We start from the raw sequence: 57,401 nt of genomic DNA, 5'->3' as shown, positions 1-57,401 counted from the left end.
GGAGCCGGGTCCGGTGGTGCTGCTGAGTTCCCAGTTTGAGGATCATCGCGACATCATGACGCTCGGCTGGCACACCATTCTGGAGTTCTCGCCGTCGCTGGTTGGCTGCATGATTGCCGGCGGCAATTACAGCCATGAACTGATTCGCCAGAGCGGCCAGTGCGTGATTAACGTGCCGTCGGCCAATCTGGTGGACAGCGTGGTGGCGATCGGTAACAGCCACGGCGATCGTCTCGATAAGTTTGATGCCTTCAATCTGACACCCGAACCGGCAAGCGTGGTCAATGCGCCGTTAATCGGCGATTGCTTTGCCAGCTTTGAGTGCCAGCTGTATGACGATTCCATGGTAGATAACTACAACTTCTTTATCTTTGAGATCGTTAAAGCGCATGTAGCGGAAACGCCGGAGTTTCCGCCGACGCTGCACTACACCGGCGAAGGACGCTTCAGCGTGATGAGCAATTTGCGGCTCGACAAGCGCGGCGACTTTAAGCCTGAAATGTTAATTTAACTGCTTGAATTGATATGGGCTTGCCCCCACTTTGATTCTTTCGCCCTGACAGGAGTAGATATAATGGCAACCGAATATGCGGTGATCGCAGGTGGCTGTTTCTGGTGTACTGAAGCAGTGTTTAAAGATGTGATTGGCGTGGAGTCAGTCGAGAGTGGATATACCGGCGGCGCACGCCCGAATCCAACCTACGAGCAGGTGTGCAGCGGTGCGACCGGCCACGCAGAAGCGATTCGCATCGGTTTCGATCCAGAGCAGGTGAAGTACGGCGATCTGCTGGATATCAGCTTTGCCACCCACGATCCCACTACGCTGAACCGCCAGGGCAACGATGTGGGCACCCAATATCGCTCTGCGATTTTCCCGGCGAATGCTGAGCAGGAAGCCGAAGCGATTGCCGCGATTGCGCGCGCGCAGGAGAACCTGAGCGATCCGGTAGTGACCACCATCGAGCCGCTGAAAGAGTGGTATGCGGCAGAAGGTTATCATCAGGATTATTGGGAAGGCGCGGGTCAGCGCAACGGCTACTGCATGGCGGTAATCCCACCGAAACTGCAAAAGCTGCGTAAGAGCTTTGCGAATCGCGTTAAATCGAGTTAATTCAGTACCGCCAATGTCGAGGCCGCCACGAATGGCGGCCTTACATGGTGCGCGACCTTCTTCTGTTTATCCGTCATAATATGTGCCCTCTTCTCCTCCGAGAGCGATCATGTCTTCTTCACAGCAAGGAACCGCGGCGCGCAAGCAGCCGATGAAGCTTAATACGCTGGTCACCCTGATGCTCAGCGCAGTGATTGTGCTGGTGCTGCTCAGCGTGCATATGTTCTATTTCTTCCAGATTGGCGCAGCGACCCGCGCGCAGCTGGAAGATAAAGCCATGGCGGTGGCGCGCACGCTGGCCGACTCACCGGAAATCCAGCGTGCATTGGCGTTCCCGCCGGATGGCACGCGCATCCAGCCGATCGCCAAAGCGGTGGAAGAGACCAATAATTTGCTGTTCATTACTGTCACCAACATGGACGGCATCCGCTATTCGCATCGCAATCCTGAACTGATTGGCAAACACTTTATCGGTGACGATCTGGAGCCCGCGCTGCGTGGCCATGAAAACGTCTCGGTGAATAAAGGTTCGCTGGCGAAAGCGCTGCGCGTGTTTACGCCGGTGTACAACAATCAGCATCAGCAGATTGGCGTGGTGGCGATTGGCATCTCGCTGGATGCCGTTTCGGTGCAGATCAACGAGAGCCGCTGGAGCATCCTGTGGACCATCTTTATTGGCACGCTGGCCGGCGCCATCGGTACTTTTGTACTGGTGCGCGTGCTGAAGCGCATTTTGTTTGGCCTTGAACCCTACGAAATTTCTACTCTGTTTGAACAGCGTCAGGCGATTCTCAACTCGCTAAAAGAAGGCGTGGTGGCGATGGACGATCAGGCGCAGGTGACGCTGGTGAACCAGGCGGCGCGATCGCTGCTAAACGATTCGATGGGCACCATCAGCGGCGACCGCATCTACGATGCCTCAGTGATTAACGATCATCTGCGGGATGTGCTGCACAGCGGGCGGGCGCGGCGTGATGAAGAGTTGAATGTGAATGGCCGCGTGTTGCTAAGCAATACCGTGCCGGTGCGCACGCAGGGACGGATTATCGGCGCGGTCTGCACCTTCAGGGACAAGACGGAAATCAGTCAACTGATGCAGCGTCTGACGGGCATGGTAAACTACGTCGATGCGCTGCGTGAGCGCTCGCACGAATTTATGAACAAGCTGCATGTGATCCTCGGCCTGCTGCACATGAAAAACTACACGCAGGTGGAAAGCTACATTCTCAAAACCGCCAATAATTACCAGACGGAGATCGGTTTCCTGCTCGATAAGATTAAGTCGCCGGTGATTGCTGGTTTCTTGCTGAGCAAAATCAACCGCGCGTCTGATTGCGGCCATCGCCTGACCATCAGCGATGCCAGCTTCCTGCCCGACAGCGGCAATGAGCAGCAGATGGCGGCGCTGATTACGGTGATCGGCAATCTGATTGAGAACGCGCTGGATGCAATGAGCGAGCAGGTAGAAGGCGAGATTCACGTGATGCTGCACTACCAAAACGGTTGGCTGACCTGTGAAGTGAGTGATGATGGTCCGGGCATTGAAGCCGATCATCTCAGCACCATTTTCGAAAAAGGCTTCTCCACCAAAGGTGAAAACCGCGGTGTCGGGCTGTTTCTGCTGCAGCAGCAAACCGAAAATATCGGTGGCAGCGTGAGTGTGGAGTCAGAACCCGGCGTGTTTACCCAATTTTTAGTCCAACTTCCCTGGGATGGAGGAAACCAATCCGCATGATCAATGTGTTAGTGGTCGATGATGACGCCATGGTCGCCGAGCTTAATCGCGCGTATATCGGCCAAATTCAGGGCTTTCACTGTTGTGGCACCGCCTCAACCTTGAAGCAGACGAAAGAGATCCTGTTCAATAGCGATACTGCGGTCGATCTGGTGCTGCTGGATATCTATATGCAGCAGGAGAATGGCCTCGATCTGTTGCCGGAGCTGCGCACGGCGCAGAGCGCGGTGGAAGTGATCATCATTTCGTCGGCGGCCGATGCGGAGAATATCAAAACCTCGCTGCACTACGGCGTGGTGGATTACCTGATCAAACCGTTCCAGTTCCCACGTTTTGAAGAGGCGCTGACCGGCTGGCGGCAGAAGAAATCGCTGATGGACAATCAGCATTATTATCAGCAAGCGGATGTGGATCTGCTGATTCACGGCAGCCCGGCGACGCAGCACGACAATAAGCGCCTGCCAAAAGGCTTAACGCCGCAAACGCTGCGCACGCTGTGTCAGTGGATTGATGCGCATCCGGGGCATGAATTTTCGACTGACGAACTGGCAGCTGAAGTGAACATCTCGCGCGTGTCGTGTCGTAAATACCTGATTTGGCTGGCGCAGATTAATATTCTGTTCACCAGCATTCACTATGGCGCGACCGGCCGTCCGGTGTACCGCTATCGCCTGCAACCGGAATACCATTCGCTGCTGCAGCAATACTGTCAGTAACGTAGCTGCCAGTCGACATCGAGCTGCTGGAAGTAAAAGTGCTGCGGTGAGGAGCAGATGATCTGCCGATCGCGCGTGACAAACACCGCGTCGATGTCGGGCTGGTCAGCGAGATAAGCCAGCCCTTGCTCCACGCCCATGCCAAAGAGCAGCGTGGTGTAGATATCGCCATCAATCGAGCGATCGGAAATCACCGTCACGCTCAGCAGTTCGTTATCAAGCGGATAGCCGGTTTGCGGATCAAAAATATGATGCCAGCAGCGGCCGTCCAGTTCGAAGTAACGCTCATAAATGCCCGACGTCACCACCGATTTGCCCTGCACCTGCAGCACCCCTAGCAGCTCATCATCACGACCAAACGGCTTTTTCAGGCCAATGCCCCAACCCTGCGGCTCGTGCGGCGGCGAACCCAGCGTTTGCACATTGCCGCCCAGATTGATCAGCGCCTGCTGCACGCCCTGCTGGCGTAAAAACGCCTGCACGCGATCGGCGATGTAGCCTTTGGCGATGGCGCCGAGATCGATCTCCATGCCTGGCTGTTGCAAAAACACTGAGCGATCGGCGGGATTGAGCACGACCTGATGCGGATCGGTCAGCTTTAGCAGGGATGCGATTTCTGGCGCAGGCGGCACCGCACGTCCCTGAAAACCAATTTTCCAGCGCTTCACAATCGGCCCAATGGTGAAATTGAAGGCGCTGTCCGGCAGTAAACTCACGGCGTGTGCCACGCTAATTAACGCAAACACCGCTTCGCTGACGATCACCGGATGGTGGCCTGCGGCGTGGTTGACCGACATCACTTCGGATTCAGCGCGGTTAACGGTGAACAGGTTTTCCTGCTGTTTAATCAGTTGAAATACGTGGCGGGCAAGCGTGGGATTGTCATAAAACAATTTGAGCAGAATGGGCGAACCCATCAGAACGGCAGAGTAAGAAAAGACGCCAGCGGTCATTGCATGCCTCTAAAGAAAACGATGCCCGCACAAGGCGGGCATCTTTACAGCTTAGTGTCCTAACGCCAGTTTAGCCGCGTTGTGACCGGCTTTGATACCGAAGATGATAATATCGGCCACCGCATTGCCGCCGATGCGGTTGGCGCCGTGGATGCCGCCGACCACTTCACCGGCCGCCCATGCGCCTGGAATCACCTCTTTCTGCGTATCCAGCACCGCGGTATCGGTGTTGATGGTCACGCCGCCCATGGTGTGATGCACGCCCGGTGCGATACGAATCGCAAAGTACGGACCTTTATTCAGCGGGTGACGCAGCGCGGTTTTACGACCAAAGTCTTCGTCATCCTGCTTCGCCACGAACTCGTTGTAACGACCGAGCGTGGTTTGCAGCGCTTCCTGATCCATGTTGAGTTTCACCGCCAGCTCGTGTGGCGTTGGCGCGCTGATGACAAAGCCTTTAGCGATGTATTCGTCAGCCGCTTTGTTATTGGCGCGTACCTGCTCGTCAAACACAATCCACGCACTCTTCTCAGGCAGCGCGATGATCTCAGCGGACACTTTGTCACGGGTTTCCATTTCATTGTAGAAACGCTTGCCTGCCTGGCTCACCAGAATCGCCCCGCCGCCGCGCATTGCTTCGGAAATCAGGTACGACGTAGTTTGCTCAACCGTTGGGTGAATCTGGATTTCACCCATATCCACGGTATCCGCACCGATGTGTTGCAGCATGGCGATGCCGCTGCCGGTGGCGCCTTTATGGTTGGTGGTGACGAAACCGTCCAGCTCAGGGCGATATTTCACCACCATTTCGCGGTTGGCACTGAAGCCGCCGGTCGCCACAATCACGCTTTTGGCGTTAATAATGCGGCTGTCGTTGTACTCATCCACCACTTTCACGCCGGTGACCGCACCGTTTTCCACTAAAATTTCGGCCACTGAGGTTTCCAGCAACACCTCGATATTGCGCAGATTAACGTTTTTCACCAGCCCGCTGATCAGGAAGCCGCCGACTGCCGAACGATCTTCCGGACGGTGCGTACGATCGATGCTCATGCCCCCGGTGATGGTGATGTCGCACAGCTCGATGTCTTTGGCGGCCAGCCACTCAATCGCTTCGGGCGCCTGCTCAACAAATTCGCGCAGCAGCACCGGATTGTTTTTGAATTTGCCGCCTTTCAGCGTCTCTTCATAGAACAGCTCTTTGCTGTCTTCAATGCCTTTCAACTTCTGATAACGGGTTTCCGCCGCGTTCATACCGACCGAGGCTTTGATGGTGTTACCGCCGATGGTGGGCATCTTCTCGATGATCACCACGCGTGCGCCATCGTCATGCGCCTGAATCGCCGCCGCCAGACCGGCACCGCCGGTGCCCACTACCACCACATCGTAATTCACCGGTGCGTTCGGGTTACCGCCCTCTTCAATCACATACTCTTTGCTTGAGGTGGTCATGGCACGCGATACCGCTTTTTTCAGCGCTTCACTCTGCGTGGTGGCGCCAGTGATGGCGTCAACGTGCGGGCTGTTCGCCACCAGAATGCGTTCACGCAGACTTTCGAAGGTGCTGGTGAAGTCGACGTCGAGGCTCGGATCCGGCACCAGCGAGATGTCGGTGATACGGTCGGTGTCGAGGGTAACGTTGATTTTCAGCTTCAGCGCTTCGGCTTCGACTTTCGCCTGATAAACGCCCGCTTTGTATTTACGGCCGGTATCGCTGACGTCGCGGATCATCGCATCCACCAGCGAGAAGCGCCACAGCGGTTCCGGGATAGTCAACTCTTCGCGCTTGGTGCTGTCGATATACAGCTCCATGTGCTGATTCTTGATGACGCGATCGGTCCAGTCCGGATAGGCGATACAGGCTTTGCCCACCGCCACCAAGTCGAAACCGTGCTCCAGCGCATTCTCGGCATCTTCTTTATTGACGACGCCGCCGACGCCGATTACCGGCACTTTCGCCAGGTTAGGCGAGCGCTGTGCCAGATATTTGGTGATCAGTGGCGTTGGGTCCTGAGTATCAACAATCGACGGACGCAGCAACTGACCAACCGAGAAGTGCACGTAATCGAGACCGCGTTCTGCCAGTTTCTCCAGCAGATAGAGCGTATCGTCCCAGCGGATGCCCGGCACTTCCAGCTCTTCCGGTGAGAAGCGATAGCCGATGATGAAGTCTGCCGCAGCGAAGCGGTCAGCCATTTTGTGGGTGATTTCCAGCACTTCCAGTGGGAAACGCGCGCGATTATCGCGACTGCCGCCCCATTTGTCGTCGCGCTGGTTGGAGTTTGGCGAGTAGAACTGCTGGATAAGATAGGTGTTGGCGCCGTGAATCTCCACGCCGTCGAAGCCGGCTTTGATCGCGCGGTTCACCGCATCACCAAACTTGGTGATCATCACCTCCACTTCTTCTGCAGTCAGCGCCTGAGGTTGAGTGGCACCGTCGCGCGGTGCGGCGATGGCGCTCGGTGCGACCGGGGTTTTACCGCCGATCAGCGCCGGTTCAACCATACGGCCGCCGTGATAAATCTGCAGAATCGCTTTGGAGCCTTGCGACTTGATGGCGTGGGCGATTTTCGCAAGGCCTGGGATTTTGTTGTCGCTGTCGATACCGAGCGCGCCTGGAAACGCAGGGCCGCGGTTATCAATAAAGCAGCACTCGACAATCACGGTACCGATGCTGCCGGCGCGCACGCGATAATATTCGACAAGGTCACTGGTAACACCGCCATCGTAATAACCGGTACAGGTGGTCATCGGTGCCATAACCAGTCGGTTTTTAAGCACCGCACCTTTCGGTAACGTAAGCGGATTAAGAATCGGGGTGAGCGTATTCATGATGAGCAACTCCAGAATTAAGAAACTTGGTATTCAATTCTTTGGCGGTTCGGAGAATTTTATAATTATTTGAGTGGTCCGATTTCATGGCGTAAATATAGCATTTTATTTACTTACATAACCTTATTCGTTAGTTATATAAGTTTTACGCATGAAAATAATATTTGAGGCTTATTGCTAAAAGGTGCGCTCCGCTAAGTTTTAACCAAGACTTGACAAAAATCAACTTTTTCCTTACATTTAAAACAAATCCAGTCTTATCATAAAGATAAATCGTCTCCTTTCTCTGCTTTTTGCTTGATTTGTGCCGTTTTATTCATCTCACACAGTTAATTTTCACCTAATGGTTCGTTAATTAAGGCGCACAGGTTTAAAGCAAAAAAATCACCAATAAATTTTATTGATCTAGATCAAAATAGATATTTTAATTAATCGCATCATAAGCGCATCCATTAGATAATTCGCGCATCGAATTTTGTAAATGGCGATTTATTAAGACTCAGTTTTAAATGTCACGACTAATCTGTTAAAAGGGTTTTGTAACTAAAAAAACCAGCTTGGTTCGGGGCGTATATCCGCATTCTCCATAACTTGCAGACAAAACTATGAACACACAAACAACCCAGAGTGAATCCCTCACCGCGCCTCCCGCGGCACCAGGGAAAAAAAAGAACCGCCTGATAATGTTGTGCCTGCCAATTATTGTGGCTGTGCTGTTGCTGCTGGTGCCGACTCCTGCGGGATTGGAACCTTACGCCTGGCACTTCTTCGCCATTTTTGTCGGGGTTATTGTGGGACTGATTTTCGAGCCGCTGCCGGGTGCCGTTATCGGGTTAACCGGCGTGGTGGTGATTGCGCTGTTCAGCCAGTGGGTGCTGTTTAGCCCGGCAGAACTGGCGGATCCCAAGTTCAAAACCGCGGCGCAGTCGTTCAAATGGGCGGTGAGTGGCTTCGGCAACTCCACGGTCTGGCTGATCTTCGGTGCCTTCATGTTCGCCGCAGGCTACGATAAAACCCAGTTCGGTCGCCGCCTGGCGCTGATTCTGGTGAAATATCTGGGCCGTCGTAGCCTGACGCTGGGTTACGCCATTACCTTCGCTGACCTGTTGCTGGCGCCGTTTACGCCATCCAACACCGCGCGCAGCGGCGGTACCATCTATCCCATTATTGCAAACCTGCCGCCGCTCTATGGTTCAAAACCGAACGATCCTAGCGCACGTAAGATTGGTTCATACCTGATGTGGGTTGCCATCACCGCCGCCTGTATCACCAGTTCAATGTTCCTTTCTGCGCTGGCACCAAACCTGCTGGCGCTGGCGCTGGTAAAAAGCGTGGTGGGCTTTGATATCTCATGGGGCATGTGGTTCCTCGCCTTCCTGCCGCTGGGCGTGCTGCTGATTCTCACCATGCCGCTGCTGGCTTACTGGCTTTATCCGCCAGAAGTGAAAGTGAACGATGAAGTACCGCGCTGGGCCACCGCTGAGCTGGCTAAACTCGGTAAACTGAAACGTAACGAAATCCTGCTGCTGGGCTTCGTGGTTGCGGCGCTGATGATGTGGATCTTCGCCACCGCCTGGATTGAGCCCGCAATGGCCGCACTGTTAGTCATCGTGCTGATGCTGTGGACCGGCGTACTCAACTGGAATGACATCACCAGCAATAAAGCCGCCTGGAACACCTTCGCCTGGTTCGCCACGCTGGTCGCGCTGGCGGATGGTTTAGCGCGCGTTGGCTTCATCGCGTGGCTGGGTAAAGAAGGCGCAATGCTGTTGCAAGGCTATGACCCGCAGGTTTCTGCCGTCGTCCTTCTGGTCGCCTTCTACCTGCTGCATTATCTGTTCGCCAGTACCACCGCGCACACCACCGCGCTGCTGCCCGCGATGCTGACCATCGCCGCATCCATTCCGGGCATCAACATGCCGGTGTTCTGCCTGATGATGTGTGTTTCTCTGGGTGTGATGGGCATTATCACCCCGTACGGCACCGGCCCAAGCCCGATTTATTACGGTAGCGGCTATCTGCCAACTAAAGATTACTGGCGCCTGGGCACCATCTTCGGCGCGCTGTTCCTGGTTCTTCTGATGGTTGTCGCCTATCCATGGATGGTGATGATGTTCTGATGATGTTGCTTCGATGTTAAAAACGGAGCCGCGCATACCGTGAAAATGTTATGATACTCGCCAGTCAGCCCCTGCGGAGTGCTGGCGAGAGAAAATCGAATAACAAACTGCCTAATTTGTCGCCCGTCATGCTGGCGGGCCACACGAAGCTAAGTGAGCCAACATGTCGAACAAACCCTTCTATTATCAGGATCCCTTTCCTCTCGCCAAAGATGATACCGAATACTATCTGCTGAGCCGCGATTACGTCTCGGTGGCCAACTTCGATGGCGAAGAAGTCCTGAAAGTCGATCCCAAAGCGCTGACGCTGCTGGCGAAGCAGGCATTCCACGATGCTTCCTTCATGCTGCGCGCCTCGCATCAGGCGCAGGTCGCGTCCATTCTTGCCGACGATGAAGCCAGCAAGAACGACAAATACGTCGCCCTGCAGTTCCTGCGCAACTCCGAAATTGCCGCCAAAGGCGTGCTGCCAACCTGTCAGGATACTGGCACCGCCATCATCATGGGCAAAAAAGGCCAGCGTGTCTGGACCGGTGGCGGCGATGAAGCCGCGCTGTCGCAAGGCGTTTACAACACCTTTATTGAAGATAACCTGCGCTATTCACAGAATGCCGCGCTGGATATGTATAAAGAGGTGAATACCGGCACCAACCTGCCGGCGCAGATCGACCTCTACAGCGTTGATGGCGACGAATACAAATTCCTGTGCATTGCCAAAGGTGGCGGTTCCGCCAACAAAACCTATCTGTATCAGGAAACCAAAGCGCTGATTACGCCCGCTAAATTGAAGAACTACCTGATCGATAAAATGATGTCGCTGGGTACCGCGGCCTGTCCGCCGTACCATATCGCGTTTGTGATTGGCGGGACTTCAGCCGAAGCCACGCTGAAAACCGTCAAACTGGCTTCAACCCACTATTACGATTCGCTGCCGACTGAAGGCAACGAGCATGGTCAGGCGTTCCGCGACATTCAGCTGGAAGAAGAACTGCTGAAAGCCTCGCAGGAGCTTGGCCTCGGCGCGCAGTTTGGCGGTAAATATTTTGCGCATGATATCCGCGTGGTGCGTCTGCCGCGTCACGGCGCATCCTGCCCGGTGGGTATGGGCGTGTCATGTTCCGCAGACCGAAATATCAAGGCCAAGATCAACCGTGAAGGCATCTGGATTGAGAAGTTGGAAGACAATCCAGGCCGCTATATTCCGGAAGCGCTGCGTCAGCAGGGTGAAGGCGAAGTGGTGCATGTCGATCTCAACCAGCCGATGAGCGAAATTCTGGCGCTGCTGTCGGCTTATCCGGTCTCAACCCGCTTGTCGCTTAACGGCACCATTATCGTGGCGCGCGACATTGCACACGCCAAGCTGAAAGAGCGCATCGATAACGGCGAAGGCCTGCCGCAGTACATCAAGGACCATCCGGTCTATTACGCGGGTCCAGCGAAGACGCCAGAAGGTTATGCCTCCGGTTCACTCGGCCCAACCACTGCAGGTCGTATGGATTCCTACGTTGATCTGCTGCAGGCCAATGGCGGCAGCATGGTGATGCTGGCGAAGGGCAACCGTAGCAAACAGGTTACCGATGCGTGTCAAAAACACGGCGGCTTCTATCTGGGCAGCATCGGCGGCCCGGCTGCGGTGCTGGCACAGCAGAGTATTAAGAGTCTGGAATGCGTGGAGTATGCCGAACTCGGCATGGAAGCGATCTGGAAGATTGAAGTGGAAAACTTCCCGGCATTCATTTTGGTGGATGACAAAGGAAATGACTTCTTCCAGCAGATTCACAATAACTGTGCCGCCTGCGTGAAGTAATCTGCGCATCGCACCACAAAAAAGCCGTTATCTTGTGATAGCGGCTTTTTTATTGCGATATTTCTGACGAATTGATCATCGAATGAGGCAAAGCAGAAAAGTTAAAAACGGAATTGGCTCTCCAGTTGACGCAATGTTTCCATGCGTTGTGCCGTGGCGATTTCGCGCGCTTTTACTTCCAGCAGCAGGTCAGCATCGTTTTGGCCAATCACATACACCGCCTGACGCCCCGGCAGGTTAACGGTAATAATATTTTGCTCCACACCGTCCAGCATCTCATCATGCTGTTCCAGGTAGTTATACAACGTGTTCATGAAATCTCCTTGAAAATAGGTGGGCTATTCTGCCCAATCGCCTCCTTTAAACACACAAGACCTGGCTTAAAGATGCCACCTTGATCAGAAAATTCTGGCGAAGTGAATATCCTGCAGCGGCAAGATGACGAAGAGATGAAAAGGCAGCGAGATTGCCCCGCCGCCGTATTCAATCAGAAGAAACCCAGCGGTTGCGTGCTGTAACTCACCAGCAGGTTTTTCGTTTGCTGATAATGATCGAGCATCATTTTGTGGGTTTCGCGACCAATACCCGATTTCTTATAGCCGCCAAACGCCGCGTGCGCCGGATAGAGGTGATAACAGTTAGTCCACACGCGACCGGCTTTAATGGCGCGGCCCATGCGATAGGCGCGATTGATGTCGCGCGTCCAGACGCCCGCGCCCAGTCCGTAAATCGAATCATTGGCGATTGCCAGCGCTTCCGCTTCATCTTTAAAGGTCAGCACACCAACCACCGGGCCAAATATCTCCTCCTGGAACACGCGCATGCTGTTATCCCCTTTGAGCAGTGTCGGCTGGATGTAGTAGCCGCTGGCAAACTCTTCGCCCACTTTCTCTACGCCGCCGCCGTGCAGCACCTGCGCGCCCTCTTGCTGCGCTATTTCCAGATAAGAGAGAATTTTGTCGAACTGCTGCTGCGACGCCTGCGCGCCAATCATGGTTTCGGTATCCAGCGGATCGCCACGTTTAATGGTTTTGATGCGCTTCATTACCGCCGCCATAAACGGCTCAAAGATCGATTCCTGCACTAGCGCGCGCGACGGACAGGTACAAACTTCACCCTGATTAAGGAAGCCCAGCACCACGCCTTCTGCCGCTTTCTCAATGAAACTCTCTTCAGCATCCATGATGTCTTCGAAGAAGATGTTCGGTGACTTGCCGCCCAGTTCAACGGTGGACGGGATCAGGCTTTTCGCCGCCAGCTCCAGAATATGGCCGCCGGTGGCAGTGGATCCGGTGAAGGCGATTTTGGCGATGCCCGGATGGGATGCCAGCGCTTCGCCTGCCTCTTTACCGTAGCCGTGTACCACGTTGATAACACCCGGCGGCAGCAGATCTTTGATCACGTCCATAAACAGCGTAATCGACAGCGGTGTTTGCTCGGCCGGTTTCAACACCACGCAGTTACCTGCGCCGAGCGCAGGCGCCAGTTTCCATGCCGCCATCAGCAGCGGGAAGTTCCACGGAATGATTTGCCCGACCACGCCCAGCGGTTCGTGGAAGTGATAGGCGGCGGTGAACTCATCGATTTCAGCGGCGGTGCCTTCCTGCGCACGCACGCAGCCAGCGAAATAGCGGAAGTGATCGACCGCCAGCGGCAGATCCGCCGCCAGCGTTTCGCGTACCGGCTTACCGTTATCCCAGGTTTCGTTGACCGCGATATATTCCAGATTCTCTTCCAGCCGATCGGCAATTTTCAGCAGCACCAGCGAGCGTGCCTGCGGCGAGGTTTTGCCCCACGCATCGGCAGCGGCCTGGGCGGCAGCCACGGCGTTATCGATATCGGCGCGGTCTGAACGGGGAAATTCGCCAATGGTAGAAGCATTGATCGGTGAAGTGTTGACGAAGTAGTTACCGTTCACCGGCGCAACAAATTCGCCGTTGATAAAGTTGCCATAACGCGATTGCAGAGTAATGAGAGAACCTTGTTCTCCCGGAGCAGCGTAACGCATGGTGTTTCTCCTTGCGGGACAGAGTGGCGATTAACAACTATGAAACCTGTTATTAACATTGGGCGATCCACGCCAGCCTGTCAGATCGTAAAAGGGGAAACTGTGACCGCACCGAAGGAAATGTGGCGAGCGTAGGCCGCTACAGATAATTCCGAGTTTTCCCGCTTATGCCGCAAAAAGCGGAACATGGGCGAAATATGTGGTCAATATGAAGCAGGATACTAACCAGGAGAAACAGATGTTGGCTTCAGCCCTGACGTTAATGCGTGCCAAAGCGAACTTTGTTCAGCAATTTATCCGCAACCCGCGCAAAATGGGCAGCATCACGCCCTCTTCAGCCGCGCTATGCCGCACCATGTGCGATGCGGTGAACTGGGATAACAGCCTGCGTATCGCCGAACTGGGTGCCGGAGATGGCGTGCTCACGCGTCACGTGCTGGCGCGCATGTCACCGCAAGCACAGCTTGATGTGTTTGAAATCAGCCCGGAACTGGTGAAAAGCCTGCGTGGATTGCCTGATGCGCGCATGCAGGTACGCGCCTGTTCGGCGGAATATCTCGCCGGAGAATATGATGTGATTTTTTCTGGCCTGCCGCTGCTGTCATTACCGCCCGCCACGCGCGACAACATTCTCAGTGCGGTGCATGATGCGCTGGGTCCACGCGGCGTATTCGTACAGTTTCAGTACACCTCGTTCACCCAGCCGAATTTGTCACGCTACTTCACCTGGGAACGCCAGCGGGTGCTGAAAAACATGCCACCCGCGTGGGTTTATCGCTGCACGCGCAACTACGCGCCCTGAGCCTGCGCGCGCGGCTGCGGCCGCGTTTGTAGCCAGAAGCTGCGCAACAGTTCGCGCGACCAATCTTCGCCTGAAAGAACAGTGCCATCGTCACTGACGCCCGCCGGTAAACAGGCGGTCATAATCTCGCGGGTAAATTCCGGATGGAACTGCACCGACAGCGCCTGCGGCGAATAACGCAAAATCTGACAACCATCCTGCGCCGAGCTCGCCAGCACCTGCGCATGCTGCGGCGGCGTTAACACCGATTGCCGATGTGACAACCACGCCTGAAACTCGCCCGGTAGATCGGCCAGCCAGGGATCGTTGTGCGCCTGCGCATTGCGCGTCAGCGGTTTCAGTCCACGCTCCCAGCCCTGCGGGTTATCGCCCACTTTGCCACCCAGCGCATACGCCATCAGTTGATGCCCGTAACAGACGCCCAGCAGCGGCAGCTCCGCCTCCAGCGCGCCACGAATCCAGGCGGCGGTGCGTTCGCTCCAGTCAGCGTGATCGGTGACCATCGCCCAGGAACCGCTGAGGATCGCGCCACTGACGCGATCAAAGGCCGGTAAATCATCGCCCAGATGCGGACGCACAATCACATAGTCATCGGGCTGCAGTTGCAGCGCGTCGATAAACCAGCGGGGTTGTTCACCAATTTGCGCCACAACCTGCGGCGGCGGGATTTCGAGTTGAATCAGAGCAAGAGGTAAAGCGCGGGTGTGTGTCATGCCGAATACGGTCCTCGTTATGGTCGCCTTTCGGACATCCACTTTGACAGTAAATCAGCGACATGTCTTATTTTTTTCCTGCATAAGCTAATGCTTATGCGAAAAAAATGTTGCCCGACATGCCCGAAGTGCGCGCCTTCATGCCATCATTAGCCGGTGATCATCTTTGTACAGCGTGAAGGAAGACCTCGTGGCAGTGCGGCATTTTTTTATGGTTCTGATGGTGGTTTCCATCTGGGCTTTCAACAACGTGGCGGTAAAGTGGGGATTACTGGAACTTCCGCCGCTGTTTCTCACCTGGATGCGCTTTGTGGTGGTAGCGATTGTGCTGGTGCCATTCTGCCGCATCACGCGCGCACAATTGCCGTGGCTGTTGACGCTGGCATTCACCTTCGGTTTTATGCACTTCTCGCTGCTGTTTGTCGGCATGCGCTACACCGATGCCGGCACCGGCGCCATCGTGGTTCAGCTCGGTACGCCGATTGCCATGCTGCTGGCGATGGTGATTCTCAAGGAGAAATTGCGGCTGGTGCAGCTGTTTGGTATCGCCATTTCGCTGAGCGGCGTGGCGGTGCTGTCGGGCAGCCCGACCATTCCGGCCTGGTGGGTGCTGTGTATTCTGTTGTGCAGCGCGTTTGGCTGGGCGATCAGCAATATGATTGTGAAAAAATCGCCGCCGATACAACCGCTGACGCTCACCGGCTGGATCTCCTTCCTTGCGGTGCCGATTGTCGGTGCCGCTTCGTGGCTGACCGAATCCCATCAGTTTTACGCGCTGAGCCACGCCGGCTGGCGCGGCTGGTTTGGCATTCTTTATAGCGCGCTCGCCTCGTCGATTGTCGCCTATACGCTGTGGTACGCGCTGCTGAAGAAATACAACGTCAACCTGATCATGCCCTATTCGCTGCTGACGCCGGTGCTGGCGGTATTGATGGGCGTTTTCGTCTTGGGTGACAGCATGAACAGCTTCAAGATCCTCGGTGCGTCACTGGTGGTGCTGGGCACCGCGATTGCGGTGATCAACCTGCGTAACCTGCGGATGCACGCGCGTTTCCCGCGCTTACGCCGCCGTTAATCCGCTCTGCTATGCTTGAGTCTCGCGCGTTTTCCGGAGACTCAACATGGATTCTCAACGTGCTGCCGCACTGTGGCAGCAAATGTGGCAGGGATTGCGAGGCGCAGACCCGCTTCCCTCGCCGACTTTTCTCCAGCCCGACACTTTTTCCTCTGCCTTTGCCGTCAGCGAATTGGCGGCCACCAGCATCGGCCTCGCCAGCCAGGCGCTAAGCGATCTGCTCGGCCAATCCGCGCCGGTCAGCGTTAATGTCCGTCTCGCCTCGCGCTGGTTTCAGCACAGCCTGATCCCGCTCAATCGACCGCCTGCTGCGCTGTGGGATGAATTCGCCGGTGATTACGCCAGCGCCGACGGCTGGATCCGCCTGCACACCAACGCGGCTCATCATCGTGCGGCGATGGAGCGCGTGCTCGGCCAGCATGCCGATCGTGCCGCGCTGGCCGATGCGGTGGCCCGCTGGCCCGCCGCCACGCTGGAACAGGCGGTGATTGATGCCGGCGGCTGCGCCGCGCAGATGCGCAGCGAAGCGCAATGGCTGCAGCATCCGCAAGGCAGCGCCGTGCAGCAGGAAGCGCTGATTGCCCAACAGGCCACCGACGCCGCCCCGCCGCCCGCCTGGTTACTGTCGCCCGCGCGGCCGCTGCTCGGCGTGCGCGTACTGGATCTCACGCGCATCATTGCCGGACCGGTGGCGACACGTTTTCTCGCCAGCCTCGGCGCGCAGGTGCTGCGCATCGATCCGCCCGACTGGCACGAACCCACGCTGGAAGAGGAGATCACCTGCGGCAAACGCTGTGCGCGCCTTGATATCAAATCCCGCGCCGGGCGCGAGCAGCTGCGCCAGCTGTTGCAGCACAGCGATGTGCTGGTACACGGTTATCGTGCTGATGCGCTGGAAAAACTCGGGCTGGATGCCGATACGCGCCGCCAACTCGCGCCGGGCCTGGTGGATGTCAGCCTCAATGCGTGGGGCTGGAGCGGGCCGTGGCGCAACCGGCGCGGCTTCGACAGTCTGGTACAGATGGGCTGCGGCATCGCCGAACAAGGCATGCGCTGGAGCGGCAATAATCAACCAACGCCGCTGCCGGTGCAGGCGCTCGACCACGCAACCGGTTATCTGATGGCCGCCGCGGTGCTGGAAGGTTTGCGTCAGCGCTTGACCAACGGCATTGGCTGGCAGGCGCGCTTATCGCTGGCACGCACCGCGCGGCTGTTGCAGCAGTTCGGTGCCGCGCCGCAGAATGCGCAAAACGGTATACACGCGCAGCACGATGACGCGCTAAGCATAGTAGAAATCAATCAGTGGGGAATTGCTGCGAGATTGCGTGCCGCAGCGTATTTGCCCGGCACGCCAATGATCTGCGCAACGCCAGGCGTGAAGCTCGGCAGCAGCGCAGCAAGCTGGTAACGATTACGCCTCGTCGCCCTGCTCTTCGTTCAGTTCGTCGTACATCGCCTGCATCGCCTCACGGCTCAGCACCGCCAGCGTGCGGTAAAATGCCGTGGTGGCATGCGCTTCCACTTTGCCGAGGAACGCGCCGCACCACGGCAGCAGATACTCATCAAACAGCGCCAGCTGCGCGGCAGATTCATCCTCTGCCGACTGATCTTCCAGCCAGGATGCCGCCAGCAGCAGCACGCCAAAGTGATCGGCAGGCGCTTCGCTCAGCGGCATGCCGCGCGCGCTGAGAAACTCACGCACGTCTGCTTCAGCAACACCGTTTGGCCACTGTGATGCGTACGGCGGCACGCTGCACTCGCTGCCGACAAACAGCGCATTGTAGTCAGCGGCCAGCGCCTGCGGATCGCTATTCTGCTGCAGGCGCGTCAACAGTTCGTCCTGCTCCAACGGCCACTGCTGTTGCAGTTTGCCTTCACGCAGCAGAGTGAACAGCGGCACCAGCAGCGGATCCTGCGGCTGGCGATTAAACAGCGAGCCGATGACGCGGCAGAGTATGGAAAACTCATTCATGCAACAGAATTCCTTGAGGTAAAAAAGTTAAAAATCAGCAAATTCGGGAATCGTTTTGCCGGTGCGCAACGCGAGGAAGTCGAGCAGGCGACGCGGCGTGACATTTAACACGCGATCTTCGGGAAAATCCACTTCGCTGGTGATGCGCAGGCAGTGTTCGAAATTGCCCAGCGTAAACGCGGTATGCGAATCGGAGCCAAACGCCAGACGTCCACCGGCATCGCGCACCGCTTCGGCAATGGCGCGACAGTTCGGTTCGCTACCCGGACGCGAATGGGTAAAGGAGGAGTTGTTGATCTCCAGCGCCACATCGTAATGCGCGGCGGCTTCGGCAATTGCGCGAATATCCACCGGGAACTTCGGGTTGCCCGGATGCGAAATGATATGCACCAAACCGCCCGCCATCGCCGCAATCATCGCTTCAGTGTGATGTGCTTTGTCACGCGGCGCATAAACCGGTTCGTGGAAGCCCGCGACAATCAGATCCAGCGCATCCAGCATCGGGCCGCTGCAATCGATCTCACCCTGCTGATTTTTGATGTTGGCTTCGATACCGCGCAGCACGCCAACGCCATCAATCACGCGCGGCCAAATGCGCATGTTGACGAAATGCCAATAGTGCGGCGCATCGGCCATATCCGGGCCGTGATCGGTAATCGCGAACAGCTTCAGGCCGTTCTGTTTCGCCTGCGCCACATAATCATGCAGCGTGCTGTAAGCGTGCGTGCTGGCAACGGTGTGCATATGTAAATCAACGGGATACATCTTCATCTCCTGACCCAATGGGAATTAATAACCGCGCTGGCGATCGACTAAACCACCCGGCTGTTGACCTTGCTCCAGAGCAAGTATGGCATCCGCAATGTAATCCATCGCCTCGCCTGGCAAGGTAATCGCCGCAGTATGTGGCGTGATTATGGCATGCGGATGAGACCACAACGGATGATCCTGCGGCAGCGGCTCGCGCTGGAACACATCCAGCGCGGCGGCGGCCAGCTGACCGCTGTTGAGCGCCGCCAGCAGATCGGCTTCTACCACATGCGCACCGCGCGCAAGGTTGAGGAAGCAGGCGCCGTGCGGCAATGCGTTAAGCAGCTGGCTATCAATCAGGTTGGTGGTTTCCGGCGTGGTCGGCAGCAGATCGATCAGCACCTGCGTGCCCGCCAGGAAAGCATTGAGCTGTTCGCGGCCATGGAAGCTTTGCACACCGTCGATCTGCTTCGGCGAACGGCTCCAGCTGCGTAACGGAAAGCCCCACTGACGCAAACTCTCCAGCACGCTACGGCCTAATACGCCCGCGCCGAGCACGCCAATGGTAAAGTTTTCGCGATCGAAACCGTCCAGCTCCTGCCAGCAAGCCTGCTGCTGCAGTTGACGATAGTCGGCAAAACGGCGGAACCAGCCCAGCACGCACCAGTTGGCGTACTCCTGCATCTGGCGCGCCATGCCGGTATCTTCCAGGCGGAATAACGGCACGGTGTCGGCCAGCATCTGTGGATTGTCACGCAGCTGTTTGAGGATTTCGTCGACGCCCGCGCCCATGGCAAATACGCCTTTCAGCTGACGCCCCGCCAGCATCTCGACCGGCGGAGAACGCACCACCGCATAATCGGCCGGCGCGTTGTCGCCCGGCTGCCAGTCACGCACGCGCGCCTCCGGCAAACGCTGACGCAAACCCTCCAGCCAGCCTTGCGGCACCAGCGACGGGTGATACCAGATTATCTCCATACGACTCTCCTTTTTTTGCTTCAGCCTCAGGCAAATAGCCGTACAGGGCAAGCAAAAACCTTAGCCTTGAGGCAATTTCTCACGTGATTAATTCCGGGCGCTTCACATTTCCACCGCTGTGCGAGGCTAAGCGGCGCGATTACGACTAAAGTTGTTCGGGTGGTCAATGCGTTAGCACACCACCTTTTCGGACAAGGAGAAAAACCGATGATAAAAAATGCCGTATTCACGCCCGCGCGTCTGACCTTTTTACTTAGCGCCGCGTTGCTGGCCGGTGCCACCGCCGCACACGCCGACGATCAAAGCCGCATGCTCAGCAACCAACCGCAGCCACCGGATGTGCGCCTGGGACCGTTGTTCAATGCGGTACAGCAGGCTAAATTTTATCCGGATCAGAAAACCTTCGCCGATGCGGTGCCGAAATCCAATCCCTCGTCGATTCTGGCCGACTGGCAGATGCAAAAAAACCAGCGCAACTTCGATCTCAAGCATTTTGTCGACAGCAACTTCACGCTGCCAAAAGAGGGTGACAAATATGTGCCGCCCGCCGGGCAAAGCCTGCGTGAGCACATCAACGGTTTATGGCCGGTGCTGACGCGTACCGCGCAAAGTGCCAGTCAGTACGATTCGCTGCTGCCGCTGCCCAAACCTTACGTGGTGCCTGGCGGACGCTTCCGCGAAGTGTATTACTGGGACAGCTACTTCACCATGCTTGGCCTGGCGGAGAGCGGGCACTGGGATCGCGTGCAGGATATGGTGGATAACTTCGCCACCGAGCTGGACAAATATGGCCATATTCCCAACGGTAACCGCAGCTACTATCTCAGCCGCTCGCAGCCGCCGTTCTTCAGCTTGATGGTTGACCTGCTGGCAACGCACAAAGGCGACGACGTCTATCGCCAATACCTGCCGCAGCTGCAGAAAGAGTACGATTACTGGATGGCGGACAGCGACAAAGTGGCGGCCGGCCAGGCCAGCAAACGCGTGATCAAACTCAGCGACGGCACGCTGCTTAACCGTTACTGGGACGATCGCGATGCGCCGCGTACCGAATCCTGGCTGGATGACGTCAACACCGCGAATAAAGCGCCGGAGCGCAATAAGCAGCAGGTCTATCGCGATCTGCGTGCGGGCGCGGCTTCGGGCTGGGATTTCAGTTCGCGCTGGTTCACCGATGCGCACAATCTGGCGTCCATCCGTACCACGCAGCTGGCACCGGTTGATCTTAACAGCCTGATTTTCCACCTCGAACAAACATTGTCTAAAGCCGCCAAACTGGATAAGCAGGATGACAAAGCTAAACAGTTCGCGGCGGATGCTGAGAAACGTCAGGCGGCGATCAATCGCTACCTGTGGGATGAGAAAAAAGGCTGGTACGCCGATTACGATTTCCAGAAGAAGCAGGTGCATTCACAGCTGACCGCTGCGACGCTATTCCCGCTCTATATGCAGCTCGCGAGCGATAAGCAAGCTGAACGCACCGCTTCCGCAGTTGAAAAACAGCTGCTGAAACCCGGCGGACTGGTGACCACCACGGTGAATAACGGCCAGCAATGGGATGCACCAAACGGTTGGGCGCCGCTGCAATGGGTGGCGGTAGAAGGTCTGGAGCATTACAAGCAGCCGAAACTGGCGCAACAGATTGGTCAGCGCTTCCTGCAGAACGTGCAGGCGACCTACGACAAGGAACATAAGCTGGTCGAGAAATACGTGGTTGAAGGCGCGCAGCTGGGCGGCGGTGGCGGCGGTGAATATCCGCTGCAGGACGGCTTCGGCTGGACCAATGGCGTGACGCTGAAGCTGCTGGATAAGTACTGCCCGAAAGACAAAACCTGTAATAACGCTGGCGATATCCCGAATATGCCGGTTTTAAGTCGCGCGAAGTAATTACCGCTATTCTGCCGGGCGAAGTAGCCCGGCAACTGCACATTCCCGTAGCGGCGCGATTTATTGCGCGACCCGAACCTGGGTAAGGTTTCGCTAGTGCAATGCGCGATAAATCGCGCCGCTACGGCTCGTGCCTGTCATCTGTGCATTTTCCTCACATTCCTCTAGCAACAAACTCACATCTTGAAACATCCGCGACAAAAGATAATAATTCTCAATCTGATATCGATAGCTATTCCCATTAAAATAACAGGAACCTCTCATGACCTCGTTGTTTACCCTTAAACGTGGCCGCGTACTGTGCGCGCTTGCGCTGGCTTTACCCGCGGCAAGCTTCGCTGAAGAGTCGATTGTCGTGACAGCGCAACCGCAAGAGAGCGCCACCTCACCGACGCAGGGCTATCTCGCCACGCGCAGCAGCGGTGCCAGCAAAAGCGATCAGCCGCTGATCACTACCCCGCAGTCGATCTCGGTAGTGACGCGTCAGCAGATGGAAGATCAGGGCGCGCAGGATCTCAATCAGGCGCTGGGTTACACGCCGGGCGTCTTCACCAACTTTGGCGGCGCGGCCACGCGTTATGACACTATCGCGCTGCGTGGTTTCCACGGCGGCGATGTCGATAACACCTTCCTCGATGGCCTGCGCGTGATGAGTGACGGCGGCAGCTTCAACATCCTGCAGGTGGATAACTGGTTCCTCGACCGCATCGATGTGATTAAAGGTCCCTCCTCCGCGCTCTACGGCCAAACGGTGCCGGGCGGATTGGTGAATATGGTGAGCAAGCGCCCGCAGTTTGCTGAAGAGGGCCACTTCCGCCTGGCGACCGGCACCAACGCCACCAATAACGCCGCCTTTGATTACACCAACGCCATCAACGATCAGTGGGCATTTCGCGTAACCGGCATTACGCGCAACAGCGATACCCAATACGATCACACCCGCGAAGAGAAATATGCGATTTCGCCACAGCTGATGTGGCAGCCAAGTGAAGATACCAACTTAGTGCTGCGCGCCTACCTGCAGAAAGATCCGTCCGGCGGCTATCACGGCTCGGTACCGGCGGAAGGCACGCTCTATAGCCATAATGGCCGCAAATTGAGCGACAGTTTCTATGAAGGTGACACTGCGCTCGATCAGTTCAAACGTCGCGAGCAGATTTACAGCTATGACTTCTCGCATCGCTTCAACGATGTGTGGTCGGTGTACTCCACCGGCAGCTACAGCCACTCCAATACCGAGCTCGATCAGGTTTATCAGATTGGCTGGAACGCAACGAATCCAGACCTGCTGAACCGCTACTACTCCGGTGAGCGTTCATCGCTGAGCGCGTGGGCCAACGACAACCGCTTGCAGGCCGATTTCGCTACCGGCGCGGTTCAGCATCGCGTGACGCTGGGCGCGGAATACCATCGCTATAAAAACGACATCACCAAAGCCAGCGGTGCCGCCAGCGCGCTGAATGCGTGGAACGGCGAAGAAGTGGGCATCATGCCGGACTTCGACTGGACATCGCAGACGCGCCGCTACTATCAAACCGGTTTGTATCTGCAGGATGAATTGCAGCTCGATCGCTGGCATCTGGATTTGTCGGGACGCTACGATCGCATCGTGTCGGAAAACGGCACCAGCCGTCGTCAGGACGATCACATCAGCGGCCGCGCTGCGCTGCTATATGCCTTCGAGAACGGCATCTCGCCTTATGTCAGCTGGAGCCAGGCAATAACGCCGGCTTCGTTAACCGATCCTTTCGGCAATCAGCTAAAACCGACTACGTCAGAGCAGTATGAAGCGGGCGTGAAATATCAGCCGCTGGGCACGCGCGATATGTACTCAATCGCGGTGTACGATTTGACCCAGGACGATGTCGCCAACCGTAACGTGCTGGACGGCACTTACACGCCGTCGGGCAAAGTGCATTCGCAGGGCATTGAACTTGAGGCGCGTAATCAGCTGACGTCGCGTTTTAGCACTATCGCCGGCTACACGCTAAATCATCTGCGCTTTAAAGATTCGGTGGACGGTAACGATGGCCATACGCCGTATGTGACGCCGAACAGCATGGCATCGTTGTGGGGACATTATCAGTTTGACTACGGCTTGAGCGCCGGTGCGGGTGTGCGCTATATCGGTAAACAGTGGGCGGATAACGAGAACACCACGCGTCTGCCATCGGTAACGCTGTTTGATGCGTCGGTTCGCGCCGATCTTGGCGCATGGAACTCACAGCTGAAAGGCGCCTGGCTGCAGGTGAATGCCAACAACCTGACCGATAAGACGTATCTGGCCGCCTGTTACGGCACCGGTTACTGCTATCGCGGTGCCGAGCGCACGGTCATGGCCACGGTGGGCTACGACTTTTAATCAGGCATAAAAAAATCCGCCACCCTTTGCGGGATGGCGGATTTCATCAAATACTGGCGCGATTAACTTCGCACTTTACGGTAGATCCACAGCACCACAATGGCACCAATCACTGCCACCACGAAGCTGCCAAAGTTGAAACCGTCAACTTTACCGAAACCAAACAGGGTACTGATCCAGCCACCGACAACCGCACCCACCACACCCAGAACCACGGTGATGATAAAGCCGCCGCCATCTTTACCCGGCATAATCCACTTAGCGATAATCCCGGCAATCAGACCAAAAATAATCCATGAAAGAATACCCATGTACTGCTCCTTACGTTATTAATCAATGTGTTCACCGCCTCTAGTATAGACGGGATTTTATGATCTGCATCCCAACTTGCCGCCGTAAATAGCCGTTAGCTGACTAAAGGTTAGCGCAGCGACGCCGATAACTGACGAACAGCATTGTCAGTCGTGAAAATAACAATCGGATAAGTGGAGCAGGACGTGGGAGAAGCCGATAAAGAACAATACCTCAAGCGAGGCACGTTAGCGGTTTTGGGCGTGATGAAGGACCTGTTGCGTTTTCAAACCCTGTTGATGGTGAATTTTTCGCGCGGTCAGTTTATCAGTCGCTTGCTGTCAGCCGATGAAGATCAGGTGATCTTTGACCTCGGCAGCAACGCGCTGGATAACGATTTAGCGCTGCAAGGTGGCGAAGTGAATATTGCCGCCGAAACGCACGGTGCCAAAGTCGAATTCGGCTTAACCGGTTTACAGCGGGTTGAATTCGAAGGCTTACCCGCTTTTGCTGCGTCGCTGCCGGAACTGGTGTGGCAGATTCAACGTCGTGAATTCTTTCGCGTCAATGCGCCGCTGGAACCGGTTTTTTATTGCCACAGCCAGTGGCCTGATGGGCGTACCGCGCGTTTCCGCCTGCAGGATCTGTCACTGGGCGGCGTCGGCGTGCTGCTGGACGAAGCGTTACCGGAAGGCCTCAATCGCGGCGATACCTTTAAAAACCTGCGCGTGGATTTAGCTGAGTATGGTCACTTTGAGGTGACAGCACAGCTGCTGCACATTGGTGAACGCACCGTAGTGACCAGCAAGAATGAAACCCGCGCCACACCGCGCCTCAGCTTCCGCTTTACCGCCATCGAACCGATTCAGGAACGCCAGCTACAGCAGGTGATTTTTGCGCTGGAACGTCTGGCGCGTGATAAAGCCAACCGTTTTCAGTAGCGCTGCACGTTTATCACCGTACAACATCGTAGCGGCGCAATTTATTGCGCTATGTGGCATGAGATAAATGTCTAAAAAGCGCGATAAATCGCGCCGCTACGAAGCGTGCGCGATTTAAATAACGATAATCAATGCGGCTGATAACGGCAACGCGCCACCGCATCCAGCCAGCCGTGATAATTCTCTTGCATGCTTTTCGCCTGATCCTCACGCGGCGTGATCACGCTACCGCCCTGTAACGCCTGCATCTCACTGCCCTGCTGCCACCAGCCTAAGGTGCGGCCCGCTAATAGCGCGGCGCCCAGCGCAGACACTTCTGCCGTCGGTACGCGTTTCAGTGGCCGCTGCAATACATCGGCCTGCATCTGCATCAACCAGCTATTTTCCGTGGCGCTGCCATCCACGCATAGCGCAGGAAGTTGCACGCCACTGGCCTGCTCCATGGCAAAAAACACATCGGCGATCTGGAAGGTGATCGACTCCAGCGCCACGCGCGCCAGCACCTCCGGCGTCGCCGCATCGGTCAAGCCACATACCATGCCGCGCGCTTTCAAATCCCACCAGGGCGCGCCAAGACCGGAAAGCGCCGGCACAAAATAGATGCCCTGATTGTGTTCGCTTTGCTGCGCCAGCGCAGTGAGTTCTCGCGGATCATGAATGCCCAGCATGCGGCCCAGCCACGCCGCGCCGGAACCGGTGTGGGTAATGTTGCCTTCAAAGGCATAGCGCAGCGTGCCGTCGTGCCACGCCACCGTGGTGCTGAGGCCATTTTCCGTCAGCAACGGCGTCGCCATCGACATCATCAGTGATGAACCGGTGCCGTAAGTGGCTTTCACCACCTCTTCGCTGCCGTTGCGCTGCGCTTGCAGCGCAGCGTGCGAATCGCCGATGCGTGACAAAATCGGCGTGCCGGGCGCTAAACCGGGAATATCGTTGCGTGTCACCACGCCTTGCGCGCTGGCCGAGGGCACAATCTGCGGCAGCGCCGCGCGGGGAATATGGAACAGCGCCAGCAATTCATCATCCCAGTCGCCGCTGTGCAGGTTGTAGAGTTGGGTGCGTGCCGCATTGGCATGATCGGTGACGAAGCTTTCGCCGCCGCTCAGCTGCCAGCTCAGCCAGCTATCCACGGTGCCGATACAGAGTTCACCGGCCTGCGCGCGCGCAAATCCATTCGGCAACGCAGCCAGCATGCCGGTAAGTTTACCGGCCGGGAACATCGGATCCACCGCCAACCCGGTGAGTCCGGTGATGCGCGGTGCTTTACCCGCCACGCGCAGATCGCGGCAAAACGCCTCCGAGCGGCGATCCTGCCAGCTGACCAACGGCGTCAACGGCTGACCGTTATGTCGCTGCCAGATCAGCACCGATTCGCGCTGGTTGCTGATCGCCACCGCCGCAACCTGCGCCCCCGCACACTGCGCCAGACAAGCGCTCACCGCCTGTTTCACCGCCTGCCATATCGCCAGCGGATCCTGCTCCGCCAGACCCGGCTGCGGATGTTCCAGCGTCAGCGGCTGACTGCCGCGTGCCACCACATTGCCGGCACGATCGACTGCAATCGCTTTCGCGTTGGTGGTGCCTTCATCAATTGCCAGTATCAACGAACCTGCCATCTTTACGCTCCTGCACAGATGCGCGCTGCACTCTTCACTACGCTGGCGGCATCAATACCATGTCGGGCACGGGTGGAGGCGCGATCGCCGGCAATCGCGTATTCGCCGTCGGGGATGCCCAAACGCAGTAGCGGGATGCCACAGCCGCCTTCCGCCAGCACTTCCGCCACCAGGCTGCCGACGCCGCCGTTGACGTTGTGTTCTTCCACGGTAATGACCGCTGGATAGTGATTTAACAGCTCGCGCAGCTGTTGGGTATCACAAGGTCGAATCGATGGAATGCTGATCACACCTGCTGTAATGCCTTGCTCATGCAGTTGCTCGGCGGCGTGAACCACCTCGTGAACCGTCGAGCCCATCGCCACCAGCACAATGTCATGACCTTCACGTAACACGTCGATTTGGCCAGGACGGAATTGATAGTTTTCATCGTGCAGCTGCGGCAGATCTTTACCGTCCAGACGGATGTAAACCGGCCCGACATGCGCCAGCGCATACTCAATAATCTGGCGGCACTCCAGCGGGCAGGATGGCGCATAAATTTCGATGTTGCCGAAGCCGCGCATCACCGCGATGTCGTCGATGCTGTGATGGGTGCTGGCCAGCGGGCCGTAGCTGGCACCGGCATTCAGACCAAACAGTTTCACGTTGGTGTTGTTGTAGCAGACGTCAACTTTAACCTGCTCATTGGCGCGGGAAACCAGGAACGGCGCGGCGTTGCAGGTCACGGCCACTTTGCCGCCAATCGCCAGACCGGCGGCGGTGCCCACCAGCGTTTGCTCCGCGATACCCACGTTGATCAGGCGATCGGGGAATGCTTTGATAAAGGGCGCAATTTTGGCGGTTGAGGTGGAATCGGCCACCACCGGCACTAAATCGACACCACGATTAACCGCATCAATAAATGCCTCAACCATTACCGTCGCCAGGTGTTTTGCATTACTCATCTTTTAATTCCTCCAGTGCCAACGCAATCTCTTCCCCTTTCGGCACACGGTGATGCCACTCCGGTTTGCCCTGAATAAAGGAGATGCCGAAGCCTTTTTCGGTATGCGCCACAATCACCTGTGGCTTGCCGCTGTTGCGCGGCAGGTTTTCGATGGCGTCCACCACCGCCGCCATGTCATTGCCGTTGCACTCGCTCACATCCAGACCAAAGGCGCGCCATTTTTCCGGCAGCGGATCGGTATTCATGATGTCGCGCGTATGCCCCGCCAGCTGCAGCTTGTTCTTGTCATTGATGATCACCAGGTTATCGAGGCCGTAATGCGCCGCCACCAGCGCCGCTTCCCAGTTGCTGCCTTCCGCCAGCTCACCGTCACCGGTGACGACAAAAATGCGTCGGTCGCTGTTATCTTTCTTCGCCGCCAGCGCAATGCCGACCGCCACCGGTAAACCGTGACCCAGCGCGCCGGTGTTCAGCTCAACGCCCGGCGTTTTTTGCCGCACCGGATGGCCCGGCAGATGCGAATCGGAATGCTGATAAGTCGGCAGCCATTCGGTGGGGAAATAACCGGCTTCTGCCAGCACGCAGTAATAACCGCCCACCGCATGGCCTTTCGACTGGATATAGATGTCGCGCTGCGGATCGTTGGTGCGATCTGGCGCGCAGTTCAGGATGCGGAAATAGAGCGCGGTAAGGATCTCAACCTGTGAGAGATCGGCACCGGTGTGACCGCCCGCCGGGCTGCCCGCATTAAGCTGGATGATGCGGCGGCGCACGGCGCGCGCTTTCGCTGCCAGATCCGCTACCGAGTATTTGAAAGGATTCATAGACACCTCTGAATTTTAAAGCATGGATGAATATTTATTCGTGATGAAGAAAAAAAGGTGCAGACAATCAGCGCCTGCACCCAACCGATTAACTTTTTGCCGGGCTACCGCCCTCCTCAATCAGCGCTTTCTGCGCCACCACCGCCGCTTTCTGCTGCATGCGGCTCTGCATTTGGTCGATGATCACCGCCACGATAATCACGATGCCTTTGATCACCATTTGCCAGAACTCGCTCACACCCATCATGATTAAACCGTCGGCGAGGAAGCCGATCACAAAGGCACCAATCAGCGTGCCAAGAATGGTGCCGCGTCCACCGGCCAGCGAGGTACCGCCCAGCACCACTGCGGCAATCGCGTTCATTTCAAAGGAGGTTCCGTTCGCCGGATGGCTGGCCACCAGCTGCGACGAGACCACGATGCCAGCAATTGCCGCGCAGAAACCGGAGATGGCATAGACCCAGATTTTCACCGACTTCACTTTCACGCCCGAGAGTTCAGCGGCGCGTTCGTTATCGCCAATCGCGTAAACCTGACGGCCAAACGGCAGGCGGCGCGCCACGTAGGCAATCACCAGCGCCAGCAGCACCATCATCCAGATGGCCCACGGCAAACCAAGGAAATAGCCGGCGCCAATCTTGTCAAATCCGGTATTCCCCAGCATTTCATTGCCCTGCAAACCGGGGAAGGTTTCGCCGCCCGAGGTGAGCATCGCCGTGCCGCGCAGGATGTACATGGTGCCGAGCGTGCAGATGAACGGAGCCACGTTATAGCGGGTAATGATCCAGCCATTGACTGCGCCAATCAGGCCGCCAATCAGCAATACAATCGGCACGATTAGCCACACGCTGGGAAAGATAGCGATGCCAAACATCGGCAACACAATGCCTTTGGTAATCAGCCAGCCGGCGATCATGCCGCACAGGCCGAGCGTGGCGCCGATGGAGAGATCGATGCCCGCCGTGATAATGACAAACGTGATGCCGAGCGCGAGGAAGGCGTTAATGGCGATGTGTTTCACCATGATCACCATGCTGCCCACCGCGAGGAAATCGGGCACCGTGATAGCGAAGAAGCCGACAATCAGAAACAGCGCAATAAAGGTGCGCAGTTTGAGCAGCAGCAAAATCAGGCTTTCGCGTGAGTTGAATGCTTTGACAGGCGATGCGAGCGCGAGCGCGCCGTTGTTTTTCATATCAGAACCCTTGTGCGCTTGCTTTAACCAGCGCCGCCTCTTCCGCTTCAGCGCGCGGCAGGTCAGCAGTCAATTTGCCGCCGGACATCACAATAATGCGATCGGCAACGGCCATGATCTCTTTCAAATCTGAGGTGGAGAACACCACCGCAATGCCCTGCTCCGACAGCTTCACCATCATGCGGAACACTTCGCCTTTGGCACCGACGTCGATGCCGCGACTCGGTTCATCCAGCAGCAGCAAGCGCGGATTGGTCAGCAGAGATCGGCCAATCACCACCTTTTGCTGATTGCCGCCGCTCAGTGCGCTAATGGCGACATCCGGCGAGGAGATTTTGATTGCCAGATTGCCGACGGTGCTGGTCACCACTTCCCGTTCCGCCTGCTCTGAAATCACGGTGCGATGCGACAGACGCCGCCACAGGCTGGCGATGGTGAGATTACTCGCCACCGATGAGATGGGAAAAATGCCCGAGCGTTTGCGATCCTCCGGCACCAGACTCATGCCCATACGAATGCGTTCAGCGGTCGGCAGACGCGTCGGCAGCGGTTTGCTGTCGAGCCACAGCTTGCCGAGATAGTTACGCTGCGTGCCAAGCAAACACTCAAACAGTTCGGTGCGCCCCGCGCCCATCAACCCGTAAATGCCGACGATCTCTCCGGAACGCACCTGAAAACTGACATCATCCACCAGCGTGTTGCCGTTCGGGCTGACGCAGGTGATGTGTTCGGCTTCCAGCACCGGCGCACCGAACTGGCGATCCGGCGGCAGGAAAGTGCCGACCGGTTCACTGCCCAGCATTTCGCGCACGATCCACGGCACGTCGATATCGCTGACCTGCGCTTCGGCCTGAAAACGCCCGTCGCGCAGAATGGTGATCACATCACCAATCGCCATCAGCTCCTCGAGCCGATGCGAGATATAGATGATGGAGACGCCCTGACGCGTCAGTTCGCGGATCACCCGAAACAGGATCTCCACTTCAGTTTTGCTCAGCGCCGAGGTCGGTTCGTCGAGGATCAGAATGTCGGCGTCCTCCGCCAGCGCTTTGGCGATCTCCACCAGTTGCTGCTGGCCAACCTTCAGGCTGCCAACCTTCTCATCCGGTGAAATTGGCTGATCGAGGCGCTGCATCAGCGCGGCGGTGCGGCGTTTCTGCTCGGCTTCATTGATGGGCCGAATGCCGCTTTGGATTTCCCGGCCAAGGAAAATGTTCTCCGCTACGCTGAGGTTCTCAAACAGGTTGAGCTCCTGATGCACCATGCCGATGCCGTGACGCGCGGCGTCTCGCGTGCTGTGAAACGCCACTTTGTTACCGTTCAGGAACATCTCACCGCTGGTCGGTTGCTGCACGCCGGCGAGAATCTTCATTAGCGTCGATTTGCCCGCGCCGTTTTCGCCGATGATGACGTTAACTTTGCCGCGCCACACGCGGTAATCCACGCGATCCAGCGCTAAGGTGCCGGGGAACAGCATCGACATCTGATTGGCTTGCAGAATGATCTCGTCGCTCATTATGGATTCCCCTGCTGCAGCCGCACCGCCACCACATCTTCCACTGTGCCCGCGCCTATGCTGACGGCCAGCAGCGCCTGCGCCGGTTTGCCCACCCAGCTGGCATCCACCGCGGGCAGCTGTTTCACCGCGTGGCGATTGAGTGCTTTGGTGAGCTGCGCGTACTGCACCTGATTGGTGAACTCTTCGAAGCGGAAACCGGCCGCATCGCGAATGGCGTTGCCGCGCAGCACCGGACCAATCAACACTTTCACCGGCTTGCCGTTGATGGTCATGGTGAGGCTGCGTTCCCGCTCGTTGCTGTTATCAAACGCCGTCACCGTGCCCGCAGCGCGCACAAACACGCTTTCGCTGCCGCCCGCTTTGACGGTGTGGCTTTTGGTTTCCATATCCGCCCAGCTCAGCGCCTGCTTCTCAGCTGGCTGCTGCACGCGGCTGGCCCAGCTTGACTCCGCAATCTGCTGCGGCGTTTGATCGCTGTAGCCCGGTTTAGCGTTAGGATCTTTCGGCATGATGGGTTTGCCGTTGGCATCGAGATCCACCACGGTGCAGGCGGCTAACATCAGCGTCAGCAGCGCCACCAGCGTGCCGCTCAGCGCTTTCCCCTTCATGCCGGCCTCCATGTTATGGCGCCAGCTTGAAGGTTTTCAGCTTCGCGGCGTTGCTGTCGTCAATCAGCACGCAATCCATCAGCTGCTTCTCCTCTTTCTGCGCTTTGCCATTCTTCAGGTAGTAATCCACTTGCTCGACGGCCATCTGCGCCTGATCCCAGCCCGGCTGCAGCACCGTCGCTTTGATGTTGCCTTTATTGAGGATGGAGTCGCGGGTGTAATCGCTGCCGTCGAAGCCGACCACGATCACATTGGTTTTGCCCGCCGCTTTCAGCGCCGCTTCCGCGCCGAGCGCCATGGTGTCGTTACCGGAGATCACGCCGACAATGTTGGGGTTCTTCTGCAGGATGGTTTCCATGCGGCTGAAGGCTTCGGTCTGGCTCCAGTTGGCACTCTGCTGCGCCACCATCTTCAGATCGGGATAATCATCCAGCACATCGTGATATCCCTGCGAACGTACACCCGCATTGGTATCTGACTCTTTGCCCAGCAGCTCGACATAATCCCCTTTGCCGTTCAGCAGTTTGGCGAACTTCTCGGCGCCGAGCTGTGCGCCCTGATAGTTGTTGGAGACGATTTGCGCCACGGCGATGCCGGTTTTATTGATTTCGCGGTCAATCAGGAAGGTAGGAATGCCGGCATCTTTGGCTTTTTGCACCGGGCCAACGGTGGCATCCGCACCGGCGTTATCAAGGATGATGGCTTTGGCTTTGCGCGCGATGGCGGTTTCAATCAGCTGATTTTGTTTATTCACGTCATCATCGTGTGAGGCCACCAGCGTGGTGTAACCGAGGGCTTTGGCTTTCTCCTGCGCGCCGTCGGCTTCGGCCTTAAAGAACGGGTTGTCATGTGATGGCGTAATAATAGCCAGCAACCCCTTATCCGCCGCCAGCGACGCCGCCGAGATCATCATGATTGAAGCAAGTAGAGAGACTTTGAGGACAGAGGCTTTCATTTGTTATCTCCGATTGAATATATATTCAATTGCGATTTTATATGCATAATGACTATGCGCTGGCTTTCTGAGCACGTCCATTGCCCGATCCTCAAAAAGCGAAAACGATCACAAAATGTTCTGCGTTGTTATTTATGACAGGCTGATTAACAATACCAGGCAGGTTAAGAGAGAGAAAAAACCATGGCAAAACAGGATGAACAGCGGCTGATGGTGAAAATCGCCACGCTTTATTATGTGGAAGGCAGGAAGCAGTCCGACATTGCGCAGCTCTTGAAGCTGTCGCAATCTTTTGTGTCGCGCATCCTTAATCGCAGCGTGAAAGAAGGTGTGGTGAAGATCAGCGTGGTGCCGCCGGCCAATGTGTTCCCTGAGCTGGAAAAAGCCATTGAGCAGCTGTATCAACTGCCGCAGGTGATTGTGGTGGATGTGCCGGATCAGGCTTCCGCATTGCAGATCAAACAGGCGATCGGTTCCGCCGCCGCGCACTATCTGGAAACGCGGGTGCGTGCCGATGAGCTGATTGGCATTTCCTCCTGGAGCGGCACCATTCGCGCCATGGTCGATGCGCTGCATCCGCTCAGCGCGCCGTGCCAAGGCGTCATTCAGCTACTGGGCGGCGTGGGCGCCAACGGCAATGTGCAGGCCACGATTCTAACGCAGAATCTCGCGGCGCTGCTGGGTTGTCCGGCGTGGCTGCTGCCGTCGCAATCAATCGAACACTCGGTAAAGGATCGCCAGCGTTTATCGGTTAATCCCGATGTCGCGGTGGTACTGGAAAAGTTTGATCAGGTGGACCTGGCGATTGTCGGCATCGGCGATCTCGAGCCGTCCGCCCTGCTGCGCAATTCCGGCAACTATTACGACGGTGAGATGCTGCAAACGCTGGCCGAACGCGGCGCGGTGGGCGATATCTGCCTGCACTATTTTGACGCCGACGGTCAACCGGTGCTGAGCGCAGAGGAAGATCCGGTAATTGGTATGGAGTTGGCGCAGGTAAAACGCTGTCCGCAGGTGGTGGCGTTAGCGGGCGGCAAAGAGAAAGCGCAGGCGATTCGCGGGGCGTTGCGCGGCGGTTATGTGCAGGTGTTGATTGTGGATTATCCGACGGCGCGATTGTTGGTGTAGCGGCGCAATTCATTGCGCCATAAATCGCGCCGCAACAGATAGGTGTACAGCATCAACCGATGGTGCGGTAGGCGGTGGTGACTTTCCATAAATAACGCGGGGCCTGCGCCGCCGGATGCTTATTCTGTACGTGCTGGTAAAACTCGTCCGGCGTCATGGAATTGATCATCGCAATAGCACGCTCGCGGTCACGCGAGAAAGTACGCAGCAAGGCACCGGCACCGTTGGCGTAGGAGACAATGGTGGCGTAACGCAGGGTCAGCGGATCGCGAATTCCGGCTAAGGCGGAATCCTGCAGAATTTTCAGGTAAGCCGCGCCAATATCGATGTTCTTGGCCGGATCGCGCAGCTCGGACGAGGATGGCTGACCATGACGGCCCTGGGTGCGATAGACTTCGCGGCCCGCGGTCGAGGCCTTAATTTGCATCAGACCAACCGCATTGGAACGGCTCACCACGGTGGGATTGCCTCCGGATTCGACACTAATAATGGCGCTGATTAACTTCTCATCAACGCCATAATGACTGGCGGCATCTTCGGTAAACATTGACCATGCATCATTCACTTTCGACGGCGGTGCCTGAGTTAACGGCGTATTCTTCTCGGGCAGTGCCGGTTTTTCCGGCTCGCTGGAACAGCCAGCAAGCAGCAGTGCAGAAAGCATAAGTAGTCGAATTTTCACTGATTTTTGGTTCCGCAATAGGGTTGGCGCAAGCTATCATACCTGGCGCAGCGCGATGCAAAATTACCGTTTATCCTAAATCGGTAAAAAACCTTATGCTACCGTGACTTCGACAACGCATTTCGTCATCATCAGCCGGCCACTCTACAGCAGGATGGAAGTTATGGTTACTCCCCGCACGCTACGTCTCATCGCCCCTTCCGGTTATTGCCACAATCAGGACGCCGCCCAGCGCGCGGTGAGTCGTTTACAGGCTGCTGGCCATCATCTTGACAATCTATCGGCGATCACCCGCCGCTTTCAACGCTTTGCCGGCGATGATGTGCAGCGGCTGAATGATATCAATGCGCTGGCCACGCTAGAGGCGCTGCCCGATATCGTGCTGGCGGTGCGTGGCGGCTACGGCGCTTCACGTTTGCTGGATAAGATCGATTACGTTGGCCTGCAACGTCGATTGCTCAATCAACCGGTGGCGCTGTGCGGCCACAGCGATTTCACCGCGCTGCAGCTGGCGTTACTGGCACAAATCGGGCTGATCACCTTTAGCGGGCCGATGTTGGCCGGTAACTTCGGCGCCGAGGCATTATCTGATTTTACCGAATCGCACTTTTGGCAAACGCTGACATCACCTACAGTCAATCTAAGCTGGCGCAGCACCAGCCCGGATCACGGCCGCTGGCAAGGCATTTTATGGGGCGGCAATTTAGCGATGATTTGCTCGCTGATTGGTACGCCGTGGATGCCGCAAATTGAAGGCGGCATTCTGGTGATCGAAGATGTGAACGAACATCCGTTCCGTATCGAGCGCATGCTGATTCAGCTGCAGCAGAGTGGCATTTTGTCGCGCCAGCAAGCGATTATTACCGGCAGCTTTACCAGCACATCGCTGTCGGCGTATGACAACGGTTTTGATTTTGCCACCGTATGGCAGCGCATTCGTGACGAGTTTCAGATTCCCGTGATTAGCGATCTGGCTTTTGGACACGATGCCGATACCGTGACGCTGCCGCTGGGCGCTAGCGCCACGTTGCAGATTGAGAATGGAGAAGCACAGTTCGCCTTCACCGGCCACCCGACATTGCGCTAACGTGTTGCCGCAGGAGACCGACAATGAAGCCACTGTACGACGATTTGTGGATCTCCACGCCAGAATTCCCCGCCGAAGAGACGGCGAGTGACTTAATGATGCATGGCTTTATGCTGTGCCACCCACGCGGCAATTTATTGATTGGTCGCGTGGAGCATCCGCTCGACCATGAGTTCCTCAACGATGCCGGCGGCGTCATTCGCCACTATTTAACTCACTGGCACGAAGCCGCGCCGGGAGCGATCGCCATTCAGCAGCGCTTTAATAGCGCGCTCTATTGCCACAGTCGTTCGCTCGGGCCGGTCAGTTTGGTGATTGAGCCCGACGAAACCTTTACGCAGCAAGAGACGCACTTCGGCGATTTTCACCTGCTGCCGACGCCCGGACACACGCCCGGCAGCAGCAGCTATCTCTACCACTCGCCGCTCGGCCACACTTATCTGTTTGTCGGCGATACGCTGACCCGCGATTACAACCGCTGGATCAGCGTGCTGATGCCTGAAAGCAATCCCACCGAACTGCAGCAGTCGCTGGAGTTGTATCGCTCGTTACGCCCGGATGTCGTGCTGATGAGCACCACGCGCGGACATCTTTCGTGGGCTAAGGTGAATTTGCAGAGCTGGCTGGCAGCCATTGATGAGGCGGAACAGTCGCCGCTGGATTTGCGCCAGCGGCAACTCATCAAACCGGGCTATTAACTCACGAGTTTGGACGCGCGCTGTCGTCGTAGCGTTCCAGCGACAGAATCTGCGCATCGCGCTTATCGGTGCGGCTGCAGGGCAACAACTTGTTGCTGTTGGCGTAGACGAAGAAAGTTTCATCGTTCTTTTTATTCACGATTAACTGATCGCCATTACGAAAACGGGTGATGGCGACTTTATCGCCCCCTTTCAGGCTGGTGCGCTGCTGCCCGGCAGCAATCTGGAAGTGGCGCGTTGGCCACATTAACGTACTCAAACCATACTCGGCACGCGATACCGTCATAGTCGGACGGCCGGGACAGGTGATTTGGTATTCGGTTTCGCTCCAGGCGGGCGCTATCTGACAAGCCAGCACGCCAACGGCCATGACTAATGCCTTCATTGGGTTCTCCGCTGAGGTTAAATGATGATTTCGTGGAGGGATTGGCCTTGCTGCTGCATTCCATAAACTTCATCCAACAACAGCAAAGCCTGGTACATCAAGCGCAATGAGATTCTGCGGGAGCAGGCACTACTCAGCAGCCACTTGCGCCGCGACCAACATCAATGCCAGTCCGGCTTCTTCGGCTTCAAAACGCTGCATCACTTCCTGAATGGCCGCTACGCAGTTCATTACCTGCTTCTTTTTGTCGGCTTCTAATTTGTCGATCGCGTGCTGAAGAATCATTAAACTCGCTTCTTCTTCTTTCATTAATTTACCCTTGTTTTGCTTACCTGGTGCGCAACGCTGGCAAGAATACCGTTTCTCCGCCAGGAAAGTCACCCCTTTACATTCCTTCCGCTTAACGATTATACAAATGACAAATAGGAAGCAGCGTCAGACCTGCTATGATCCACTTATCAGTACGCATAGGCGTGCCATGGCAAACCAGGGAATGAAGCAGGTGCTCATGTGGCGAATCACGGTTGTACTCACCCTTTTAATGTTAGCTGGCTGCAGTTCCGCACCGAAAGGTGTCGACTGTCCGGGCGAAGTGTCGACGATTTATGGACAATCGATGGGCAACACGCAGGCGCGCATCTTTGATTTGGTGAGCGCCTTCGCCGTATCGCGCGATGGCGTGAAGGTGCAAAGCGGTACGCTGCACTCCACCGATCGCTTTCAGTACGTGCCATCGGCCATCACCGCGGAGGGCTTTTACGCGCAACGCCTGTCTGATAAACAGTTCCGCCTGATCAATCCTTATCAGAACACCATGATTACCTGGACGTGCCCATAAGCCGTGCGTCGCAGCGTGAGATGGTTTATTGTCTGCCCATCGCACGCGGCGGACCTGCATGATGGAAAAGAGTCTGGATAATAACGGCTATATCGATTTCCCCTTTCCGGCCAGCACCAATGCGGATGGCTCGATGAATCCCTGTGGATTTGACCTCACGCTGGAAACCGATCGTATTGATGAGATCACCGCCGGTAAACACTCCGAAAATATGCGGCGCCTGCTGGAAGAAGTGAATCTGCAGGATGGCTTATTTATGACGCTGGCCTGCGACTGGCAGCAGCGTGACGATGGCGTGTGCGGATTTATCGATGTGGCATTTCGTCCGACGGTGGCGGGCTTCAATACGGAAGAGACGCAAAGCCTCGATCAGGCGTTTGAAATCTACCTCAGCCGTCAGGAGAAGCAGCACAACATGCAGAGTGGCGCATTAATCAACTACGCGCGTGCGGTGCTTGATTGGAGCTGGTCTCCCCTGCAGCAGCGCCACATGCGCTACGAAAAAGTGACCTTGCGCTATTACTGCCAGCAGGCCGACGATGCCGAATGGTGTTTTGACCACCTGCGTCACTTTCTGGTGAGCTGGTATCCGGCTTATCGCGGTCAGCCCTAACTTCAGGCTTTCGCTTTCCCACCCCGCTGGCATGCGCAGAATTTTTGCGTACTGCAAACTACTGTTACAACCTTTACCGCTGCGTCATTTGCTGCCTGTAGTTTCTCTGACTACGCTTTACAGGACATTCACCACGATCAGGGAGTCATTATGAGCGACAAAGCGGAAGCAAAATTGAATGAAGCGGCGGGTGCCGTCCAGGAAAAATTTGGTCAGTTCACCGGTTCACGCCGTCATGAAGCCAAAGGCGCGGCGCGTCGTTATCCGGCTCAGGCCAGCTATGCGGTTCAGGATGCAGCGGATTGTGTGGTGAAATCGGTACGCGATAACCCCGCGACCGGCCTGGCAGTTGCAGCCAGCATTGGTGTGATTGTCGGTTTTCTGCTCGGACGTAAGTAATCCGTTAAAACGGGGCCTCAAGGCCCCGATTTTAATGGCGCTGACCCACTTCATATATTCCTTCTTTGATATGTTCATCCGGCGTTTCAGCCACATCTGCGGTGCTATTTTCCATCTTCAAATGACGATCGTGCTGCAGGGTTAACGTTATTGAGCTTGAAGGCTGTGCGCAAGCAACCACAGACAGCAGCAGAAAAAACCACGCAGCGACAACTTTCTTTCCCATCGTTCTTTTTCCAGCAAGCTGAGATATGTCGGCCCAGATTGCCCGAGTAAATGAAAATGAGCGTCAATGTGCCGCAAAGCTCTGTCGTCAGTTGTGTATAACTACACCTGCGCGCGCCGTGCTTTGTATCGCGCAACCATGGTCATCAGCGCCTGGTAAATTAATCCCGCATACAAGCTCATCACCATCACCATGCCGATCTCTTTGCCCTGCGCCTGCCACGAAACAAACCACATAAAGATGCCCCACAACAGCGAAAACAGCAGCCAGCCCTTAACGAACTTGATTACACCTTGCATACCACCTCCTGAATCGTAAGCGCTGAAGATAACGGTTTAGTCTTTAATGCACACTGCCATCAGCACGTAAATGTTAACTGTTTCAAAGTTCTGCGAAAGGGAATGTAAACCCACGATGGTGTAGACTAATGCGCACGCGTCGCATATCGCCATCGGCGCGATTATGTTTGAATTCCCGCCAACACTGTCCGGCATGTGGTTGAAATGAATTATTTAAGCAAGATACAAAGTTTTATTGAGGGTAACACGGTGCTGTCGGCCGCTTTCAGCCTGGTATTATTGATGTTTGCCGGCATGATCGCCCATCTGATCTGTAAATTCTTTATCGTTAAAGTGGTCAGAAAGGTGTTCTTCAGCACGCACAAAAATCAGGTGCCGCTGGATAAGGACGTCAGGCTGTCGGAGAAGCTCTCTAACTTTATCCCGGTGATCACGGTCTATTATCTGCTGCAGTTTATGCCAGATTTACCCGAGCATTTGTTGATCGCAATTAAGACCATCTGCGGCATTCTGTTCTTCGTCTATTTATCGCTGTTCTTTACAGAAGTGCTGGAGATCGTTAATAACTCCTATTCGAAAAAAGCCAAGCGCAAAAATCACTCGATCAAGGGTTATATCCAGGTCGGCAAGATTCTGGTGCACATTATTTCGGCGATCATGATTCTGGCGATTATGTCGAATAAATCGCCGGTGATTATTATCTCCAGTTTGGGTGCCGTAGCGGCGGTATTGATGTTGGTGTTCCAGCATACGCTGATGTCGCTGGTGGCCAATATTCAGGTGTCATCGAACGATGTGCTGCAACTCGGCGACTGGATTGAGATGCCGGATAACGGCATCAGCGGCGAAGTGATCGATATCGCGCTGCATACCATCACCATTCGCAACTGGGACAATACGCTGTCGCGTATCCCCACCAAAAACTTCCTCACCGAAACCTACACCAACTGGCAGGCGATGTTCTCCTCCGGCGCGCGCCGCATTATGCGCAGTTTCCATCTTGATCAGATGTCGATACGCTTTCTCGATCACGAGATGGTGCAGCAGATGAGCCAAATCCGCGGCGTCAGTGAGCAACTTTCAGCACTGATGGATGGCCGCGATAGCAATGCGGTGGGCGAACGCTGGTTTGCAGAAAACGGCATTACCAATCTGACGGTGTTTCGTAAATACCTGACGGCGTGGCTGTCGCAGCGCGACGATATCAAAAAGGATATGTATATCGTGGTACGCGCCATGAAGCCTTCGCCCGAGGGTTTGCCGGTGGAGGTTTATTGCTTCACCTCGTCAGTGCTGTGGGTGGATTACGAGGATTCGCAGTCGGCCATTTTTGAGTATATCTATGCGATCGTCGGTCACTTTTCACTGCGGATGTACCAGCAACCGGGTGGCAGCGATTTCTGGCGACTGTCGCAGGAGCGCGCTCAAATCGCCAAACCCAATGAGCAGCAAGTCGATTAATGCATTAAAAAAACGGAAGCGATTAGCTTCCGTTTTTTCTGACGATGAGTGAATAGCCTGCGCTTATGACATACCGGTGAGGACGCTGATTTTTCAACTTTATTTATCGAACCCCTCCATGTAAAATTCGCATCTATTTTGCAAATAATGATGTCGTCATGGCTAATATTTCACTATGTTGAAATTATTCTCACGTTTTTTATCAGTTGGCATCATTAACACACTGATTCATTGGATGGTGTTTGCAGCCCTGTATTCTCTTAATACCCGCCAATGGCTGGCTAATCTGTTGGCTTTCATTGTCGCGGTAACATTTTCATTTTTTGCCAATGCACGCTGGACGTTTAAAGCCGAAGCGACAACTTTTCGCTATGTCATCTTTGTGGCCTTTATGGGCATGATGGCCACAGGCATCGGCAGTTTCGCCGATTATACGCATATTAATCCGATTATTACGCTTATTTCATTTTCTATAATAAGCCTGGTATTCGGCTTCATCTATTCAAACTTTATTGTTTTTAAGGTGAAAAAGTGAAAATTTCTCTGGTCGTTCCCGTCTTCAATGAAGAAGACGCAATACCGATATTCTATCGTACCGTCAAAGAAAAACTCTCTTCTTACACTCTCGAAATTGTCTTCATTAATGATGGCAGTACTGATAAAACCGAGCAGATTATTAAGTCGCTGCGGGATGATGACGAATCTGTAATAGTCATTAACTTTATTCGTAACTTTGGTAAAGAAACCGCGCTGCTTGCCGGACTTGAACATGCTACCGGTGATGCAGTCATACCGGTTGACGTTGATCTTCAGGATCCCATCGAAGTGATTCCCTTGCTCATAAGTAAATGGCAAGAGGGATGGCCGATTGTGCTGGCAAAACGCAATGACCGCAGTAGCGATAGTCATTTTAAGCGTAAAACTGCTGCATGGTTTTATAAACTGCATAATAAGATCAGCTCACCAAAGCTAGAAGAAAATGTTGGAGACTTTCGTTTACTTTCGCGCGCGACTGTTGAAAACATTAAGCAATTGCAGGAACGCAATCTATTTATGAAAGGCATCCTGAGTTGGGTGGAGGGTGATGCTGCCATCGTGGAATATAGCCGTTCAGCGCGCGTTGCGGGAGAGGCAAAATTTAACGGATGGCGACTTTGGAATTTAGCGCTTGAAGGGCTGACCAGTTTCTCAACCTTTCCGCTCAGAGTGTGGACCTATATTGGTTTTTTTGTCGCATTCCTGTCGTTCGTTTATGGCGCGTGGATGATCATTGATAAAATAATATGGGGTAACCCGGTTGCAGGTTATCCATCACTACTGGTATCAATACTGTTTTTGGGTGGAATTCAATTAATTGGAATAGGTGTGCTAGGTGAATATATTGGCAGGATATATATTGAAACCAAGCATAGACCTCGATATATTAAAAAGGAAGCAGATGACAAACATAGCTTGTAATAACTTTAAAGTTTATCTTTTTTTAGCTGCGGCATTATTGGTTTGCTATAGCCCTGTCTTTCTTTCAAGCTATGCCTTTTCGGATGATTGGTACTATCTGTTCAGCGCCCAAACTGATCCTGCCAGCATTTTCAAGTGGGACGTCCTTTCTGGAAGGCCGGCCTATGGCGCTTTGCGCTATGGTTTCTCTTTCCTGATATCCAGCGTGGACTCTTTGATACTGATAAGAGTGCTATCCGTTGTCTCTCTTATTTACTAAGCTTTTACTTTTACAAATTTATCTCTGAGAGAGGTATCCTTAAAAATCCACTGCAGAGAGTTATATTCTCTTTAGTGATCTGTTTACTGCCCTCTTTTCAGGTATTCAACGCCTGGTCAGTATGTTTTCCTTTTGTAACGTCTATTCTTCTTGCTGGATGGAGTTACTCAGCATTAACCCGATTGCGTGGTATTAAGGGAGTAACGGTGTCAGCCTTGCTGATTACGCTCTCTTTCGCTATTTACCAGCCCACGGCCATGTGTTTTCTTTTTTTTGCGTTTATGGACACTTGCCTGACTCCACGTAAAGTCGCTAAAAAAGAACTCATTCGTACATTGTTAATGATTTTCTTTGGCATGCTGATGGCATTAATATTAGCCAAAGTCATTCCGCTCCTGTTATTCGGCGAGACACTTTCAAGAAGTAACATTACCATTGATCTCTTGGGAAAAATAAAATGGTTCTTTGTAGAGCCATTAAAAAATGCCATCTGTAATTTTGACACAGGTAGAAAAGCACTATCAGTTATCATCTCTCTGTTATTCATCTTTATTGGGCTGAAAAAAATTAGCGGGAACGGCAAGGAGAAAGTGATTTTATCTTTACTGTTCGCTGTTGCAGCAGTGACACCAAACTTATTGGTGACAGAGAGTTGGGCGGCTTACCGAACAATCAGTGCGCTCTCGCTGATTACCACGTCTTGCTTCCTTATCGGGCTATTCGTGGTGATCGATAAGACAAAATACTCACGATTCCTTTATCTATTGCTACCTGTCGCTGCCGGATGGCTTGCAGCCAGTAATATTAAAGAGGGTTTTTCTTCACCTCAGCAAAAAGAGTATGCACTTTTAAAAGCCGAAATAACTAAAATGGTCGCAAAAGATTTCGATGGCGCCCTTTACTACCGCTTAAATAGTGAGAATTTGCCAAAAATTGCAAAATCATCGAAATATGATGAGTTTGGTTCTTTATCTTTAGGCATGTCGTGGACGTTTGCCGGTATGGCATTCACCGTAAAAAAAGAAGCGGGTATGAATTACACTCTAACCAAATCGCCAGTGATCACCGGCAATGAGAGCTGCACAGGAAAATGCATGATTATCGATGCTCAGTCGGTGCTGTCAAGGCAATAAACCGAGATTATCCGCGAACTTTAGACAAAAAAAGGGAGCCATTGGCTCCCGTTATGCTTTCTGCCTGAGTGGCAAATTACATGTTGCTGATGATCGCGTCACCAAACTCTGAACATTTCAGCAGTTTAGCGCCTTCCATCAGACGTTCGAAATCGTAGGTCACGGTTTTGTTAGCGATTGCGCCTTCAACACCTTTAACGATTAAGTCAGCCGCTTCGAACCACTCCAGATGACGCAGCATCATTTCAGCTGACAGGATCACTGAACCTGGGTTCACTTTATCCTGACCTGCATACTTCGGTGCTGTACCGTGCGTCGCTTCGAACAGGGCACATTCGTCACCGATGTTGGCGCCTGGTGCGATACCGATACCGCCAACCTGTGCCGCCAGGGCATCAGAGATGTAGTCACCGTTCAGGTTCATACAGGCAATCACGTCATATTCGCCGGACGCAGCAGGATCTGCTGCAGGAAGGCGTCGGCGATCACGTCTTTAACGATGATCTCTTTACCGGTGTTCGGGTTCTTGAACTTCATCCACGGGCCGCCATCGATCAGCTCGCCGCCGAACTCTTCTTTCACTAACTGGTAACCCCAGTCTTTGAAAGAACCTTCGGTGAACTTCATGATGTTGCCTTTGTGAACCAGGGTCAGAGAATCACGGTCGTTGGTGATGGTGTATTCAACCGCTGCGCGCACCAGACGTTTAGTGCCCTCTTCCGAGCATGGCTTAACGCCGATACCACACTGCTCAGGGAAGCGAATTTTCTTCACGCCCATCTCTTCGCGCAGGAACTTGATCACTTTATCCGCTTCTGGCGTGCCCGCTTTCCACTCGATACCGGCATAGATATCTTCTGAGTTTTCACGGAAGATCACCATGTCGGTCTCTTCTGGACGCTTAACCGGGCTTGGCGTGCCTTTGTAGTAGCGAACCGGACGCAGACAAACGTACAGATCCAGCTCCTGACGCAGCGCAACGTTCAGAGAACGAATACCACCACCAACTGGGGTAGTCAGCGGGCCTTTGATGGCAACGCGATATTCTTTGATTAAATCGAGGGTTTCCTGCGGCAGCCAGACGTCCTGGCCGTAGAGTTCTACTGATTTTTCGCCGGTATAAATTTCCATCCAGGAAATTTTTCGCTCGCCGTTGTAGGCTTTCTTCACAGCGGCATCAACCACTTTCAATTTCACCGGGGAAACATCAACGCCGATACCGTCACCTTCAATGTAAGGAATAATCGGGTTATTCGGAACATTCAGTTTTCCCTGATCCAGGGTGATTTTTTGACCTTCCGCCGGAACAACTACTTTGCTTTCCATCAACCTCTCCTTCGAGCGATTTTTTGTTAATGATTTGTAAGATGCGGGTCAATAATGACCTATCGATAGTACCTGAATGTCCGCTACGCCATGAAACCGTATTTTATTAGGCTATAATGCGCCGCAATGATAACGACTGAAAATACCATGCAGAAAACTTCTTTTAAAAATTCACCAGGATGAACGCGCAGCGCACCCGGCACAAGCCGTGCGCCGCGATAGCAACGCGAAAGCCCAAGACGCGTCATATCTTTTCAATAAACCTTCGATGTGCTGCCGCAATTCAGTGACGAAGCCGGGCGCAGCACGTTGAAAGATTTTATCCCCGTTCAGGGTGTCTATGCGCGCGCGGCCGACTCGATCGCGACAGCGAAGGGCTGATGGTGCTTGACCAACAATGGCGACCTCCAGGCGAAGCTCACGCTGACGCAGCCCGGGAAACGCACCGGAAAAATCTACTATGTTCAGGTTGAAGGCATCCCGGACGAATCAGAGGCGCTGTTACGCATTGCGTAATGGCGTCACGCTGACGCGAACGACGGCCCCACCCTTTGCCCGCCAGGGATTGAGTTAGTGGTCAGTGAACCTGAGTGGCTATGGCCGCGCAATCCCCCCATCGTGAACGCAAATCGATTCCCACCAGTTTCGTGAAAAGTCACCCTTTATGAAGGGGACGAAACCGCCAGGTGCGCGTATGACGGCCCATGTCGGGCATCCGACCTTGCGCCTGATACGCTTTGCGATGGGCAGTTACACAGTTAGGCGATTTCCCCAACGGTGAGTGGCGGACGTTACCGAATAACTTTTAGTTAGCATTTCAGGAAGGATGTTTAAACCTCATGTAACGGTCGCCACCATTGTCCACGCACAGGGTAATTTTGGTGTGGTGGAAGAGACCGTCAACGTAAACGCTGTGGAATCAGCCCGCGGGTCATCTGGAAGCAACGAGACGCTGGTCTCGAAGCCGCCCAACGCGAGCTTTTGGGAAGAGACCGGCATTCATGCCGAACCGCAACACACTTCCTCGGCGTTACATCAGTGGATTGCGCCGGATAATACACCCTTTTTTGCGCTTCCTGTTTGCCATTGAGCTTAGCGAAAAAGTGCGCCACTGAGCCGCACGACGCGATATCGATCGCTGCTGGGGTGGATGCCGACACCATTCTGAGCGCGACCAATCGCCTGCGTTCACCACTGGTGGCAGAGAGCATTCGCAGCTACCTGGCAACAAGGCGAGCGTTATGCCGCTGGAGATCGGTCGCGGTTTAAGTGGCCGTTTACAGAGGGTGTCAATGCCCCGCTTCTGCGCGTGATAGAATACGCCGCCTTGAAGTTCATCGTAATTTGAGAGTGCCAATGTCTGAAAGCCAAAAAAAAGTGATCGTCGGAATGTCCGGCGGCGTCGATTCTTCCGTTTCCGCCTGGTTACTGCAGCAGCAGGGCTACCAGGTTGAAGGCCTGTTCATGAAGAACTGGGAGGAAGACGATGGCGAGGAGTATTGCACCGCCGCCGATGATCTGGCTGACGCACAAGCCGTGTGTGACAAACTCGGCATCAAACTGCACAAAATCAACTTCGCCGCTGAGTACTGGGATAACGTGTTCGAGCACTTCCTGGAAGAGTACAAAGCCGGCCGCACGCCGAATCCTGACATCCTGTGCAACAAAGAGATCAAGTTCAAAGCCTTCCTTGAATTCGCGGCGGACGATCTCGGCGCAGACTTCATCGCCACCGGCCACTACGTGCGCCGTCAGGATGTGGATGGTCAAAGCCGCCTGCTGCGCGGCCTCGACGGCAACAAAGATCAGAGTTACTTCCTTTATACCCTCGGCCACGAACAGATTGCCCAAAGCCTGTTCCCGGTTGGCGAACTGATAAAACGGAAGTGCGTAAAATCGCTGAGAGCTGGATCTGATCACCGCGAAGAAAAAAGACTCCACCGGTATTTGCTTTATCGGTGAGCGCAAATTCCGTGAGTTCCTTGGCCGCTATCTGCCTGCCCAGCCGGGCAATATCGTTACCGTGGATGGCGAAATCATTGGCGAGCACAGGGCTTGATGTACCACACCTCGGCCAGCGTAAAGGGCTGGGGATCGGCGGCACCAAAGAGGGTAGCGAAGACGATCCGTGGTACGTTGTTGATAAAGACGTGGAAAATAACATTCTGATTGTGGCGCAGGGCGGCGACCATCCGCGTCTGATGTCCATCGGGTTGATTGCGCAACAGCTGCACTGGGTTGATCGCCAGCCGCTGAAAGCGCACGCTGCGCTGCACGGTGAAAACCCGTTACCGCCAGACCGACATTCCCTGCACCATTACCGCGCGGACGATGACCGCATTGACGTGCGTTTTGACGAGCCGGTTTCTGCCGTAACGCCGGGCCAATCCGCTGTCTTCTATCTCGGTGAGATCTGCCTTGGCGGCGGTATTATTGAACAACGCCTGCCTCTGACTGCAGGCCTAAGGTACGATTACACACATGACAGGAGCCAGTGTGGCGAAGAACTTTTATGACATCACCCTGGCACTGGCGGGCGTATTTGCCAGTCCGCCCATGTGGTGCAACAGCTCGCACATCAGGGTCACTGTGATAACGCGATGCACTGCACGTTTCGCTCAACAGCGTCGTGATTTGAACTCCCCGGTTCAACCTGGCAGTGTTTGGTGGACGAAGCGAATTTAAAGCCTTGGTCTGGAAACCTTACTCGGTGTGCTCAAAGCAGCAGCCGTCAGGGTGCCAGCGCTGAACTGACCCGCTATACCTCAAGCATGATGGTGCTGGAGCGCAAACTGAACGCAACAAAAGGGCGATGAACACCCTGGCACAACGCATTTCGGCCAGCTTGACCGCCAGCTGGCGCATTTCGATTGGCAGTCAGAGACGTTCATCAGCGCAATGGCCGGTATTTATGTGGATGTCATCAGTCCACTGGGGCCGCGCATTCCAGGTGACCGGATCCCCTGCAGTCCTGCAAAGCCCGCAGGTACAGTGCAGAAAAGTGCGCGCCTCCCTGCTGGCCGGCATTCGTGCTGCGGTACTGTGGCAACAGGTTGGCGGTGGCCGCCTGCAGTTAATGTTTTATCGCGCCAGCGCTTGCTGAGCGAAGCTAAAACAATCCCGCCTGGGCCCGGCGTATTGCGCTCATTTGTTAAACGATCCCGGAGTTGCGAATTATGGAATTATCCTCACTGACCGCCGTTTCCCTGTCGATGGACGCTACGGCGATAAAGTCAGCCCGCTGCGCGCCATTTTCAGCGAATATGGTTGCTGAAATTCCGTGTACAGGTTGAAGTTCGCTGGCTGCAAAAATGGCTGCACACTGTCAGAGATCAAGGAAGTTCCTGCTTTTGACAGCCGACGCAAACGATTTCCTTGATAAAATTGTCGCAGAATTCAATGAAGAAGACGCGGCGCGCATCAAAACCATCGAGCGCACCACCAACCACGACGTGAAAGCGGTGGAGTATTTCCTGAAAGAGAAAGTGGCCAACGTCCCGCGCTGCACGCGGTATCTGAATTCATTCACTTCGCCTGTACTCCAAAGATATCAACAACCTCTCCATGCGCTGATGCTGGAAACCGCACGTCAGTGAAGTGATCCTGCCGTTCTGGCGCAAAATGATCGACGCGTTAAAAGCCTGGCGGTGAAGTACCGCGATATTCCGCTGCTCTCCCGTACTCACATGGCCAGCCGCCAACCCGTCACCATCGGTAAAGAGATGGCGAACGTGGCCTACCGTATGGAGCGCCAGTTGCGCAGCTGAGCAAAATTGACGATGCTGGGTAAAATCAACGGTGCGGTCGGTAACTATAACGCCCACATCTCCGCCTACCCGGAAGTGGATTGGCACCAGCTGAGCGAGCAGTTTGTTACCTCCTTAGGTCTCACCTGGAACCCGTATACCACGCAGATTGAGCCGCACGATTACATCGCTGAACTGTTTGATTGCATCGCGCGCTTCAACACCATTCTGATCGACTTTGATCGTGATATCTGGGGCTACGTGGCGCTCAATCACTTCAAGCAGAAAACCATCGCCGGTGAAATCGGTTCGTCCACCATGCCGCACAAAGTGAACCCGATTGACTTCGAAAACTCCGAAGGCAACCTCGGCCTGGCTAACGCCATGATGCAGCATCTCGCCAGCAAACTGCCGGTGTCACGCTGGCAGCGCGACCTGACCGACTCCACCGTGCTGCGTAACCTTGGCGTGGGCATCGGTTATGCACTGATCGCTTATCAAGCCACACTGAAAGGCATCTCTAAACTGGAAGTGAACCGCGATCGTCTGCTGGACGAGCTGGATCACAACTGGGAAGTACTGGCTGAGCCGATCCAAACCGTGATGCGTCGTTACGGTATTGAAAAACCGTACGAGAAGCTGAAAGAGCTGACGCGCGGTAAACGCGTTGATGCCGCCGGTATGCAGACCTTTATCGATAGCCTCGAACTGCCGGAAGAGGAAAAAGTGCGTCTGAAGCAGATGACGCCAGCCAACTACCTCGGCCGTGCGATTCAGATGGTTGATGATTTGAAGTAATGCGGTGGCCAGGCGCGTTTCGCGCGCCTGGTTGTTCTCTGGTTTAGCTGGCTTTGCGTATACTCTTCTCATCATCACTACGTTCGAAGCTAAGGAAATACTATGCGTGTTCTGGTTGTGGAAGATAATGCGCTGCTACGCCATCACCTCGCCGTGCAATTGCGTGAAATGGGCCATCAGGTCGACGCCGCAGAAGATGCCAAAGAAGCGGATTATTTCCTGCAAGAACATGTCCCCGACATCGCGCTGGTCGATCTCGGTTTGCCCGATGAAGATGGAATGTCGCTGATTCGCCGCTGGCGCACCGATGCGGTACGTCAACCGATTCTGGTCTTAACCGCGCGCGAAGGCTGGCAGGCCAAAGTGGAAGCGCTGGAAGCGGGTGCCGACGACTATGTCACCAAGCCGTTCCACATTGAAGAAGTGGCTGCACGCTTGCAGGCGTTGATGCGTCGCAACAGCGGACACGCGTCGCAAATTATCTCTATGCCGCCGTTTCAGGTCGATCTCTCTCGCCGCGAACTGACGGTGCAAGATGAACCGGTAAAATTGACCGCTTTCGAATACACCATCGTCGAAACCCTGATTCGCAACGCGGGTAAAGTGGTGAGCAAAGATTCGCTGATGCTGCAGCTCTATCCGGATGCCGAACTGCGTGAAAGCCACACCATCGACGTGTTGATGGGCCGTCTGCGTAAAAAAATTCTCTCACTCTATCCAACCGAAGTGATCAACACCGTACGCGGCCAGGGCTATCGCTTTGATCTCTGATTTATGACGTGGTTCCGGCGTTTACGCCCCTTCTCTCTCCGCGCTCGTTTTCTGCTGGCGACCGCGGCGATCGTGTTGTTTTTGTCACTCTCCTACGGCATGGTCGCGGTGGTTGGCTATGTCGTCAGTTTCGATAAAAATACCTATCGCGTGATGCGCGGCGAGAGCAATCTGTTCTTTACGCTGGCGCAGTGGCACGATAATCAGCTCACCATTGGCCAGCCGGAGCGCATGACGCTCAATTTCCCCACGCTGGTCTTTATCTACGATGAACGCGGCAAACTGCTGTGGCAGCAGCGCGATGTGCCCGAAATCCGCAAAAAGATTCATCGTGAATGGCTGCTCAAGCCCGATTTCTACGAAATCGATACCAGCAATCGCACCAGCATGGCGGCGATGGGCAACAACCCGCAGGCGAAAGAGCGGCTGCACGCGCTGGATAGCGACAGCAGTGACACCTTCACCCACTCGGTCGCGGTCAATCGCTACGATGCCACCACCAACTTACCGGCGCTGACCATTGTGGTGGTCGACTCAATTCCGCAAGAGTTGCAGCATTCCGATGTGGTGTGGTCGTGGTTTAGCTATGTGCTGGCGGCCAATCTGCTGCTGGTGATCCCGCTGCTGTGGCTGGCGGCGCACTGGAGTTTGCGGCCGATTGGCGATCTCACTTCGCAGGTGCGCGAGCTGGAAACCGGTCAGCGCGAGAATCTTGATGACAATCCGCCGCAAGAGTTACGCAGTCTGGTGCGCAATCTTAACCTGCTGCTGACCAACGAACGTCAACGCTACACGCGCTATCGCACCACCTTGTCCGATGTCACCCATAGCCTGAAAACCCCGCTGGCAGTGCTGCAAAGTACGCTGCGATCGTTACGCAATGGTAAAGAGTTAACCATTGAACAGGCCGAACCGGTGATGCTGGAGCAGATCAGCCGCATCTCGCAGCAGATTGGTTATTACCTGCATCGCGCCAGCATGCAGGCCGATCACAATCCTCTGCAGCGCGATTTGCATTCGGTTTCGGCGCTGCTCGATAGCCTGTGCTCGGCACTGAATAAAGTCTATCAACGCAAGGGCGTGGCGATCACGTTGGATATCTCGCCGGAGCTGACCTTTATCGGCGATAAAAATGACTTTATGGAAGTGCTTGGCAACGTGCTGGATAACGCCTGCAAATATTGCCTCGAATTTATTGAAGTCACCGCACGACAAACCGACAACACTTTGCATCTGTTTATTGATGATGACGGCCCCGGCATCCCGGAGAGCAAACGCGATCTGATCTTCGTGCGCGGTCAGCGTGCCGACACCTTGCGTCCCGGCCAGGGATTAGGTTTAGCCGTGGTGCGCGACATCCTCGAACAGTACGCCGGCCAGGTGATCGCCACCACCAGCCCGCTCGGCGGCGCGCGCATGGAAGTGATTTTCCAGCGCCAGGAAGTCGAGCATCACCGCGAGTAGAAAGGGACGCGGGCTGTTATACTTGCCATCATTCTTTGCAGCAAACGGACTCCTCATATGGACTATCAGCTCGATATCAACTGGCCCGACTTTATTCAACGCTACTGGCAGAAACGCCCGGTGGTGCTTAAACGTGGATTTAAAAACTTCGTCGATCCTATTTCTCCTGACGAGCTGGCCGGTCTGGCGATGGAAAATGAGGTCGATAGCCGCCTTGTCAGCCATAACGAGGGCAAATGGCAAGTCAGCCACGGCCCGTTTGAAAGCTACGATCATCTCGGTGAGAGCAACTGGTCGCTGCTGGTTCAGGCGGTCAACCATTGGCATGAACCTTCTGCCGCACTGATGCGTCCGTTCCGTTTTCTGCCCGACTGGCGTGTTGATGACCTGATGATCTCGTTTGCCGTGCCGGGCGGCGGCGTCGGTCCGCATTTCGATCAGTACGATGTGTTTATCATTCAGGGCACTGGCCGCCGTCGCTGGCGCGTGGGTGAAAAAGTGCCGTTGAAACAGCACTGCCCGCATCCGGACCTGCTGCAGGTTGAGCCTTTCGACGCCATCATCGATGAAGAGATGGAGCCCGGCGATATTCTCTATATTCCGCCAGGATTTCCGCACGAAGGCTATTCGCTGGAAAACGCCATCAACTATTCGGTCGGCTTCCGCGCACCGAACGGTCGCGAGCTGATCAGCGGTTTTGCCGATCACATGCTGGCCAACGAATTGGGCAGCTACCGCTACAGCGATCCCGATGTGCCATCGCGTGAATGCCCATCGCAAATTCTGCCGTCAGAACTGGAAGGCATCCGCAAAGTCATGATGGATGTGATTAACCAGCCGGAGCAGTTTAATCAGTGGTTTGGCGAGTTTATTTCTCAGTCGCGTCATGAGCTGGACGTCGCACCGCCAGAGCCGCCGTATCAACCGGACGAAATCTACGATGCATTGCAGCAAGGCGATGCGCTGACGCGGCTCGGCGGCCTGCGCGTATTGACCATTGGCGATGTGGTGTTTGTGAACGGTGAATCGGTCACCAGCAGCCATCCGCATGTGCTGGCGGCATTGGCGCACAATCACGTGCTGACGCTGGAAAATTTCGGCGATGCGCTGGATGACCCTTCACTGCTGGCGCAGCTGGCGGCGTTGGTGAATAGCGGGTATTGGTTCTTCGGCGAGTAAGTTTCAATCTGTCTCGGGGTTTCTAAAACTCGGTGGGTGCTCGGACGGTGCTCGCTGTCCCCCTCCTCGGTGGGTGCTCGGACTGTGCTCGCTGTCCCCCTCCTCGGTCCTCCCCCATAAATGGGGGAGGAAGATGCTGCAATATGTGAGTAGGGAGTTGGGAGCTGCATGGGGCAGCGTCTCCTTCCCCCATTTATGGGGGAAGGCCGGGATGGGGGACAACCCGCGCTAAGCAATCACCATCAGCCCTTCTTCTGCCCCGCCAGCTCAGCCAAACGCACAATCACATCCACCGACTGCGCCATCACATTGAGTGAGGCGAACTCGTGCTTGCCGTGATAGTTGTAGCCGCCGGTGAACAGGTTCGGACATGGCAATCCTTTCCACGACAGCGCAGAGCCGTCGGTGCCGCCGCGAATCGGTTTGACGTTCGGTTCGATGCCGCAATCGCGCATCGCCTGCAGCGCCAGCTCAATAATGTGCGGATGCGGTTCGACTTTCTCGCGCATGTTGCGATAACTGTCGCTGATCTCCACTTTCACCGAACATTCGCTTTGCAGCCCTTTGCTGACGCGCTGACCAATCTCTTCCAGCAGCTGTTTACGCTGTTCATAGCTGTCGGCATCAAAATCGCGGATCAGATACATCAGCTCGGCGTGCTCAACCGTGCCTTTGATGGTGTGCAGATGGAAGAAGCCTTCATAGCCGTCGGTATACTGCGGCTTCTCTTTGGCTGGCAGTTCCGCGTGGAAGCGCATCGCCAGATCCAGCGCATTGACCATCACATTTTTAGCGCTGCCTGGATGCACGTTGTTGCCGGTGATTTTAACCATCGCGGTAGCGGCATTGAAGTTCTCGAACTCGAACTCGCCGAGATCGCTGCCATCAACGGTATACGCCCAATCGGCGGCAAAGCCTTCGACGTCGAAGTGCGACGCGCCGCGACCAATCTCTTCATCGGGTGTAAAGGCCACGCGAATCGCACCGTGTGGCGTATCCCCTTTTGCCAGACGCGCCATCGCGGTCATGATCTCGGCGATACCGGCTTTATCATCCGCGCCGAGTAGCGTTTTGCCATCGGTGGTGATCAGCGTATGACCGATCAGCTTATGCAGAACCGGGAACATCACCGGTGACAGAATTTCATCACCGTTACCGAGCGCGATATCGCCACCGCGATAGTTTTCAATAATCTGCGGATTGACGTTTTTGGCGGTAAAATCCGGTGAGGTGTCCATGTGCGAAATAAAGCCGATCACCGGCGTGGCCCAATCAACGTTAGCCGGTAAGGTGCCCATCACACAGCAGTGATCGCTCAGAGAGACATCAACAAAGCCCAGCGCGATAAGTTCTTCCTGTAATTGACGCGCCAGCGTCCACTGCCCTTCGCTGCTTGGCACCTGTCGTGCCTGAGGTTTTGACTGAGTTTCTACTGCAACATAACTGAGAAAACGCTCAAGTAATTGATCCATCTGTCATCCCTCTAAAGAACCTGCGTCATTATCATGGTGACCAAATGGCACCATGTTGCGTCAAATCATTATCCTTCAGGTTAGCTCTCTCAACGTGACTTGCGTTGAAAATTCGCTCACTCGCGCCTGTCCGACTTATCCGTTACGCATACTCCGGCATTTTTCAGAGTTTTCAAGGTAAATCCGTGGCAAAACATGGCATTGACACATTTTTGCGGTATCATCGCGCCCTTCATCACAGCAAGCGGCCACCAGCGGCTATGCTGTAACCTGATTCACCATCAGACTGAGTGACTAAAATGACGCAAACACGCGCGCCTGCGCTGGTTACGCTTTCTGGCATCAGTAAAGCTTTTGATGGCAAAACCATCATCTCTGACTTTGACCTGACCATCCGTCACGGCGAGTTCATCACGCTGCTTGGCCCTTCCGGCTGCGGAAAAACCACCATTTTACGCCTGATTGCCGGGCTGGAAGCGGCCGATCGCGGTCATATCACTCTTGATGACAACGACATCACCGATCTGCCCGCCGAGCATCGCCACATTAATACCGTGTTTCAGAGCTACGCGCTGTTCCCGCACATGTCGGTGTTTGAGAACGTCGCCTTTGGCCTGCGCATGCAGAAAACTCCGGCGGCGGAGATCACCACGCGCGTTAATGATGCGCTGGCGATGGTGCAGCTGGAGAGTTTTACCGATCGCCGTCCGCATCAGCTTTCGGGCGGTCAGCAGCAGCGCGTGGCGATTGCGCGCGCGGTGGTCAATCGCCCGAAAGTGCTGCTACTGGACGAGTCGCTGTCGGCGCTGGATTACAAGCTGCGGCGCCAGATGCAAAACGAGCTCAAAGCGCTACAGCGTAAGCTTGGCATCACCTTTGTGTTTGTGACGCACGATCAGGAAGAGGCGCTGACCATGTCCGATCGTATCGTGGTAATGCGCGATGGCCGCATCGAACAGGACGGCACGCCACGCGAGATTTACGAAGAGCCCGCCAACCTGTTTGTGGCGCGCTTTATTGGCGAGATTAACGTGTTCGATGCCGAGGTGCTGAACAGCGATCATGCGCCTACAATCCGCGCGCGCGTGGAAGGCCTTGAATGCACGCTGCAATGTGATTTCCCGGTCAGCGTCGGCGATAAACTGCACGTGCTGCTGCGCCCGGAAGATCTGCGCGTTGAAGAGATCGACCACGACAGCCGCAGCGATAATCTGATCGGCTTCGTGCGCGAGCGCAACTATAAAGGCATGACGCTGGAGTCTACTGTTGAGCTGGAGAACGGCAAGCTGCTGACGGTGAGCGAGTTCTTTAATGAAGACGATCCCGATTTTGATCACTCGCTGAACCAGAAAATGGCCGTCAGCTGGGTCGCCAACTGGGAGGTGGTGTTGCCGTATGAAGTTGATGCGTAACCGCCTGCAGAAAGTCATTGTTGCCCTGATCGTCAGCTGGCTCACGCTGTTTGTGCTGCTGCCTAACCTGATGATTTTCGCCACCAGCTTCCTGACGCGCGATGATGCGCATTTTGTCAGTATGGCCTTCACCCTCAATAACTACACGCGGCTGCTCGATCCGCTCTACGCTGATGTGCTGCTGCACTCGCTAAATATGGCGTTGATCGCCACGCTGTGCTGCCTGCTGCTCGGTTATCCGTTTGCCTGGTGTCTGACGAAACTGCCGGCGCGCCTGCGTCCGCTGATGCTGTTCCTGCTGATTGTGCCGTTCTGGACCAACTCGCTGATCCGTATCTACGGTCTGAAAATCTTCCTCAGCACGCGCGGCTGGCTGAATGAATTTTTGCTGTGGCTTGGGGTGATCGATAAACCGTTTCGCATCATGTACACCTCGGAAGCGGTGATTCTGGGGCTGATCTACATTCTGCTGCCGTTTATGGTGCTGCCGCTCTACTCCAGCCTGGAAAAGCTGGATAAATCCTGCCTCGAAGCGGCGCGCGATCTTGGCGCGAACAAAGTAAAAACCTTTTTACGCATCATTCTGCCGCTCACCATGCCAGGCATTGTCGCCGGTTGCCTGCTGGTGTTTATCCCGGCGATGGGCTTGTTCTTTGTAGCGGATTTGCTGGGCGGCGCGAAAAACCTGTTAATTGGCAACGTGATCAAGAGCCAGTTCCTGAATATCCGTGACTGGCCGTTCGGTGCTGCCACCAGCATTGTGATGACGCTGCTGATGGGGCTGATGCTGCTGGCTTACTGGCGCGCAGCGCGTATGCTGAACAACAAGGTGGAACTGCAATGATGGCGCGCTGGTTACGTGGCGGCTTCATGGCCGTGATTTATGCCTGGTTTTATATCCCGATCATCATTCTGATCGTCAACTCCTTCAACCGTTCGCGTTTCGGCATTAACTGGCAGGGCTTCAGCACGCAGTGGTATCGCCTGCTGATGAATAACGACAGCCTGATTCAGGCGGCACAACATTCATTGCTGATGGGCGTGCTCTCTGCCAGCTGCGCCACGATTATCGGCTCGCTGACCGCCGTCGCGCTCTATCGCTATCGCTTCCGTGGTAAACCGTTCGTCAGCGGCATGCTGTTTGTGGTGATGATGTCGCCGGATATCGTGATGGCGATTTCGCTGCTGGTGCTGTTTATGCTGCTGGGCATTTCGCTGGGCTTCTGGTCGCTGCTGTTCTCGCATATCACCTTCTGTCTGCCGTTTGTGGTGATCACCGTCTATTCGCGCCTGAAAGGGTTTGATGTGCGCATGCTGGAAGCCGCCAAAGATCTTGGTGCAAGCGAAGTCACCATTTTGCGCAAAATTCTGCTGCCGCTGGCGCTGCCGGCGGTCGCAGCGGGTTGGCTGCTGAGCTTTACGCTGTCGATGGACGATGTCGTGGTATCGTCGTTCGTCACCGGCCCGAGCTTCGAAATTTTGCCATTAAAAATCTATTCGATGGTGAAAGTTGGCGTGTCACCGGAAGTGAACGCGCTGGCGACAATTTTGCTGCTGCTGTCGCTGCTGTTGGTGGCGCTCAGTCAGCTGTTGCTCCGTGATAAAACCAAATAGAGGATAATCGATGAAAAAGTGGTCTCACTGGCTGGCGGCTGGGGCGCTGGCATTGGGCATGCAGAGCGCGCAGGCGGACGCCGGCAAAACGCTCTACTTCTATAACTGGACCGAATACGTGCCGCCGGGACTGCTGGAGCAGTTCACCAAAGAGACCGGCATCAAGGTGATTTACTCCACCTACGAATCCAATGAAAGCATGTATGCCAAGCTGAAGACCTGGAAAGATGGCGC

General features: G+C 55.1%; 53 protein-coding genes and 5 pseudogenes (2 of these 58 only partly in view). 35 read left to right on the top strand and 23 right to left on the bottom strand.

Annotated features, from left to right (window positions below):
- The 4 genes from P6287_RS08035 to dcuR all read left to right on the top strand — a co-directional run.
- Positions 1–511, top strand: the 3' portion of a protein-coding gene (locus P6287_RS08035; RefSeq protein ID WP_101760766.1) for a flavin reductase family protein. The gene continues 44 nt to the left of window position 1, outside the view; only the last 511 of its 555 coding nucleotides appear in the window; its start codon lies off the left edge, out of view; the stop codon is at positions 509–511.
- Between the two features lie 63 nt (positions 512–574).
- Entirely contained in the window at positions 575–1,111 is a 537-nt protein-coding gene (msrA, locus tag P6287_RS08030; RefSeq protein ID WP_192413587.1) for a peptide-methionine (S)-S-oxide reductase MsrA, read from the top strand.
- A 109-nt stretch (positions 1,112–1,220) separates the two neighbouring features.
- Positions 1,221–2,846 carry a sensor histidine kinase gene (locus tag P6287_RS08025; protein WP_192413590.1) on the top strand — a complete coding sequence of 542 codons (1,626 nt, stop codon included), beginning with the start codon at positions 1,221–1,223 and terminating at the stop codon, positions 2,844–2,846.
- Complete coding sequence (gene dcuR, locus P6287_RS08020) at positions 2,843–3,562, top strand: two-component system response regulator DcuR (protein WP_192413592.1); 720 nt, start codon at positions 2,843–2,845, stop codon at positions 3,560–3,562. The genes P6287_RS08025 and dcuR overlap by 4 nt, the downstream gene beginning before the upstream one ends.
- On the opposite strand, the gene P6287_RS08015 is transcribed toward dcuR, so the two are convergent.
- Together P6287_RS08015 and P6287_RS08010 are read right to left on the bottom strand one after the other, a co-directional pair.
- Positions 3,556–4,515 carry an FAD:protein FMN transferase gene (locus P6287_RS08015; RefSeq protein WP_277974765.1) on the bottom strand — a complete coding sequence of 320 codons (960 nt, stop codon included), beginning with the start codon at positions 4,513–4,515 and terminating at the stop codon, positions 3,556–3,558. The genes dcuR and P6287_RS08015 overlap by 7 nt on opposite strands.
- Positions 4,516–4,566: 51 nt before the next feature.
- The gene (locus P6287_RS08010) at positions 4,567–7,347 is read right to left on the bottom strand and encodes a flavocytochrome c (RefSeq protein WP_277974764.1); all 2,781 of its coding nucleotides are present in this window, start codon (positions 7,345–7,347) and stop codon (positions 4,567–4,569) included.
- A gap of 605 nt (positions 7,348–7,952) precedes the next feature.
- On the opposite strand from P6287_RS08010, the gene P6287_RS08005 reads away from it, so the two are divergent.
- Together P6287_RS08005 and fumA are read left to right on the top strand one after the other, a co-directional pair.
- On the top strand, positions 7,953–9,467 hold the full coding sequence (locus P6287_RS08005; protein ID WP_137385596.1) for an anion permease: 1,515 nt from the start codon (positions 7,953–7,955) through the stop codon (positions 9,465–9,467).
- Positions 9,468–9,630: 163 nt separating this feature from the next.
- A complete protein-coding gene (fumA, locus tag P6287_RS08000; protein ID WP_137385595.1) occupies positions 9,631–11,274 on the top strand; it encodes a class I fumarate hydratase FumA in 1,644 nt (547 codons plus the stop codon).
- Between the two features lie 101 nt (positions 11,275–11,375).
- On the opposite strand, the gene P6287_RS07995 is transcribed toward fumA, so the two are convergent.
- Together P6287_RS07995 and P6287_RS07990 are read right to left on the bottom strand one after the other, a co-directional pair.
- A complete protein-coding gene (locus tag P6287_RS07995; protein WP_110865967.1) occupies positions 11,376–11,588 on the bottom strand; it encodes a hypothetical protein in 213 nt (70 codons plus the stop codon).
- Positions 11,589–11,761: 173 nt separating this feature from the next.
- On the bottom strand, positions 11,762–13,282 hold the full coding sequence (locus P6287_RS07990) for an aldehyde dehydrogenase family protein (RefSeq protein ID WP_110865966.1): 1,521 nt from the start codon (positions 13,280–13,282) through the stop codon (positions 11,762–11,764).
- Between the two features lie 238 nt (positions 13,283–13,520).
- Between P6287_RS07990 and P6287_RS07985 the strand changes: the two genes are divergently transcribed.
- Positions 13,521–14,084: a methyltransferase gene (locus P6287_RS07985; RefSeq protein ID WP_110865965.1), complete on the top strand. Its 564-nt coding sequence runs from the start codon at positions 13,521–13,523 to the stop codon at positions 14,082–14,084.
- Here P6287_RS07985 and P6287_RS07980 read toward each other — a convergent pair.
- A complete protein-coding gene (locus P6287_RS07980; RefSeq protein ID WP_277974763.1) occupies positions 14,072–14,797 on the bottom strand; it encodes a glutamine amidotransferase in 726 nt (241 codons plus the stop codon). The two genes, P6287_RS07985 and P6287_RS07980, sit on opposite strands and share 13 nt — an antisense overlap.
- Before the next feature lie 190 nt (positions 14,798–14,987).
- On the opposite strand from P6287_RS07980, the gene P6287_RS07975 reads away from it, so the two are divergent.
- Together P6287_RS07975 and P6287_RS07970 are read left to right on the top strand one after the other, a co-directional pair.
- The gene (locus P6287_RS07975) at positions 14,988–15,872 is read left to right on the top strand and encodes an EamA family transporter (protein WP_217546898.1); all 885 of its coding nucleotides are present in this window, start codon (positions 14,988–14,990) and stop codon (positions 15,870–15,872) included.
- 46 nt (positions 15,873–15,918) lie between these two features.
- Positions 15,919–17,280: a CoA transferase gene (locus P6287_RS07970; protein WP_277974762.1), complete on the top strand. Its 1,362-nt coding sequence runs from the start codon at positions 15,919–15,921 to the stop codon at positions 17,278–17,280.
- 3 nt (positions 17,281–17,283) lie between these two features.
- Here P6287_RS07970 and P6287_RS07965 read toward each other — a convergent pair whose 3' ends face one another.
- The 3 genes from P6287_RS07965 to ghrA are packed head-to-tail and all read right to left on the bottom strand — an operon-like array spanning position 17,284 to position 19,572.
- Complete coding sequence (locus P6287_RS07965; RefSeq protein WP_277974761.1) at positions 17,284–17,844, bottom strand: molecular chaperone; 561 nt, start codon at positions 17,842–17,844, stop codon at positions 17,284–17,286.
- 27 nt (positions 17,845–17,871) lie between these two features.
- Positions 17,872–18,609 (bottom strand): phosphatase, encoded by a 738-nt coding sequence (locus P6287_RS07960; RefSeq protein ID WP_137385589.1) that lies wholly within the window; start codon positions 18,607–18,609, stop codon positions 17,872–17,874.
- A 24-nt stretch (positions 18,610–18,633) separates the two neighbouring features.
- Complete coding sequence (ghrA, locus tag P6287_RS07955) at positions 18,634–19,572, bottom strand: glyoxylate/hydroxypyruvate reductase GhrA (protein ID WP_277974760.1); 939 nt, start codon at positions 19,570–19,572, stop codon at positions 18,634–18,636.
- Between the two features lie 207 nt (positions 19,573–19,779).
- On the opposite strand from ghrA, the gene treA reads away from it, so the two are divergent.
- Both treA and P6287_RS07945 read left to right on the top strand, forming a co-directional pair.
- Positions 19,780–21,459, top strand: coding sequence for an alpha,alpha-trehalase TreA (gene treA, locus P6287_RS07950; RefSeq protein WP_277974759.1), 1,680 nt, complete (start codon positions 19,780–19,782; stop codon positions 21,457–21,459).
- A gap of 262 nt (positions 21,460–21,721) precedes the next feature.
- Positions 21,722–23,821 carry a TonB-dependent siderophore receptor gene (locus P6287_RS07945; protein WP_101760782.1) on the top strand — a complete coding sequence of 700 codons (2,100 nt, stop codon included), beginning with the start codon at positions 21,722–21,724 and terminating at the stop codon, positions 23,819–23,821.
- Positions 23,822–23,883: 62 nt separating this feature from the next.
- Here the strand turns inward: P6287_RS07945 and P6287_RS07940 are convergent, their stop codons facing one another.
- Entirely contained in the window at positions 23,884–24,132 is a 249-nt protein-coding gene (locus P6287_RS07940) for a GlsB/YeaQ/YmgE family stress response membrane protein (RefSeq protein WP_008102737.1), read from the bottom strand.
- Between the two features lie 186 nt (positions 24,133–24,318).
- Here P6287_RS07940 and P6287_RS07935 point away from each other — a divergent pair, with 186 nt between their 5' ends.
- Positions 24,319–25,053: a flagellar brake protein gene (locus P6287_RS07935; RefSeq protein WP_110865957.1), complete on the top strand. Its 735-nt coding sequence runs from the start codon at positions 24,319–24,321 to the stop codon at positions 25,051–25,053.
- A 128-nt stretch (positions 25,054–25,181) separates the two neighbouring features.
- On the opposite strand, the gene P6287_RS07930 is transcribed toward P6287_RS07935, so the two are convergent.
- The 7 genes from P6287_RS07930 to P6287_RS07900 all read right to left on the bottom strand — a co-directional run bounded on the left by P6287_RS07930 (position 25,182) and on the right by P6287_RS07900 (position 32,719).
- Positions 25,182–26,669: an FGGY-family carbohydrate kinase gene (locus P6287_RS07930; protein ID WP_101760784.1), complete on the bottom strand. Its 1,488-nt coding sequence runs from the start codon at positions 26,667–26,669 to the stop codon at positions 25,182–25,184.
- Between the two features lie 2 nt (positions 26,670–26,671).
- Entirely contained in the window at positions 26,672–27,616 is a 945-nt protein-coding gene (locus P6287_RS07925) for a transketolase C-terminal domain-containing protein (RefSeq protein WP_101760785.1), read from the bottom strand.
- Positions 27,609–28,442, bottom strand: a complete 834-nt coding sequence (locus P6287_RS07920; RefSeq protein WP_192234240.1) for a transketolase — start codon at positions 28,440–28,442, stop codon at positions 27,609–27,611. The genes P6287_RS07925 and P6287_RS07920 overlap by 8 nt, the downstream gene beginning before the upstream one ends.
- Positions 28,443–28,530: 88 nt before the next feature.
- A complete protein-coding gene (locus P6287_RS07915; RefSeq protein WP_101760787.1) occupies positions 28,531–29,637 on the bottom strand; it encodes an ABC transporter permease in 1,107 nt (368 codons plus the stop codon).
- Between the two features lies 1 nt (position 29,638).
- Positions 29,639–31,153: a sugar ABC transporter ATP-binding protein gene (locus tag P6287_RS07910; protein ID WP_110865954.1), complete on the bottom strand. Its 1,515-nt coding sequence runs from the start codon at positions 31,151–31,153 to the stop codon at positions 29,639–29,641.
- Entirely contained in the window at positions 31,153–31,764 is a 612-nt protein-coding gene (locus tag P6287_RS07905) for a DUF2291 family protein (protein WP_277974758.1), read from the bottom strand. Before P6287_RS07905 ends, P6287_RS07910 begins: the two co-directional genes overlap by 1 nt.
- Positions 31,765–31,777: 13 nt before the next feature.
- A complete protein-coding gene (locus tag P6287_RS07900) occupies positions 31,778–32,719 on the bottom strand; it encodes a D-ribose ABC transporter substrate-binding protein (protein ID WP_101760789.1) in 942 nt (313 codons plus the stop codon).
- Positions 32,720–32,902: 183 nt separating this feature from the next.
- On the opposite strand from P6287_RS07900, the gene P6287_RS07895 reads away from it, so the two are divergent.
- On the top strand, positions 32,903–33,847 hold the full coding sequence (locus P6287_RS07895) for a sugar-binding transcriptional regulator (RefSeq protein WP_137385584.1): 945 nt from the start codon (positions 32,903–32,905) through the stop codon (positions 33,845–33,847).
- Between the two features lie 52 nt (positions 33,848–33,899).
- On the opposite strand, the gene emtA is transcribed toward P6287_RS07895, so the two are convergent.
- Entirely contained in the window at positions 33,900–34,511 is a 612-nt protein-coding gene (gene emtA / locus P6287_RS07890; RefSeq protein WP_240632861.1) for a membrane-bound lytic murein transglycosylase EmtA, read from the bottom strand.
- Between the two features lie 181 nt (positions 34,512–34,692).
- On the opposite strand from emtA, the gene ldcA reads away from it, so the two are divergent.
- Both ldcA and P6287_RS07880 read left to right on the top strand, forming a co-directional pair.
- On the top strand, positions 34,693–35,616 hold the full coding sequence (gene ldcA, locus P6287_RS07885) for a muramoyltetrapeptide carboxypeptidase (RefSeq protein WP_277974757.1): 924 nt from the start codon (positions 34,693–34,695) through the stop codon (positions 35,614–35,616).
- A gap of 23 nt (positions 35,617–35,639) precedes the next feature.
- Positions 35,640–36,314: an MBL fold metallo-hydrolase gene (locus P6287_RS07880; protein WP_101760794.1), complete on the top strand. Its 675-nt coding sequence runs from the start codon at positions 35,640–35,642 to the stop codon at positions 36,312–36,314.
- 1 nt (position 36,315) lies between these two features.
- Here the strand turns inward: P6287_RS07880 and P6287_RS07875 are convergent, their stop codons facing one another.
- Together P6287_RS07875 and P6287_RS07870 are read right to left on the bottom strand one after the other, a co-directional pair.
- Positions 36,316–36,699, bottom strand: a complete 384-nt coding sequence (locus P6287_RS07875; protein ID WP_101760796.1) for a hypothetical protein — start codon at positions 36,697–36,699, stop codon at positions 36,316–36,318.
- A 129-nt stretch (positions 36,700–36,828) separates the two neighbouring features.
- A complete protein-coding gene (locus tag P6287_RS07870) occupies positions 36,829–37,008 on the bottom strand; it encodes a hypothetical protein (RefSeq protein WP_008108187.1) in 180 nt (59 codons plus the stop codon).
- A 199-nt stretch (positions 37,009–37,207) separates the two neighbouring features.
- Between P6287_RS07870 and P6287_RS07865 the strand changes: the two genes are divergently transcribed.
- The 3 genes from P6287_RS07865 (at position 37,208) to P6287_RS07855 (ending at position 38,549) form a co-directional block, all read left to right on the top strand.
- Positions 37,208–37,537 (top strand): hypothetical protein, encoded by a 330-nt coding sequence (locus tag P6287_RS07865; protein ID WP_101761034.1) that lies wholly within the window; start codon positions 37,208–37,210, stop codon positions 37,535–37,537.
- A gap of 61 nt (positions 37,538–37,598) precedes the next feature.
- The gene (locus P6287_RS07860) at positions 37,599–38,150 is read left to right on the top strand and encodes a hypothetical protein (RefSeq protein WP_277974917.1); all 552 of its coding nucleotides are present in this window, start codon (positions 37,599–37,601) and stop codon (positions 38,148–38,150) included.
- 150 nt (positions 38,151–38,300) lie between these two features.
- The gene (locus P6287_RS07855; protein ID WP_101760797.1) at positions 38,301–38,549 is read left to right on the top strand and encodes a DUF883 family protein; all 249 of its coding nucleotides are present in this window, start codon (positions 38,301–38,303) and stop codon (positions 38,547–38,549) included.
- A 31-nt stretch (positions 38,550–38,580) separates the two neighbouring features.
- Here P6287_RS07855 and P6287_RS07850 read toward each other — a convergent pair whose 3' ends face one another.
- Both P6287_RS07850 and P6287_RS07845 read right to left on the bottom strand, forming a co-directional pair.
- On the bottom strand, positions 38,581–38,775 hold the full coding sequence (locus P6287_RS07850) for a hypothetical protein (RefSeq protein ID WP_277974756.1): 195 nt from the start codon (positions 38,773–38,775) through the stop codon (positions 38,581–38,583).
- A 101-nt stretch (positions 38,776–38,876) separates the two neighbouring features.
- Complete coding sequence (locus P6287_RS07845) at positions 38,877–39,074, bottom strand: DUF6404 family protein (RefSeq protein WP_277974755.1); 198 nt, start codon at positions 39,072–39,074, stop codon at positions 38,877–38,879.
- Positions 39,075–39,278: 204 nt separating this feature from the next.
- On the opposite strand from P6287_RS07845, the gene P6287_RS07840 reads away from it, so the two are divergent.
- From P6287_RS07840 to P6287_RS07825, 4 genes are all read left to right on the top strand, one after another.
- Positions 39,279–40,535 (top strand): mechanosensitive ion channel domain-containing protein, encoded by a 1,257-nt coding sequence (locus tag P6287_RS07840; protein WP_277974754.1) that lies wholly within the window; start codon positions 39,279–39,281, stop codon positions 40,533–40,535.
- A 175-nt stretch (positions 40,536–40,710) separates the two neighbouring features.
- A complete protein-coding gene (locus P6287_RS07835) occupies positions 40,711–41,070 on the top strand; it encodes a GtrA family protein (RefSeq protein WP_277974753.1) in 360 nt (119 codons plus the stop codon).
- Complete coding sequence (locus P6287_RS07830; RefSeq protein WP_277974752.1) at positions 41,067–41,993, top strand: glycosyltransferase family 2 protein; 927 nt, start codon at positions 41,067–41,069, stop codon at positions 41,991–41,993. Before P6287_RS07835 ends, P6287_RS07830 begins: the two co-directional genes overlap by 4 nt.
- Positions 41,994–42,128: 135 nt before the next feature.
- Positions 42,129–43,385: a glucosyltransferase domain-containing protein gene (locus P6287_RS07825; protein ID WP_347343281.1), complete on the top strand. Its 1,257-nt coding sequence runs from the start codon at positions 42,129–42,131 to the stop codon at positions 43,383–43,385.
- Positions 43,386–43,461: 76 nt separating this feature from the next.
- Here P6287_RS07825 and icd read toward each other — a convergent pair.
- Positions 43,462–44,711, bottom strand: a pseudogene (gene icd, locus P6287_RS07820) (NADP-dependent isocitrate dehydrogenase).
- Between the two features lie 147 nt (positions 44,712–44,858).
- Between icd and P6287_RS07815 the strand changes: the two are divergent.
- From P6287_RS07815 to P6287_RS07770, 9 genes and pseudogenes are all read left to right on the top strand, one after another.
- Positions 44,859–45,520: pseudogene (locus tag P6287_RS07815) on the top strand (pseudouridine synthase).
- A gap of 17 nt (positions 45,521–45,537) precedes the next feature.
- Positions 45,538–46,059: pseudogene (locus P6287_RS07810) on the top strand (NUDIX hydrolase).
- A gap of 8 nt (positions 46,060–46,067) precedes the next feature.
- Positions 46,068–46,673 carry a tRNA 2-thiouridine(34) synthase MnmA gene (mnmA, locus tag P6287_RS07805; RefSeq protein WP_277974750.1) on the top strand — a complete coding sequence of 202 codons (606 nt, stop codon included), beginning with the start codon at positions 46,068–46,070 and terminating at the stop codon, positions 46,671–46,673.
- Positions 46,674–46,750: 77 nt separating this feature from the next.
- On the top strand, positions 46,751–47,227 hold the full coding sequence (locus P6287_RS07795; protein ID WP_277974749.1) for an aminomethyltransferase beta-barrel domain-containing protein: 477 nt from the start codon (positions 46,751–46,753) through the stop codon (positions 47,225–47,227).
- Positions 47,208–47,814, top strand: a pseudogene (gene hflD / locus P6287_RS07790) (high frequency lysogenization protein HflD). The gene P6287_RS07795 and the pseudogene hflD overlap by 20 nt, the downstream one beginning before the upstream one ends.
- A 73-nt stretch (positions 47,815–47,887) precedes the next feature.
- Positions 47,888–49,255, top strand: a pseudogene (purB, locus tag P6287_RS07785) (adenylosuccinate lyase).
- Positions 49,256–49,357: 102 nt separating this feature from the next.
- The gene (gene phoP / locus P6287_RS07780) at positions 49,358–50,026 is read left to right on the top strand and encodes a two-component system response regulator PhoP (RefSeq protein ID WP_101760808.1); all 669 of its coding nucleotides are present in this window, start codon (positions 49,358–49,360) and stop codon (positions 50,024–50,026) included.
- Between the two features lie 3 nt (positions 50,027–50,029).
- Positions 50,030–51,490 (top strand): two-component system sensor histidine kinase PhoQ, encoded by a 1,461-nt coding sequence (gene phoQ, locus P6287_RS07775; RefSeq protein WP_101760810.1) that lies wholly within the window; start codon positions 50,030–50,032, stop codon positions 51,488–51,490.
- A 57-nt stretch (positions 51,491–51,547) separates the two neighbouring features.
- The gene (locus P6287_RS07770; protein ID WP_277974748.1) at positions 51,548–52,669 is read left to right on the top strand and encodes a cupin domain-containing protein; all 1,122 of its coding nucleotides are present in this window, start codon (positions 51,548–51,550) and stop codon (positions 52,667–52,669) included.
- Between the two features lie 242 nt (positions 52,670–52,911).
- Here P6287_RS07770 and pepT read toward each other — a convergent pair whose 3' ends face one another.
- Positions 52,912–54,141, bottom strand: a complete 1,230-nt coding sequence (gene pepT / locus P6287_RS07765) for a peptidase T (RefSeq protein ID WP_101760812.1) — start codon at positions 54,139–54,141, stop codon at positions 52,912–52,914.
- A 299-nt stretch (positions 54,142–54,440) separates the two neighbouring features.
- Between pepT and potA the strand changes: the two genes are divergently transcribed.
- The 4 genes in view from potA to potD are tightly spaced (at most 10 nt apart) and all read left to right on the top strand, a layout consistent with a single transcriptional unit that may run on beyond the window.
- Positions 54,441–55,553 (top strand): spermidine/putrescine ABC transporter ATP-binding protein PotA, encoded by a 1,113-nt coding sequence (gene potA / locus P6287_RS07760; protein ID WP_277974747.1) that lies wholly within the window; start codon positions 54,441–54,443, stop codon positions 55,551–55,553.
- Positions 55,537–56,397: a spermidine/putrescine ABC transporter permease PotB gene (gene potB, locus P6287_RS07755; RefSeq protein WP_277974746.1), complete on the top strand. Its 861-nt coding sequence runs from the start codon at positions 55,537–55,539 to the stop codon at positions 56,395–56,397. Before potA ends, potB begins: the two co-directional genes overlap by 17 nt.
- Entirely contained in the window at positions 56,394–57,167 is a 774-nt protein-coding gene (gene potC / locus P6287_RS07750; RefSeq protein WP_061716930.1) for a spermidine/putrescine ABC transporter permease PotC, read from the top strand. The genes potB and potC overlap by 4 nt, the downstream gene beginning before the upstream one ends.
- Positions 57,168–57,177: 10 nt before the next feature.
- Positions 57,178–57,401, top strand: the beginning of a protein-coding gene (potD, locus tag P6287_RS07745) for a spermidine/putrescine ABC transporter substrate-binding protein PotD (RefSeq protein WP_101760815.1). The gene runs 820 nt beyond the window's last position; the window shows 224 of its 1,044 coding nt (coding positions 1–224); the start codon lies at positions 57,178–57,180; the stop codon falls past the right edge of the window.

It is taken from the genome of Pantoea sp. X85, from assembly GCF_029623675.1.
Taxonomy (GTDB): Bacteria; Pseudomonadota; Gammaproteobacteria; order Enterobacterales; family Enterobacteriaceae; genus Pantoea; species Pantoea leporis.
This window is presented reverse-complemented; position numbering and strand designations above follow the sequence as displayed.

Excerpts from the sequence above, each read along its gene's own strand:
- phoQ (WP_101760810.1), top strand. The coding sequence starts at position 50,030 with ATGACGTGGTTCCGGCGTTTACGCCCCTTCTCTCTCCGCGCTCGTTTT.
- fumA (WP_137385595.1), top strand. The coding sequence starts at position 9,631 with ATGTCGAACAAACCCTTCTATTATCAGGATCCCTTTCCTCTCGCCAAA.
- potB (WP_277974746.1), top strand. The coding sequence starts at position 55,537 with ATGAAGTTGATGCGTAACCGCCTGCAGAAAGTCATTGTTGCCCTGATC.
- ldcA (WP_277974757.1), top strand. The coding sequence starts at position 34,693 with ATGGTTACTCCCCGCACGCTACGTCTCATCGCCCCTTCCGGTTATTGC.
- P6287_RS07985 (WP_110865965.1), top strand. The coding sequence starts at position 13,521 with ATGTTGGCTTCAGCCCTGACGTTAATGCGTGCCAAAGCGAACTTTGTT.
- P6287_RS07945 (WP_101760782.1), top strand. The coding sequence starts at position 21,722 with ATGACCTCGTTGTTTACCCTTAAACGTGGCCGCGTACTGTGCGCGCTT.
- P6287_RS07965 (WP_277974761.1), bottom strand. The coding sequence starts at position 17,844 with ATGAATGAGTTTTCCATACTCTGCCGCGTCATCGGCTCGCTGTTTAAT.
- P6287_RS07850 (WP_277974756.1), bottom strand. The coding sequence starts at position 38,775 with ATGGGAAAGAAAGTTGTCGCTGCGTGGTTTTTTCTGCTGCTGTCTGTG.
- dcuR (WP_192413592.1), top strand. The coding sequence starts at position 2,843 with ATGATCAATGTGTTAGTGGTCGATGATGACGCCATGGTCGCCGAGCTT.
- ghrA (WP_277974760.1), bottom strand. The coding sequence starts at position 19,572 with ATGGAGATAATCTGGTATCACCCGTCGCTGGTGCCGCAAGGCTGGCTG.
- P6287_RS07835 (WP_277974753.1), top strand. The coding sequence starts at position 40,711 with ATGTTGAAATTATTCTCACGTTTTTTATCAGTTGGCATCATTAACACA.
- P6287_RS07845 (WP_277974755.1), bottom strand. The coding sequence starts at position 39,074 with ATGCAAGGTGTAATCAAGTTCGTTAAGGGCTGGCTGCTGTTTTCGCTG.
- P6287_RS07865 (WP_101761034.1), top strand. The coding sequence starts at position 37,208 with ATGTGGCGAATCACGGTTGTACTCACCCTTTTAATGTTAGCTGGCTGC.
- P6287_RS07870 (WP_008108187.1), bottom strand. The coding sequence starts at position 37,008 with ATGAAAGAAGAAGAAGCGAGTTTAATGATTCTTCAGCACGCGATCGAC.
- P6287_RS07855 (WP_101760797.1), top strand. The coding sequence starts at position 38,301 with ATGAGCGACAAAGCGGAAGCAAAATTGAATGAAGCGGCGGGTGCCGTC.
- P6287_RS07910 (WP_110865954.1), bottom strand. The coding sequence starts at position 31,153 with ATGAGCGACGAGATCATTCTGCAAGCCAATCAGATGTCGATGCTGTTC.
- treA (WP_277974759.1), top strand. The coding sequence starts at position 19,780 with ATGATAAAAAATGCCGTATTCACGCCCGCGCGTCTGACCTTTTTACTT.
- P6287_RS07995 (WP_110865967.1), bottom strand. The coding sequence starts at position 11,588 with ATGAACACGTTGTATAACTACCTGGAACAGCATGATGAGATGCTGGAC.
- P6287_RS07930 (WP_101760784.1), bottom strand. The coding sequence starts at position 26,669 with ATGGCAGGTTCGTTGATACTGGCAATTGATGAAGGCACCACCAACGCG.
- P6287_RS07880 (WP_101760794.1), top strand. The coding sequence starts at position 35,640 with ATGAAGCCACTGTACGACGATTTGTGGATCTCCACGCCAGAATTCCCC.
- P6287_RS07860 (WP_277974917.1), top strand. The coding sequence starts at position 37,599 with ATGGAAAAGAGTCTGGATAATAACGGCTATATCGATTTCCCCTTTCCG.
- P6287_RS08015 (WP_277974765.1), bottom strand. The coding sequence starts at position 4,515 with ATGACCGCTGGCGTCTTTTCTTACTCTGCCGTTCTGATGGGTTCGCCC.
- potA (WP_277974747.1), top strand. The coding sequence starts at position 54,441 with ATGACGCAAACACGCGCGCCTGCGCTGGTTACGCTTTCTGGCATCAGT.
- P6287_RS07770 (WP_277974748.1), top strand. The coding sequence starts at position 51,548 with ATGGACTATCAGCTCGATATCAACTGGCCCGACTTTATTCAACGCTAC.
- mnmA (WP_277974750.1), top strand. The coding sequence starts at position 46,068 with ATGTCTGAAAGCCAAAAAAAAGTGATCGTCGGAATGTCCGGCGGCGTC.
- P6287_RS07900 (WP_101760789.1), bottom strand. The coding sequence starts at position 32,719 with ATGAAAGCCTCTGTCCTCAAAGTCTCTCTACTTGCTTCAATCATGATG.
- P6287_RS07905 (WP_277974758.1), bottom strand. The coding sequence starts at position 31,764 with ATGAAGGGGAAAGCGCTGAGCGGCACGCTGGTGGCGCTGCTGACGCTG.
- P6287_RS07920 (WP_192234240.1), bottom strand. The coding sequence starts at position 28,442 with ATGAATCCTTTCAAATACTCGGTAGCGGATCTGGCAGCGAAAGCGCGC.
- P6287_RS08010 (WP_277974764.1), bottom strand. The coding sequence starts at position 7,347 with ATGAATACGCTCACCCCGATTCTTAATCCGCTTACGTTACCGAAAGGT.
- P6287_RS08025 (WP_192413590.1), top strand. The coding sequence starts at position 1,221 with ATGTCTTCTTCACAGCAAGGAACCGCGGCGCGCAAGCAGCCGATGAAG.
- P6287_RS07970 (WP_277974762.1), top strand. The coding sequence starts at position 15,919 with ATGGATTCTCAACGTGCTGCCGCACTGTGGCAGCAAATGTGGCAGGGA.
- P6287_RS07960 (WP_137385589.1), bottom strand. The coding sequence starts at position 18,609 with ATGTATCCCGTTGATTTACATATGCACACCGTTGCCAGCACGCACGCT.
- P6287_RS07990 (WP_110865966.1), bottom strand. The coding sequence starts at position 13,282 with ATGCGTTACGCTGCTCCGGGAGAACAAGGTTCTCTCATTACTCTGCAA.
- pepT (WP_101760812.1), bottom strand. The coding sequence starts at position 54,141 with ATGGATCAATTACTTGAGCGTTTTCTCAGTTATGTTGCAGTAGAAACT.
- P6287_RS07915 (WP_101760787.1), bottom strand. The coding sequence starts at position 29,637 with ATGAAAAACAACGGCGCGCTCGCGCTCGCATCGCCTGTCAAAGCATTC.
- phoP (WP_101760808.1), top strand. The coding sequence starts at position 49,358 with ATGCGTGTTCTGGTTGTGGAAGATAATGCGCTGCTACGCCATCACCTC.
- emtA (WP_240632861.1), bottom strand. The coding sequence starts at position 34,511 with ATGCTTTCTGCACTGCTGCTTGCTGGCTGTTCCAGCGAGCCGGAAAAA.
- P6287_RS08005 (WP_137385596.1), top strand. The coding sequence starts at position 7,953 with ATGAACACACAAACAACCCAGAGTGAATCCCTCACCGCGCCTCCCGCG.
- P6287_RS07925 (WP_101760785.1), bottom strand. The coding sequence starts at position 27,616 with ATGAGTAATGCAAAACACCTGGCGACGGTAATGGTTGAGGCATTTATT.
- P6287_RS07875 (WP_101760796.1), bottom strand. The coding sequence starts at position 36,699 with ATGAAGGCATTAGTCATGGCCGTTGGCGTGCTGGCTTGTCAGATAGCG.
- P6287_RS07840 (WP_277974754.1), top strand. The coding sequence starts at position 39,279 with ATGAATTATTTAAGCAAGATACAAAGTTTTATTGAGGGTAACACGGTG.
- potC (WP_061716930.1), top strand. The coding sequence starts at position 56,394 with ATGATGGCGCGCTGGTTACGTGGCGGCTTCATGGCCGTGATTTATGCC.
- P6287_RS07895 (WP_137385584.1), top strand. The coding sequence starts at position 32,903 with ATGGCAAAACAGGATGAACAGCGGCTGATGGTGAAAATCGCCACGCTT.
- msrA (WP_192413587.1), top strand. The coding sequence starts at position 575 with ATGGCAACCGAATATGCGGTGATCGCAGGTGGCTGTTTCTGGTGTACT.
- P6287_RS07940 (WP_008102737.1), bottom strand. The coding sequence starts at position 24,132 with ATGGGTATTCTTTCATGGATTATTTTTGGTCTGATTGCCGGGATTATC.
- P6287_RS07980 (WP_277974763.1), bottom strand. The coding sequence starts at position 14,797 with ATGACACACACCCGCGCTTTACCTCTTGCTCTGATTCAACTCGAAATC.